This window comes from Vibrio tetraodonis (genome assembly GCF_003350295.1).
In the GTDB taxonomy this organism is placed as follows: Bacteria; Pseudomonadota; Gammaproteobacteria; order Enterobacterales; family Vibrionaceae; genus Vibrio; species Vibrio tetraodonis.
This window is the reverse complement of sequence record NZ_QLYY01000010.1, coordinates 57,672-115,342: the sequence shown is the minus strand read 5'-3', so window position 1 is coordinate 115,342 and position 57,671 is coordinate 57,672. Positions and strand designations below refer to the sequence as shown.

General features: G+C 40.9%; 47 protein-coding genes (2 of these 47 cut by a window edge). 26 read left to right on the top strand and 21 right to left on the bottom strand.

Annotated elements, in window-relative coordinates; all coding sequences use genetic code 11:
- A protein-coding gene (locus DPF90_RS07680) for a hypothetical protein (RefSeq protein WP_114785747.1) crosses the window boundary here: on the bottom strand, window positions 1–1,079 show its 5' portion. It extends 307 nt beyond the left edge of the window; the window shows 1,079 of its 1,386 coding nt (coding positions 1–1,079); it begins with the start codon at window positions 1,077–1,079; its stop codon lies beyond the left edge, outside the window.
- 91 nt (window positions 1,080–1,170) lie between these two features.
- On the opposite strand from DPF90_RS07680, the gene DPF90_RS07675 reads away from it, so the two are divergent.
- Complete coding sequence (locus DPF90_RS07675) at window positions 1,171–2,007, top strand: CvfB family protein (RefSeq protein ID WP_114785746.1); 837 nt, start codon at window positions 1,171–1,173, stop codon at window positions 2,005–2,007.
- 60 nt (window positions 2,008–2,067) lie between these two features.
- Here the strand turns inward: DPF90_RS07675 and rsmF are convergent, their stop codons facing one another.
- The 4 genes from rsmF to DPF90_RS07655 form a co-directional block, all read right to left on the bottom strand.
- On the bottom strand, window positions 2,068–3,492 hold the full coding sequence (gene rsmF / locus DPF90_RS07670; protein WP_114785745.1) for a 16S rRNA (cytosine(1407)-C(5))-methyltransferase RsmF: 1,425 nt from the start codon (window positions 3,490–3,492) through the stop codon (window positions 2,068–2,070).
- A gap of 81 nt (window positions 3,493–3,573) precedes the next feature.
- Complete coding sequence (locus DPF90_RS07665) at window positions 3,574–6,207, bottom strand: MlaD family protein (RefSeq protein ID WP_114785744.1); 2,634 nt, start codon at window positions 6,205–6,207, stop codon at window positions 3,574–3,576.
- Window positions 6,200–7,459 carry a paraquat-inducible protein A gene (locus DPF90_RS07660; RefSeq protein WP_114785842.1) on the bottom strand — a complete coding sequence of 420 codons (1,260 nt, stop codon included), beginning with the start codon at window positions 7,457–7,459 and terminating at the stop codon, window positions 6,200–6,202. The genes DPF90_RS07665 and DPF90_RS07660 overlap by 8 nt, the downstream gene beginning before the upstream one ends.
- A 48-nt stretch (window positions 7,460–7,507) precedes the next feature.
- Complete coding sequence (locus tag DPF90_RS07655; protein ID WP_114785743.1) at window positions 7,508–9,304, bottom strand: ABC transporter ATP-binding protein; 1,797 nt, start codon at window positions 9,302–9,304, stop codon at window positions 7,508–7,510.
- An 85-nt stretch (window positions 9,305–9,389) separates the two neighbouring features.
- On the opposite strand from DPF90_RS07655, the gene DPF90_RS07650 reads away from it, so the two are divergent.
- The 14 genes from DPF90_RS07650 (at window position 9,390) to rmf (ending at window position 30,202) form a co-directional block, all read left to right on the top strand.
- Entirely contained in the window at window positions 9,390–9,863 is a 474-nt protein-coding gene (locus DPF90_RS07650; protein ID WP_114785841.1) for a GAF domain-containing protein, read from the top strand.
- 99 nt (window positions 9,864–9,962) lie between these two features.
- On the top strand, window positions 9,963–10,592 hold the full coding sequence (gene proQ, locus DPF90_RS07645) for an RNA chaperone ProQ (RefSeq protein WP_114785742.1): 630 nt from the start codon (window positions 9,963–9,965) through the stop codon (window positions 10,590–10,592).
- Window positions 10,593–10,616: 24 nt separating this feature from the next.
- The gene (gene prc, locus DPF90_RS07640; RefSeq protein WP_114785741.1) at window positions 10,617–12,629 is read left to right on the top strand and encodes a carboxy terminal-processing peptidase; all 2,013 of its coding nucleotides are present in this window, start codon (window positions 10,617–10,619) and stop codon (window positions 12,627–12,629) included.
- A 128-nt stretch (window positions 12,630–12,757) separates the two neighbouring features.
- Window positions 12,758–13,420: a hypothetical protein gene (locus tag DPF90_RS07635; protein ID WP_114785740.1), complete on the top strand. Its 663-nt coding sequence runs from the start codon at window positions 12,758–12,760 to the stop codon at window positions 13,418–13,420.
- A gap of 286 nt (window positions 13,421–13,706) precedes the next feature.
- Window positions 13,707–16,313, top strand: a complete 2,607-nt coding sequence (gene pepN / locus DPF90_RS07630; protein ID WP_114785739.1) for an aminopeptidase N — start codon at window positions 13,707–13,709, stop codon at window positions 16,311–16,313.
- Between the two features lie 90 nt (window positions 16,314–16,403).
- Window positions 16,404–16,622, top strand: a complete 219-nt coding sequence (locus DPF90_RS07625) for a DUF2835 domain-containing protein (RefSeq protein ID WP_114785738.1) — start codon at window positions 16,404–16,406, stop codon at window positions 16,620–16,622.
- A 188-nt stretch (window positions 16,623–16,810) separates the two neighbouring features.
- Window positions 16,811–21,652 carry an NAD-glutamate dehydrogenase gene (locus DPF90_RS07620; protein WP_114785737.1) on the top strand — a complete coding sequence of 1,614 codons (4,842 nt, stop codon included), beginning with the start codon at window positions 16,811–16,813 and terminating at the stop codon, window positions 21,650–21,652.
- Window positions 21,653–21,735: 83 nt separating this feature from the next.
- Window positions 21,736–22,746, top strand: a complete 1,011-nt coding sequence (gene pyrD / locus DPF90_RS07615; protein WP_114785736.1) for a quinone-dependent dihydroorotate dehydrogenase — start codon at window positions 21,736–21,738, stop codon at window positions 22,744–22,746.
- Between the two features lie 177 nt (window positions 22,747–22,923).
- A complete protein-coding gene (locus DPF90_RS07610; RefSeq protein ID WP_114785840.1) occupies window positions 22,924–23,475 on the top strand; it encodes a cell division protein ZapC in 552 nt (183 codons plus the stop codon).
- 482 nt (window positions 23,476–23,957) lie between these two features.
- Window positions 23,958–26,081 carry a bifunctional 23S rRNA (guanine(2069)-N(7))-methyltransferase RlmK/23S rRNA (guanine(2445)-N(2))-methyltransferase RlmL gene (gene rlmKL, locus DPF90_RS07605; protein WP_114785735.1) on the top strand — a complete coding sequence of 708 codons (2,124 nt, stop codon included), beginning with the start codon at window positions 23,958–23,960 and terminating at the stop codon, window positions 26,079–26,081.
- Window positions 26,082–26,091: 10 nt separating this feature from the next.
- The gene (locus DPF90_RS07600; protein WP_114785734.1) at window positions 26,092–26,334 is read left to right on the top strand and encodes a glutaredoxin family protein; all 243 of its coding nucleotides are present in this window, start codon (window positions 26,092–26,094) and stop codon (window positions 26,332–26,334) included.
- A complete protein-coding gene (locus DPF90_RS07595) occupies window positions 26,312–28,231 on the top strand; it encodes an ABC transporter ATP-binding protein (protein WP_114785733.1) in 1,920 nt (639 codons plus the stop codon). The genes DPF90_RS07600 and DPF90_RS07595 overlap by 23 nt, the downstream gene beginning before the upstream one ends.
- 5 nt (window positions 28,232–28,236) lie before the next feature.
- A complete protein-coding gene (locus DPF90_RS07590; protein WP_114785732.1) occupies window positions 28,237–29,865 on the top strand; it encodes a DUF3466 family protein in 1,629 nt (542 codons plus the stop codon).
- Window positions 29,866–30,028: 163 nt separating this feature from the next.
- Window positions 30,029–30,202, top strand: a complete 174-nt coding sequence (gene rmf / locus DPF90_RS07585) for a ribosome modulation factor (protein WP_114785731.1) — start codon at window positions 30,029–30,031, stop codon at window positions 30,200–30,202.
- 72 nt (window positions 30,203–30,274) lie between these two features.
- Here the strand turns inward: rmf and fabA are convergent, their stop codons facing one another.
- Window positions 30,275–30,793: a bifunctional 3-hydroxydecanoyl-ACP dehydratase/trans-2-decenoyl-ACP isomerase gene (gene fabA / locus DPF90_RS07580; protein WP_114785839.1), complete on the bottom strand. Its 519-nt coding sequence runs from the start codon at window positions 30,791–30,793 to the stop codon at window positions 30,275–30,277.
- Window positions 30,794–30,884: 91 nt separating this feature from the next.
- Entirely contained in the window at window positions 30,885–32,528 is a 1,644-nt protein-coding gene (locus DPF90_RS07575; protein ID WP_114785730.1) for a S16 family serine protease, read from the bottom strand.
- Between the two features lie 168 nt (window positions 32,529–32,696).
- Here DPF90_RS07575 and matP point away from each other — a divergent pair, with 168 nt between their 5' ends.
- Together matP and DPF90_RS07565 are read left to right on the top strand one after the other, a co-directional pair.
- Window positions 32,697–33,143 carry a macrodomain Ter protein MatP gene (gene matP, locus DPF90_RS07570; RefSeq protein WP_114785729.1) on the top strand — a complete coding sequence of 149 codons (447 nt, stop codon included), beginning with the start codon at window positions 32,697–32,699 and terminating at the stop codon, window positions 33,141–33,143.
- Window positions 33,144–33,153: 10 nt separating this feature from the next.
- Entirely contained in the window at window positions 33,154–33,465 is a 312-nt protein-coding gene (locus tag DPF90_RS07565; RefSeq protein WP_114785728.1) for a DUF3634 family protein, read from the top strand.
- A 106-nt stretch (window positions 33,466–33,571) separates the two neighbouring features.
- Here the strand turns inward: DPF90_RS07565 and DPF90_RS07560 are convergent, their stop codons facing one another.
- The gene (locus DPF90_RS07560) at window positions 33,572–33,754 is read right to left on the bottom strand and encodes a hypothetical protein (RefSeq protein WP_114785727.1); all 183 of its coding nucleotides are present in this window, start codon (window positions 33,752–33,754) and stop codon (window positions 33,572–33,574) included.
- Between the two features lie 609 nt (window positions 33,755–34,363).
- On the opposite strand from DPF90_RS07560, the gene DPF90_RS07555 reads away from it, so the two are divergent.
- Together DPF90_RS07555 and DPF90_RS07550 are read left to right on the top strand one after the other, a co-directional pair.
- Window positions 34,364–35,137 (top strand): substrate-binding periplasmic protein, encoded by a 774-nt coding sequence (locus DPF90_RS07555; protein WP_114785726.1) that lies wholly within the window; start codon window positions 34,364–34,366, stop codon window positions 35,135–35,137.
- Window positions 35,138–35,222: 85 nt separating this feature from the next.
- Window positions 35,223–35,534 (top strand): hypothetical protein, encoded by a 312-nt coding sequence (locus tag DPF90_RS07550; protein WP_114785725.1) that lies wholly within the window; start codon window positions 35,223–35,225, stop codon window positions 35,532–35,534.
- A 12-nt stretch (window positions 35,535–35,546) separates the two neighbouring features.
- On the opposite strand, the gene DPF90_RS07545 is transcribed toward DPF90_RS07550, so the two are convergent.
- A complete protein-coding gene (locus tag DPF90_RS07545; RefSeq protein ID WP_114785724.1) occupies window positions 35,547–35,879 on the bottom strand; it encodes a hypothetical protein in 333 nt (110 codons plus the stop codon).
- Between the two features lie 239 nt (window positions 35,880–36,118).
- On the opposite strand from DPF90_RS07545, the gene DPF90_RS20450 reads away from it, so the two are divergent.
- The gene (locus DPF90_RS20450) at window positions 36,119–36,541 is read left to right on the top strand and encodes a substrate-binding domain-containing protein (RefSeq protein ID WP_240314487.1); all 423 of its coding nucleotides are present in this window, start codon (window positions 36,119–36,121) and stop codon (window positions 36,539–36,541) included.
- A 31-nt stretch (window positions 36,542–36,572) separates the two neighbouring features.
- Entirely contained in the window at window positions 36,573–36,995 is a 423-nt protein-coding gene (locus tag DPF90_RS20445) for a substrate-binding domain-containing protein (protein ID WP_240314486.1), read from the top strand.
- A 13-nt stretch (window positions 36,996–37,008) separates the two neighbouring features.
- Here the strand turns inward: DPF90_RS20445 and DPF90_RS07535 are convergent, their stop codons facing one another.
- Window positions 37,009–37,548: a DUF2726 domain-containing protein gene (locus tag DPF90_RS07535; RefSeq protein WP_114785723.1), complete on the bottom strand. Its 540-nt coding sequence runs from the start codon at window positions 37,546–37,548 to the stop codon at window positions 37,009–37,011.
- Window positions 37,549–37,805: 257 nt separating this feature from the next.
- Between DPF90_RS07535 and DPF90_RS07530 the strand changes: the two genes are divergently transcribed.
- Both DPF90_RS07530 and DPF90_RS07525 read left to right on the top strand, forming a co-directional pair.
- Window positions 37,806–38,333: a Dabb family protein gene (locus DPF90_RS07530; protein ID WP_114785722.1), complete on the top strand. Its 528-nt coding sequence runs from the start codon at window positions 37,806–37,808 to the stop codon at window positions 38,331–38,333.
- A gap of 246 nt (window positions 38,334–38,579) precedes the next feature.
- Complete coding sequence (locus DPF90_RS07525) at window positions 38,580–38,723, top strand: DUF3693 domain-containing protein (RefSeq protein ID WP_114785721.1); 144 nt, start codon at window positions 38,580–38,582, stop codon at window positions 38,721–38,723.
- Between the two features lie 161 nt (window positions 38,724–38,884).
- Here DPF90_RS07525 and alr read toward each other — a convergent pair whose 3' ends face one another.
- A complete protein-coding gene (alr, locus tag DPF90_RS07520) occupies window positions 38,885–40,102 on the bottom strand; it encodes an alanine racemase (RefSeq protein WP_114785720.1) in 1,218 nt (405 codons plus the stop codon).
- A gap of 23 nt (window positions 40,103–40,125) precedes the next feature.
- Window positions 40,126–41,757 (bottom strand): methyl-accepting chemotaxis protein, encoded by a 1,632-nt coding sequence (locus tag DPF90_RS07515; RefSeq protein WP_114785719.1) that lies wholly within the window; start codon window positions 41,755–41,757, stop codon window positions 40,126–40,128.
- 364 nt (window positions 41,758–42,121) lie between these two features.
- On the opposite strand from DPF90_RS07515, the gene DPF90_RS07510 reads away from it, so the two are divergent.
- The 3 genes from DPF90_RS07510 to DPF90_RS07500 all read left to right on the top strand — a co-directional run bounded on the left by DPF90_RS07510 (window position 42,122) and on the right by DPF90_RS07500 (window position 46,776).
- On the top strand, window positions 42,122–43,963 hold the full coding sequence (locus tag DPF90_RS07510; protein WP_114785718.1) for a carotenoid oxygenase family protein: 1,842 nt from the start codon (window positions 42,122–42,124) through the stop codon (window positions 43,961–43,963).
- 68 nt (window positions 43,964–44,031) lie between these two features.
- Window positions 44,032–45,645 carry a D-arabinono-1,4-lactone oxidase gene (locus tag DPF90_RS07505; protein WP_114785717.1) on the top strand — a complete coding sequence of 538 codons (1,614 nt, stop codon included), beginning with the start codon at window positions 44,032–44,034 and terminating at the stop codon, window positions 45,643–45,645.
- A 78-nt stretch (window positions 45,646–45,723) separates the two neighbouring features.
- Window positions 45,724–46,776 carry a hypothetical protein gene (locus DPF90_RS07500; RefSeq protein ID WP_114785716.1) on the top strand — a complete coding sequence of 351 codons (1,053 nt, stop codon included), beginning with the start codon at window positions 45,724–45,726 and terminating at the stop codon, window positions 46,774–46,776.
- 52 nt (window positions 46,777–46,828) lie between these two features.
- On the opposite strand, the gene DPF90_RS07495 is transcribed toward DPF90_RS07500, so the two are convergent.
- The 9 genes from DPF90_RS07495 to DPF90_RS07455 form a co-directional block, all read right to left on the bottom strand.
- On the bottom strand, window positions 46,829–48,076 hold the full coding sequence (locus DPF90_RS07495; RefSeq protein WP_114785715.1) for a hypothetical protein: 1,248 nt from the start codon (window positions 48,074–48,076) through the stop codon (window positions 46,829–46,831).
- A 272-nt stretch (window positions 48,077–48,348) separates the two neighbouring features.
- Window positions 48,349–49,176 carry a hypothetical protein gene (locus tag DPF90_RS07490; protein WP_114785714.1) on the bottom strand — a complete coding sequence of 276 codons (828 nt, stop codon included), beginning with the start codon at window positions 49,174–49,176 and terminating at the stop codon, window positions 48,349–48,351.
- Window positions 49,169–49,615 (bottom strand): hypothetical protein, encoded by a 447-nt coding sequence (locus DPF90_RS07485; protein ID WP_114785713.1) that lies wholly within the window; start codon window positions 49,613–49,615, stop codon window positions 49,169–49,171. Before DPF90_RS07485 ends, DPF90_RS07490 begins: the two co-directional genes overlap by 8 nt.
- The gene (locus tag DPF90_RS07480; RefSeq protein ID WP_114785712.1) at window positions 49,605–50,000 is read right to left on the bottom strand and encodes a hypothetical protein; all 396 of its coding nucleotides are present in this window, start codon (window positions 49,998–50,000) and stop codon (window positions 49,605–49,607) included. The genes DPF90_RS07485 and DPF90_RS07480 overlap by 11 nt, the downstream gene beginning before the upstream one ends.
- A 6-nt stretch (window positions 50,001–50,006) precedes the next feature.
- Window positions 50,007–51,326: an EscN/YscN/HrcN family type III secretion system ATPase gene (locus tag DPF90_RS07475; RefSeq protein WP_114785711.1), complete on the bottom strand. Its 1,320-nt coding sequence runs from the start codon at window positions 51,324–51,326 to the stop codon at window positions 50,007–50,009.
- Window positions 51,310–53,355 carry an EscV/YscV/HrcV family type III secretion system export apparatus protein gene (locus DPF90_RS07470; protein ID WP_114785710.1) on the bottom strand — a complete coding sequence of 682 codons (2,046 nt, stop codon included), beginning with the start codon at window positions 53,353–53,355 and terminating at the stop codon, window positions 51,310–51,312. The genes DPF90_RS07475 and DPF90_RS07470 overlap by 17 nt, the downstream gene beginning before the upstream one ends.
- Window positions 53,352–53,714: a hypothetical protein gene (locus DPF90_RS07465; protein WP_114785709.1), complete on the bottom strand. Its 363-nt coding sequence runs from the start codon at window positions 53,712–53,714 to the stop codon at window positions 53,352–53,354. Before DPF90_RS07465 ends, DPF90_RS07470 begins: the two co-directional genes overlap by 4 nt.
- Before the next feature lie 103 nt (window positions 53,715–53,817).
- A complete protein-coding gene (locus DPF90_RS07460; RefSeq protein ID WP_114785708.1) occupies window positions 53,818–56,655 on the bottom strand; it encodes a hypothetical protein in 2,838 nt (945 codons plus the stop codon).
- A 24-nt stretch (window positions 56,656–56,679) separates the two neighbouring features.
- Window positions 56,680–57,671: the 3' portion of an HrpJ domain-containing protein gene (locus tag DPF90_RS07455; protein ID WP_114785707.1), read on the bottom strand. 22 nt of this gene lie beyond the right edge of the window; 992 of the gene's 1,014 nt are visible here — the last part of the coding sequence; its start codon lies off the right edge, out of view; it ends in the stop codon at window positions 56,680–56,682.

The following is a 57,671-nucleotide window of genomic DNA, read 5'->3' as shown; positions in this document are numbered from 1 at the left end:
TCAGTTTCGCTTCTATAATGAAGCACCTGTTCTTCTCTTTGCACCACTCGTTTTTTACGTATGGTCTGTATCCGGTCAGGAAGCTTTTGCAAACTTCTATAGTCTAACCATTCTAATTTCTGACCAACGGCTTTGTTTGTTGTGGGATCGAGATAGTACTTTCTCCATTTTGGGCGCCCTTTTCTGATCCACCGCCATAACACGTCTCGAAGGTCATCTTTAAATATTTCACGAAGCGCATACACAAAAGACATCCAAATAATGAAAGAGACGGTAATTTCCCCCCAGTAGTCTCTGGCTAAGATTGCTGTAATAGTCACGAACACCATGACAAAACCAGTTGCAGAGCCCTTAACAACACGTTTCATGTTTTTACCTAGTGACTGGGTTTTTGCTTTTAAAACGACTGGGTGTTCAATCAAACGGCGAAGCAGACGCATTTTATTACTTAGCCTTGTTACGTCGTCACGTACATTTTTCGAATTATAGTTATTTAGTTTTCGATGTGCTGCTTCCTTTTCTACAATGGCGAGTAATCTTTCTTTGATTGTTTTATAGTCCGCTTCTCGTGGCATATGTGCAATCAAAGACATAAAGCGTTGGCCTGTGTACCATGATAAATAGTTATCTATATTCGCATAGTAACGCTTTTGACTTTCTTCATACGGAATACTCCGCCTAAGTTTTTTTAAAATGTCTAGAGCAAGTTCTATCACTTCATCCACTTCTTCTGTGGTAACGGCCTCACTATTGTGCTTGTTGAGCTCATTAACGGCATTATCCAGAGCTATAACATATTGGTAAGCGAACAAACTAATACTGACACGATATTGAGTTGAAGAAAGTCTGCCTCGTTTTGCAAGTCGGCTATGCACTAAAGGTAAGAGTGTTTTGTCACTGAAATAAGCACGTTTCTGTATAATGGATTCATAATAAATTTCATTTTCCTTAAGCACATTAGGTGTTAAACCTAGTTCTCCTGGAACGAAAAAATAGAGGTCAAGGTCTGACTTTTTTGATGAAGCCATTGAATGGGAAATTTTGAGAGTGATGCCGTCCTGCTTATCAACGGTGATCAAAGAATATACTCCTGAAAAAATTCTCTTTATCTCGCGAAAGCATAACAGAGTTTCGCTATAATGACCTCAAATTTAGTAAGAGACCATTGAAATGATTAAAGTTGGACAGATAAATCACTTGGAAATCGTCAAAAAAACAGATTTCGGACTATTTCTCGATGCAGGTGATTACGGTACGAGCTTACTGCCAAACAAATTTGCTCCATCAGGTGCTGAAATTGGTCAATTCATAGATGTTTTCTTGTACTTTGACTCTGACAATCAACTTGTTGCTACCACTGAATCGCCGATAGCCCAAGTAGGAGAGTTTGGGCTGATGAAAATAGAAGGTGTCAGTAGTATCGGAGCATTTGCTGATTGGGGGATTAAAGACAAAGATCTACTCATTCCATTTAGTGAGCAGCGAACTCGATTTTCAGCAGGGCAAAGCATTCTAGTGTATGTCTATACCGATAAGGCTTCAGGTCGTATTGTTGGAACCACTAAATTTAATAAGTGGTTAGATAAAACACCAGCCAACTATCAACGCAATCAACAAGTTGATTTGATTATCGCTGAGCGAAGTGATCTGGGTTTTAAAGCTATTGTTGAAGGTCAACATTGGGGTATGATTTTCAAATCTGATGTTTTTGGTAAGTTGTTCATTGGGAGACGATTAAAAGGATACGTCAAAGGTGTTCGAGAGGATGGGAAAATTGACCTTACTTTACAGAAAGTAGGGGTTGCCAAAATGGATGACTTGAGTGAAAAGATCCTTGATGTACTCGAGAAAAAAGGGGGCTTTTTGCCTTTAAACGACAAGTCGTCGCCCGAAATTATCTTCTCGACGTTTCGAACAAGTAAAGGGACGTTTAAGAAAACCATCGGTGGGTTGTATAAACAAGGAAAAATTGCGATTGAAGAGCAAGGGATACGCCTGATTTCTTAACCTGACGTTTTATAGAGAGACCCACTAGGTTATGGATACTGCCTAGTGGGTAAGAATAATTTAAAATAAGTTTTTATCGCGTACAAGCTCTCTGGGCAACCCATTTTTCAATCGATTTCCGACCCACTTTCCGAGGCCTATTACGTCATCGCCAAGTTTGATAATGGCCTCTCCTTTGCCTGATTGATTTTCCGGTCTAACATCTCTTCCCATGAACCAGTCTCTGGCCTCAGAAATCGTCAATTCAATACAGTTAGGTTCTGCCCCTGATGCTAGTGCAGTCGCTACTTGATGATGCCATCGATAGCCGTTTTTGTGAGACTCAGCTATCTTAATTCCCATTCTTGAAAACCTAAATTCGCCAATAAATTCTTCCAAAGCACTCGGGAATAACCAGACATCTTTATCTCTGAGCCATATATCTGATTGGGAAGGAAGTTCAATACTCAAACTTTGATATAGTTTATGGGCAACCTCTTGTTTTATCTTGTTGGATGCTTTTTCAAATGGAAATTTTCCTAGGCGTTTTTTTACACTAGGGGGTGTTGTTCTTCCAAGCTTTTTGATTTTGGCTACAAAGAACCCCTCGCAATCATAGGTTTGGGGGAATACATGTAAGAATCCATGCCCGGTAATCGCTTTATCCGCACCTGAAAATAACGAGGATAGGGATTCAAAAGAGACTAAATCGGGGAATGTATTCTTCAAGTGAAGACAAACATGTTGGTTTTCTTCGACACTGAGTGTACAAGTCGAGTAAACCATTACTCCACCTGTTTTTAATGCATGAAAGGCGCTTTCGACTAAATCTTTCTGGGTCTGAGATATGGTTAATACAGCCTCTTTGCTCCAGTTTTTCATCGCATCAGGGTCTTTACGTACCGTCCCTTCGCCAGAGCATGGAGCATCAATAAGAACGGCGTCGAAGCTTTCTGGCAGCCACCCCCCAAACACACGACCATCGTAATTGCTAAGAGCAGAATTACGTACACCACATCGCTCAATATTGGCATGCAGAACTTTAACACGGCTGGATGAAAACTCGTTTGCGACAAGCACGCCTTCATTGTTCATCTTTGCAGCAATCTGTGTGGTTTTAGAGCCAGGCGCTGCAGCCATATCTAGAATGGTACGAAATTCATCTTCTAGATTGTTGAACAGAGCTGATACAGGCATCATCGAGCTGGCTTCTTGAATATAAAATAGACCGCACATATGTTCAGCAGTATTACCCAGCGGTGTAATAGATTCATCAGCGTCAATCCAAAAGCCCTCATCACACCATGGAATGGGTGATAACTGCCAGCCTTTATCAGATGCACGTTGATAGAACGCATCGACAGAAATTTTTAGCGTATTAACACGTATGCTTTTACGAAGTGGACGCCTGCAAGCGGCTGCGAAATCGGACATATCATGCCCGCTAGGCATAATAGCCTGCATTTCGCGTAAGAATTCTTCAGGTAAATAAGTGTTTTGATGCAAAGTGGTATCTCGTGCACAAAATAGTAAAAATGATAACGAATTAAACCAAAAAACGCAGCTTTTAACACTGCGTTTTTGATTCTATGGCTTTGGTATGGGCATTCGCCACATTTTCCATGACTCTTCGGGAGTTGAGTTTAAAAAGAAAGATTGGCCACTCTCTGCTATCGGCTGAAGAGGGACATTGTCCGGTGTAGAGAAGGTTATGCCACCTTTAATAATACTGTCAATTGTTCCTGCTTTTATATTGGCTCCTCCTAAGCCAATAGACACATCAACACCAGAAGTATTCCAAAAAACACTATTTTTTCTGATCAGATAAGCATATTGAGGAGATATTGAAATCGTAGATACTACCCGATCAGCGAATTCACCGAGACCTACCTGAATTACCCTTCCCACTTCCATTTCACGAAAAAGAATAGGGGTCGCAATAGTAATTGCGCCTAGTGTTTCGCTCTGAAGCGTAAATGCTATTCCGTCACTATCTGAAGGTTGCTTGTGTAGATTAAACTTGAATGTGGCTTTTCCGCTTCCTGGCTTCACATTGATTGCTGGCGCCCAGAAATTTTGTAAGTTCTTAACGCCGCTTAACCCTAAAGTCGGCTGTGCAATCCAAAAATAGCTGTCCTCTTTAGCAAGAATATCAGCGTATTCTGGCAGTAAACGGAGCTTAATTGTCATCGTTTCGTGCTTAAAATCTGGTGTGACAGATACGGCTTCACCCACTTTTATACCATTGTATTTAACACTGGTTCCCTTAGATATGTGATTTTCGCCCTTAGCGACTAGGGTGATAGTTCGGCCATATGTTCTGGCAGTTTTAAAACTTTCGTAGAGTAACCATTTGTCCCCACTTTTATTCTCTACCCCCGTAATTGAATCAAATGCGATGCTGCCTTGTATAAGCGATTTTAGCGGAGCAGCCTTGACGTTGATACCATGGAGACCTGCATCGACTTCAACGCCGGAATAGTTCCAAAACACAGCATTTTCAGTTAATAAATGTTTGTATTGTTTTTCTATACTTACTTTTACTTCAACACCATTTTTCACAAGATTGAATTCAGAGATACGACCGACTTTGAGATTTTTATAGAGTAGGGGGCTCCCTTTGTTTACCGGCGGTAATTGCTCCGCAAATAATGTGACAGTCTCAGAGCCAGAAACATTATATTGAGCCAGCTCGGCAAGTGACTGGCTAGGGTAAAGCTTGTACTGTTTCTTCGAAGAACGAGCGCCTTCACTGGTAAAACTGATCGAGCCAGTTAGCAGTTGTTTTGCCGGAGGGACTGAGACGTTCAGCCCGGACTCAGTAAGTTCCGCAGTAGCACTACCAGTTACATAGAATCGATTCTCTGACTTTATAAGTGACGCGTAGTCGCTGTCGATATGAAGAGCGATGTGAACTTTGTTTTTGACTAAAGAGACTTTCGTGACCTCACCGACCGATATACCTTTGAAAAGAACATTGACCCCCACTTCCAGCCCAAAAGAATTTTCAGCTATCAGTGTAATAAAGGTTGAATTGGATTGTTTCTGATGAAATTCGTCTTTTTTAAGAGCGGTAAAGTAACGAGATTTCTCGCCTTTTCCTGCAATTAATGTTAAATAGTTGCCCTTTAATAAGTTGGTCACATTCTCTATACCAGAAAGCGACACTTTCGCTTCTTCCAAAATAAAGTGACTACCAGTAGTTAACATATCGGAAAACACAGGCTCAATGGCGGCAAGCGCAACAATATCCTTTCTTCCGTTACTGAACTGTAAGTCGGTGATTTGTCCAATGGCGATACCGCGATACATAATAGGTGCACCAGCAGGGCTTATCCTGTTATCATCTGGTAGTGTTATTTTTATTGGTATTCCTCGACCAGCAGTTTTTAGATCGGGATAAAGTCTAAATCGGCTGTTGTCTGAAACGGGCTCTCCTCCATCAGGAGAGTCAACAGCTATTGAGCCTCCAATCAAGGAACTCAAGCTATCTAATTTGAGGTCAACCCCATGAACCCCGAGGGTCGCACCTAAACCACTGACATTCCAAAAGCGGCTTTCATCGGTAATAATACTTCTGTACTCGTCTTGAATTGACGCATGGATGAGAACATTTTTTTCATTACCATCTAATTGATAGCTGTATACTTCTCCGATAGGAATCTTTCTGTAAACAATTTGCGATCCAATAGATATTCCCCCTAGGTCATCAGCCCGCAGGGTAATATTGAGGCCACTGGGTGCACGAATATCGGCAGGGGGACGTTCTAAAGCGTTGAACTTTGTTTGCGGCTCAGATGATTCATCGCCCGGTTGAATAGCAATATAATTACCAGAGACCAGCGCATCTAGGCCAGAGATACCAGATAAGCTTGCGGTGGGTTTGACCATCCAAAACAAGGTATCCTGTGAGAGAAGCTTCGTTGCCTCGGGATAGATATCAGCCTCTACGTAAATGTTGCTCAGGTCGTCTGATAGTTTGATGTCACGAACTATACCTACTTCGAGTCCGTGATAACGTATTGTAGTTCGACCTGCAATCAAGCCTTGTGCATCCGAGAAATGTATCTGAATACGTTCCCCTGCATCGTTTATTGCCTTTAATACTAACCAACCGGACAAGATCAACGCTAGGACTGGGAGTAACCACAAAGGTGACATACCTTTGTTGCCTTTAACATCAGGTGAGTACAAAGGCGAATTTTGAGTTGAATTAGCCATTTGATATTTCTTCTCTTCGGTCGGTTTCGGACTTCATCGAACTTTCATCCCAAATTAGTCGAGGATCGAGGCTTTCTGCGGCAAACATAGTTAGTAAAACTACGAAGCCAAATGCAACCGCGCCAAAGCCTGGGCTAAAGTCGAGAATTTGGCCGCGATCAATGACTGCCATCATAATACAAATCACAAATAGATCCATCATTGACCACCTTCCTATCCATTTGATAATGAAATAAACAACCATTCTTTGGCGCCGGAGCAAATGTCGTTTGAACTGAATTGAAATAAGTAGATAGCTGAGCCCCAAAATTTTTATTACTGGAACTGCTATGCTAGCAACGAAAATGATCAAAGCGATTCCCCACATACCACTTTTTACTAGTGATGCAACCCCTGAAAAGATAGTATCTTCGACGCGTCGTCCATTGGTTATTAGAATGGATATAGGTATCAAATTTGCGGGGAAAATTGCAAGACTTGCCGCAACTATGTATGCCCAAGTTGTTTTGATGGAATGCGGTTTACGACGAAAAATAGGCTTTTTGCAGCGTGCGCAAACGTCGCTATAAGGTTGTGAAAGGTGGCAATGGAGACAGTGAAGCTCTCGCTTTTTAAAAAGATAGCCCCGTTCCGGTTTATATTTCTCCCAGTAACTATGGATACTGACTCGTGTGACGAGTAACAGTGTCATACATTGTAACATGATAAAGCCATATAAGCCGGTGCCAAGATAGATATCCGAATGATCTTGGAGTTTAAAGCAAGAGATCGCGATACTTACAAGAAACACGTCGATCATCACCCAAGTCTTGAGATGTCTAATAGTGTATAAAGAGTACTTTAAAAGCTTAAACTGTTTGCTTTTCAATCCTATATGAGCGGTAACAACAGAAACACATAGAAAAAATGGAGCAATAGAACTGCAGAAAAATATGAGTAGAGAAAGGAAAATAAACCCTTCATTAAACAAAGTATAAATACCTGATGGTAAGGTGGCTGGTATCATAACACCGAACAACCGGATGCTTATGAAAGGAAAAAAATGTGATGGAAAATAAAGCAAAAGGCACGCGATGGCCAAGGCTAGATTACCGGAGAGAGAAGGGGAGCCTCCTCGGTATAAATGTGTGCCACATCGAGGGCAGTATGCACTTTTGCCTTTATCCAAAAGGATAAGATTGATAGGAAGCTCGCAACCATGGCACAAACGGATGTGTGATGTACTCTCAGTCGATTCATTGTTATCATCTATAAGTTGAGAGCACACTGTCTTATCCCTTCATAAGTATAGAGGTTTGATTTAGGCGTGTGATTGAACATTTCCATATAAAGTTTGATACAGACCTTCTTGCTTAACCAACTCAACATGTGTTCCTGCTTGTGTAACTTGCCCATCTTCTAAAACATAGATCAAATCAGCTTGCTTCACCGCAGATAGACGATGTGCAACAATTAAGGTTGTACGGCCATCCAAAAATGCAGTTAGCGCTTGATGAAGGGCCGATTCTGTAGAAGTATCAAGCGCAGATGTTGCTTCATCCAAGATAACAAATTTCGGATTAGACAACAGCATACGTGCAATCGCTAACCTTTGTTTCTGACCACCAGATAAACGAATACCATTGCGCCCAACTGGTGTATCCAACCCCTCTTTTAATTCACTCGTTACTTCATCGAGTTGCGCGATTTCTAATGCATTCCATAACGCCGCATCTTCAAAATCTGAGCCTAGGGTAAGATTATTCCTTAAAGTGTCATTAAACAATATAGGCTGTTGTAATACAACGGCAATGTTTTTTCGAATGGTATCAAACCCTATCTCTTCGGTGGTTTTACCATTGAATTTGATAATGCCTGAATCTTGATGATAAACCCCAAGAAGTAGTTGAATTAGAGTCGACTTCCCACCTCCACTGGTCCCAACGAGCGCTACTTTCTTTCCTGCTGGAATTTGAAGATTAAGATGGTTCAGGACTCTGGACTCCTCGTTATACGAGAAGTTAACATTTTCTATACTGACTTCTACTTGAGAATTAGGTTTAAATGGGTTGATTGTACTGGTTGGGCGCCGTTCTTCATCTAATGACAGTAGAGAGTTAATTCTTTGTATCGCTGCTTTTGCACTATACCATGAGAACTGAATACCAAGCAGCTCTTGAACAGGACCTAGCATAAACCAAAGATAGCCAAATACCGCAAAAATCTGGCCAATAGTTAAATCGCTAAACAAAACCATTAGCATGGCGATAGCGCGAAATAGCTCAAAACCAAGAAGGAATAGGAGAAAGGAGAGACGCCCAGCGGCCTCCGATTGCCATGTGTATTTATCCGCATCCAACCGAATCTGGTTTGCATCTTTTTTTAATTCAGTAAGAAAATCTCGTTCTTTATTGGCGGCACGTAACTGATAGATACCATCTAAAGTCTCCACCAGTTTATTTTGAAAGTGCTCAAAGGATTGATTTTCTTTTTTCTTTAGGTGCTTAACTTTGTTACCTAACTTGCGGGAGAAGTAGATAACAATAGGGTTAACCAAAAGAATGAAGAGCCCAAGACGCCACTCTAACCAAAGAAGCACCCCGGCTGTACCCATTACAGTGAGCACGCCTATTAGAAATTTACTTAGGGTCGCGCCAATGAATTTATCAATGGTTTCTACATCGGTGACTAAATGAGCATTTATTCCTCCACTACCTCTTGTTTCGTATTGTTTCATACTTATACGACCAAGTTTGTCGAGCATTTTGCTGCGCATCTTGTATGTAATGCTCTTTGATACAAGCGTAAATTGTCGGCTTTGTAGAATATTTAGTGCTTGACTCATGGTTCGCATGATAATCACAAGTCCAAGAGTCAAAAATATGTATCCGGAAGGCGTCTGAAGTGAACTAGGCAATACAAGGTTCATTACCTTTATGCCCTTAGCTGGTTGATTTAACAACACTTCATCGACCATGAGTGGCATGAGTAGGGGAATTGGCACACTCAACAAAGTGGCACCTATAGCAATAAAATTTGCTACAACCAGCCGCGACTTGTGCTTTTTTACTTGAGTTATTAGCCAAGAGCGGCTAATTGTGTTTGCTCTTTCATCCATGATAGCGATATTGCTTCTCGTTGATGATGTTAGATTAATTGTACTTTGGTTCTTAAGCCAAGTCTTTTTAAAATTGGAGACTACTATGAAAATAGAACAATATGAAAGGGTGACCAAGCAAGCTATTGCGCTTATTGAATCTGAAAAGGACTTGATTGCTAATCTATCAAACCTGAGCGCATTGTTAAACATGGAGCTAGAGGACATAAATTGGGTAGGATTTTATCTGGTGAGAAATGAGGACTTAGTGTTAGGCCCATTTCAAGGTAAACCTGCGTGTGTGAGAATTCCAATTGGAAAGGGCGTCTGTGGAGTCGCAGTAGAGAAGAATTCAATACAAAGGGTAAGTGATGTTCATCAGTTTGAGGGTCATATAGCTTGTGATGCAGCAAGTAACTCAGAAATTGTTATACCGTTTTATATAGATGGATGTATAGCGGGCGTCCTAGACATAGACAGCCCTGTTCTAGGCCGTTTTGGTAAAATTGATGAACAAGGTTTAACATTTTTGATGAGTGAAGTAGAAAAGCTGTTTAATTCACACGCTATCAGTGCATAAATTCATTATTGACGGTGGTTTTTCGTTTTTAGGTCACTATAATACCTGAAATATTTATCTGAATGCTCGCGGAAGACACCGCATTAACCAGGAACCCTCATGGAAAACACTGAAAAGTTAAAAAATAGCAAAGAAGTGATTGCGTATATTGCTGAATGTTTCCCTAAGTGCTTTACTTTAGAAGGTGAAGCAAAACCGCTCAAAATTGGTATTTTTCAAGATCTTGCGGAACGTCTTACCGACGATCCCAAAGTGAGTAAAACACAGATTCGTGCAGCATTGAGACAGTATACATCTTCATGGCGTTATCTTCATGGTGTTAAGCCCGGTGCTGTTCGTGTTGACCTAGATGGGAATCCTGCTGGGGAGTTAGATGAAGAACATGTTGAACATGCCAAAACAGCGTTAGCTGAGAGCAAAGCCAAGGTTCAGGCTCGTCGTAAAGAGCAGGCTCAGAAAGCGAGAGAAGAAGGTAAAGCCAAAGCAAAACCGGCTAATAAGAAAACACAGAACCGTCGTGCACCAAAAAATAATGTAAATAAGGCCAGCAAACCTCAAGAAACAAGGGCTCTGACAGTAGAAGAGATTACTATAGGTAATCAAGTTAACGTCAATATGGGCAAAGGTAATATGGCTGCGACTATAGTTGAAATCAACAAGGAAGATGTGCGTGTTCAACTGCCTAACGGCCTGCAAATGGTTGTAAAAGCAGAGCACCTACGCGCATAAAGGAGAAAGGAGATACTCCTACGCATGAAATGCCGTTCAAAATTGTCGCTGACTGCTGCTAGTCTATGGTTGGCAGCTTCCTCAGCATACGCTCTTGAAGCCAAAAACGACCTTCCAGTGTTAGCGCCAGAAGTGCAGCACTCTACTGAAAGTAAACGAGTTGCCTCTCGGCTTACTCGCTCCCATTACAAACATTTCGTTTTGAATGATGAATTTTCTGAAGCCATATTCCAAAGGTATTTAGAGTCCTTAGATTTCAATCGCAATATTTTCACTCAAGCCGATATTCAGTCGTTTACCAAGTTAGCTACTAACTTGGATGAGCAACTCAAATCTGGAGATAATCAGGTCGCGTTTGATGTATATAATATGTCTTTGCAACGTCGCTATGAGCGTTTTTCTTATGCGCTGTCTTTGCTTGACAAAGAGATGAAGTTTGATGTTGATGAAAGTATTGAACTGGATCGAAGCAAAGCAGCCTGGCCGAAAGACACCAAAGAGTTAGATGAACTTTGGAGAAAACGTGTTAAGTATGATGCTCTAAACCTAAAGCTTACTGGCAAAGATTGGAATGAAATAAAAGATGTTCTAGGCAAGCGTTATAACAATGCTTTAAGGCGTCTCAGCCAGACCCGCAATGAGGATGTATTTCAATTATATATGAATGCATTTGCTAGAGAAGTCGATCCTCATACAAGTTATCTTTCCCCGAGAAACGCAGAACAGTTCAAGACTGAAATGAATTTATCTTTGGAAGGCATTGGTGCTGTGTTGCAAATGACGGATGATTATACGGTTATCCGTTCTTTAGTCGCAGGCGGACCCGCATCGAAAAGTAAGCAGCTTGATGAAGGTGATCGTATAATTGGCGTTGGGCAGGATGGTAAGGACATTGTTGATGTAATCGGCTGGCGTTTAGATGATGTGGTACAACTTATCAAAGGACCAAAGGGTACTAAAGTTAATCTGCAAATCTTGCCTGAAGGAAAAGATGCCAAAGCTCAAGTTGTAACCATAGTTCGCGATAAAATCAGGCTCGAAGATAGAGCAGTTAAGTCGGAAATTATCGAAAAAAATGGCAAAAAAATTGGTGTATTGGAAGTACCCAGCTTCTACGTTGGCCTAGCTAAAGATACTGATAAGCTGATCACTGAGATGAAAAGAAAAGGTATTGATGGTGTCATTGTAGATTTGCGTTATAATGGCGGTGGAGCGCTCACTGAAGCGACATCTTTATCAGGTCTGTTTATTACCAGTGGTCCTGTTGTTCAAGTTCGGGACAGTTATGGCAGAGTCAATGTCAATAGTGATACTGACGGCAAGATTAGCTATGATGGCCCAATGACAGTTCTCATTAATCGCTACAGTGCATCGGCCTCTGAAATTTTTGCAGCTGCAATGCAAGATTATGGAAGAGCGATCGTTCTTGGTGAGAACTCATTCGGTAAGGGGACAGTGCAACAGCATCGCTCTCTCAGTCATATCTATGATTTGTTTGATAAAGATCAAGAGGTGGGTTACGTTCAATATACAATCCAGAAATTCTACCGCATTAATGGTGGGAGCACTCAGAATAAAGGCGTTGTTCCTGACATTGCTTATCCTACACCAATCGAGCATAGCGAAACTGGCGAGAGTGTTGAGGATAATGCATTGCCTTGGGACAGCATAGACAAAGCTAACTACAAAGAGCTACAGCGCAACAAAAAACTCATCAAGAAGCTTAGTGCACTGCATCAAACGCGCGTTGCCAATGAACCTGAGTTTAAATTTATAGCTGAAGATATCGCACGATATAAAGCTGAAAAGGATGATAATACAATGTCCCTAAGCGAAAAAGTGCGTAAGCAGGAAAGCGACAAGGCTGATGATGATCGTTTAGTGCGAATTAATCAAAGACAAAAAACATTGGGAGAGAAGGCGTTTAAGTCTCTTGACGATGTTCCTAAAGATTATGAAGCTCCAGACGTTTATCTTGATGAGTCAGTCGCTATAATGGTCGACCTTCTTAGAGAGTCCTCTAAAAAATCGATTTAACCTTTTGGTTTTTTAACGAAAACGAGCTTTTATAAGCTCGTTTTTTTCATCGTTAGCGTGAGCTAGATCTTGATTTTCGCATATTTGTGCTTCTCAGCCTAAGCTTAAAGAAAAGAGCGAGGTGCACTATGAGATGGATTGGCGTTTTACTTACATGTATAAGTCTATCTTGTCTTGCTAATGAAGTACGCGATAACAGTGACTTAACACAGTTTGACCAACCTTTTTTACTTGGCGATTGGTATCTGGTTAATCCTAATCCTGAGCAGTCAGAAGAAAACTTTTTAGCCATTAAATTGAGTCTAGATTCTAACTACAGCTTTAAAATTGACATCCAAAAACGTGATTATTCAGTTGATCATTGGGAAGGGTTGTACACGGCGAATGAAGATACACTTATTCTGGGGTTAAATACTTCAGAGCCCCAAATTTACAACTATTCCAGCAACCATAATATGCTCAACCTGAACGGGGTTGTATTTACAAAAGCATTATCCAATGCTTTGGCGGGTATGTGGTCCAGTGCAAAATTAGGCGGGCATGAGTTTGTCGCCAGTGAAGTTCAGCAAATGGACTTGATTTTGCAACCGGATTTTGTGTTTATGTTCAGAGTGAGTAACAGCGAAGGTGATGAAGCGATACATAAAGGTGTTTATTATACAGAAGGCGAGCACCTAGTTTTACTTTATGAAAATGGTGAGCATGAAACCCGATATAGTTTAAACAGCGACATACTTACTTTGGAGATGGAGGAAGGTGCGCTTTACGCCGTACTTAATCGGGTGCGATAAGCTACTCTCATATTGTTGTATCGTAAACGAGGTATTAACGTATAATACCTCGTTTTTTTATCGGTATAGGGTTAAGCTAACAGTCCATGAAAGAGTATAAATCTATAGTGCTCAACACAGATATACTTAGATAGCCGATTTTAAGTTCACTTACGCTCTTTCGCTAACATAATTGGTCCAAGCGAAGACGTTCCGGAGTTTGTTTTTCATTAAAGAGCGCCAAACTTGCTTATCGCTTGCCGGCAGGCTATTCACACTATTGCGTTTTAGTTAGAAGGATTTCGACATGGCTCATACACCTCAAGCCAAATACCGTAAAGATTACACTTCGCCATCACACACAATCACTAGCATCGATTTAGTTTTTGACCTTTATGATCATAATACTGTAGTGACGGCAACGTCTAAGGTAAAGCAATTAAAACAAGACAACGTTCTTTACCTCGATGGTGAACAACTCAAATTAGTCAGCCTTGATGTAAACAATGAGAAGTGGACCATATTCGAACGACTAGAAGGTGGGATCGCTCTTTCAGGGCTTCCTGAAGAATTTGAACTAAAGATAGTTACTGAAATTAATCCTGAAAACAATTCAGCTTTAGAAGGTTTGTACAAGTCTGGCGGGGCTTTTTGTACTCAATGTGAGGCAGAAGGCTTTCGGCGAATTACCTATTATTTGGACCGTCCTGATGTTCTTGCAACATACTCAACGAAAGTCATTGCTGACAAAGCAACTTATCCCTATTTACTTAGCAACGGTAATCGAATTGCCGAAGGTGAATTAGATAATGGGCGTCATTGGGTTCAGTGGCAAGACCCACATCCCAAACCAGCTTACTTGTTTGCACTAGTAGCAGGTGATTTTGATGTCCTTCGCGATACATTCATTACTAAATCAGGTCGCAAGGTTGATCTTGAAATCTTTGTAGACAAGGGAAATCTTGATAGAGCACCTCATGCAATGACATCCCTGATTAATTCGATGAAATGGGATGAGGAAAGGTTTGGGTTGGAATATGACCTTGATATTTATATGATTGTTGCTGTGGACTTTTTTAATATGGGGGCCATGGAAAACAAAGGATTGAATGTGTTTAATTCAAAGTTTGTTCTCGCAAATGAGCAAACAGCGACTGATACAGATTACCTTGGCATTGAGGCTGTTATTGGCCATGAATATTTTCATAACTGGACGGGAAATCGCGTTACATGTAGAGATTGGTTTCAGTTAAGCCTGAAAGAAGGACTTACCGTATTCAGAGATCAAGAGTTTTCATCAGACTTAGGCTCTCGGGCTGTTAATCGAGTCAATAATGTTCGTATTATTCGAGGCCCTCAATTTGCAGAAGATGCAAGCCCAATGTCGCATCCCATTCGTCCAGAGAAAGTTATTGAAATGAATAACTTCTACACCCTTACCGTTTATGAGAAAGGCAGTGAGGTGATAAGAATGATGCATACTTTACTTGGTGAAAAGGCTTTCCAAAAAGGAATGAAACTGTATTTTGAACGTCATGATGGGACAGCCGCAACATGCGAAGATTTTGTAGCAGCTATGGAAGATGCATCAGGTGTAGATCTAGGGCAGTTTCGCTTATGGTATAGTCAATCCGGCACACCAATAGTATCAATTAAGAGTGACTATGACTCAACAGAGCAGACATACTCCTTAACAGTATCGCAGCATACTTCTGCTACCCATGATCAGGAAAATAAGCAACCTTTGCACATTCCATTGGATATAGAACTTTACGCTTCTAATGGTCAATCCATTGAGTTACGGCGTAACGAGAAGAGTGTTAGTAATATCCTTAATGTTACTAAAGACAAAGAGACTTTCGTTTTTGAGGGTGTATCAGAGAAGCCTGTACCATCATTACTACGCGAATTTTCAGCTCCTGTTATCTTGGAATATGACTACAGCGATGAAGAGCTGACTTTTTTAATGGTGCATGCCAGCAATGACTTTTCACGATGGGATGCAGGCCAAATGTTACTCGCGAAATATATTCGCAGTAATGTAAACGCTGTTCAAACAGGAACAGAGGTTGAATTACCCATGTCTTTGATCGATGCTTTCCGAGGTGTGTTGCTTTCTGATACCTTGGAATCAGCCCTAATCGCCGAAATTATGGCTCTTCCAAGCCACAATGAAGTATCAGGTTGGTATGGCCAAATTGACGTTGACGCAATTGCTAAAGTATTAAAAGCGATTAAGGTGAAGCTAGCTAATACGCTTGAAGATGAATTAAGTGCAATTTATCACAGCCTAAAAGATGTTGACTATACGATTTCACATGATGCAATAGGCAAGCGATCGTTACGTAACATAGCACTTTCTTATCTAGCTCATACTGAGCACGGAAACAGTCTAGTGGAGAAGCAATACTTATCTGCGAACAATATGACAGATACCATTGCAGCAATGAGCGCAGCGAATAATGCTCAATTACATGGTCGTGAAAAGCTGATGACTGACTACAGTGAGAAGTGGCAGCATGATGGGTTGGTTATGGATAAATGGTTCGCTTTGCAAGGATCCAACCCTGCTGAGAATGCATTGGAAGTCATTAAATCGACGATGGACCACACCGCATTTAGTCTTAAAAACCCTAATCGTACGAGAAGTCTGATCGGTTCGTTTTTAAATATGAATCCTGTTCAGTTTCATTCAATAACTGGCGAAGGGTACCAATTTGCTGGAGAGATAATTAAAGAGTTGAACACGAGTAACCCTCAAGTCGCTTCTCGATTAATTGATCCCCTGCTTAAGTTTAGAAAATATGATGATACGAGACAAGCACTCATGAGGCGGGAGCTTGAACGACTAAAATCTCTTGATAATCTCGCCAGGGATTTGTTCGAGAAAGTCAATAAGGCACTGGACTCTTAGTCTGTAAAATAAGGTGGTAGCAGTAATCACGCTGCTACTACCAAAGCCCATTACCAAAAATCTGAATGCTCACTCAGTTTGTAAAGAAGAATGAATCAGTACTATTTCTCGCTAAACATTTCGTATCAATCCTTCTTGGCACACTACAATGGGATCGCAAGCAATGTTCTTGTAACTACAGACAATGGGATACGATTGCAACTGCCCGCCACTAAATTTCGTCCATTTCTTAGTCAATTAGGTCTTAATGGGCGCTTTCGCCTGACAACTGACCAAAACAATAAGTTTATAAAGTTGGAAATGCTGTGAACAATTGATTCTATAAGACTTTAAATAGAACCTTAGTCACATTATCAAACATTTCACCTCCTACCACTCTTAAAAGAATTAACCATTTATCAATAAAGCTTTTACAATAAAGCGGCATTACCCGTGTTAAGCACTATGCTTACAACAGCCCTCAAAAATATATAAAATTCTAATTGTGGAGTGTGATTATGACCGCGCGTGAAACTTTGATGCCGGTTCTGCTTGAAAAGGTCTACAAACTGATTCAAGACAAACTCGAGCTTGCTCATCAACCCCTTGTCACTCAACTTGCTCAGCATTTATTTAGCAATATTTCGCATGACGACCTCGTCGAAAGGAATGAATCTGATCTGTATGGTGCAATTATTAGCCTTTGGCACCATATCAATGAAAAGAAAGCCGACGAAGTCTCTGTACGAGTGTTTAACCCAACTGTAAGTCGTCAAGGATGGCAATCCACCCACACTATTGTTGAAATTGTTGTGCCAGACACACCTTTCTTAGTAGATTCCGTGAAAATGGCATTGAGCCGACTGGATTTGGCTTCTCATTTAATGCTTCATGGCCCAACGCAGATTGAGCGAAGTAAAGCAGGTGATATTACTGCGATTAACCAAGGGAAAGGAACGCTTCAGTCCTTGTTCCATATGGAAGTCGATAGATTAAGCTCAAAAGAAACCATGACCTCGCTACGCGAAGAATTGGAAAAAATCATTACAGATACTTCACTAGTTGTCCATGACTGGTTACTCATGGTTGAAAAGCTTGAAGAGGTGACCAATCAGGTTGAGGCTAATAAAGATTTCGTGAAGATAGAGCGTGACCGATATGAAGAAACAGTGAAGTTTCTTCGCTGGTTAGGTGATCACAATTTTACATTTATGGGCTACAAAGAATACGATTTAGTCAATGTAGATGGTGATACAGAGTTAAGGCCGACAGCAGACAAAGGATTAGGGCTATTCGCCAACACTGAACGTGTTCGTAGCGTTAAGCTATCAGATTTCCCCGACTCTGCGCGTCTGGAAGCCAAAAAGCCATTCTTGCTGATAATGACAAAAGGCAACACTCCATCACGTATCCACCGTCCAGCCTATACCGATTATATTGGTATCAAGAAATTCGATAAGAATGGAAAAGTTATTGGTGAACATAGGTTCACAGGGCTGTATACATCAGCCGTGTATAATCAAAGTGTTGAAAGCATACCTCTTATCAGAGAGAAAGTAGAACGCATTCTTGCTTCAAGTGGGTATCGCGAAGGCTCTTACGCATTTAAAGCACTACACAATATCCTAGAAAATTATCCACGCGATGAATTGTTGCAGGCTCATGAAGATGACTTGTTAGAAGTTGGTATGGGCGTCGTGCAGATGCAAGACCGTGACATGCTACGACTCTTCATACGCAAGGACCCATTTGGTCGCTTCTTTAGTTGTATGGTTTATGTCACTAAAGATCGTTACAACACTGAACTTAGACGTCAAACACAGCAGATCCTCCAGAAATATTTTGGCTGTGATAATGAAGTTGAATTCACTACCTATTTCTCCGAGAGCCCATTGGCTCGCACGCATTACATTGTCCGTGTTGATAACAACAACATGGATGTCGACGTGAAAATGATTGAGCAAAACCTAATGGAAGCATCTTCAACTTGGGACGATCGTCTCTCTGACGCTATTGTGGCAAACTTTGGTGAGAGTAAAGGTCTTCCTTTAGCTAAAGAGTACTTGCACGCATTCCCGCGCTCATATAAAGAAGATGTCTTACCGGGATCGGCAGTCGCAGACATCGAACGTATTGAAGCTTTGAGTGATGAAAATCGGCTAGGGATGCTGTTCTATCGTCCACAAGAGTTGGCTTCAGATTCAAAATCAGTTAGGTTGAAGCTTTACCACCGTGATGAGCCAATCCACCTATCTGACGTAATGCCGATGCTGGAAAACCTTGGCTTACGAGTCATAGGTGAATCGCCATATGAGGCCCGCAAGGCTGATGGTCATGTGTACTGGATTCTTGATTTTTCTATGCTTCATAAGAGCGAGAAAAATGTCGATCTGCGTGAAGCCAGAGATCGTTTCCAGCAAGCGTTTGCAGCAATTTGGGCCGGAGATCTGGAAAGCGATGGCTTCAATAGACTTGTTTTGGGTGCATCGCTAACGGGAAGAGAAATTTCTATTCTCCGAGCCTATGCTAGGTATATGCGCCAGGTTGGCTTCCCATTTAGTCAACACTACATTGAGGAAACGTTGAGTCATTACCCTGAATTGGCACGAGCCTTGGTAGCTCTATTTACCAAGCGGTTTGATCCCAAATATAAGGGTAGTCAGAAAGGTCAAACAGAGCTGATAAACTCAATGACAGAACAGCTGGATCATGTAGAAAGCCTGGATGACGATCGTATCATTCGTCGTTATATGGAGATGATCACGGCTACGTTAAGAACCAACTACTATCAACTTGACGGTAACAAACAACCTAAGCCATGGCTTTCATTGAAAATGAAGCCGAGTGAAATTCCAGAGATCCCTCAACCCGTTCCTGCGTTTGAAATATTTGTTTACGCACCTGATATTGAGGGTGTTCACTTAAGAGGTGGCAAGGTCGCTCGCGGTGGCTTGAGGTGGTCGGATCGTCAAGAAGATTTCCGCACGGAAATTTTAGGGCTAGTTAAGGCGCAGCAGGTTAAAAACACGGTCATTGTTCCTGTTGGGGCAAAGGGTGGATTTGTCTGTAAACGACAACATAATTTGAGTGGTAGAGATGAAATATTCGCTGAAGGCCAACGTTGTTACAAGCGGTTCATTCGAGCGCTCTTAGATGTATCAGATAACATTATCGAAGGTGACGTTATTCCACCGAAGAACGTTGTTCGTCATGATGAAGATGACCCTTATCTCGTTGTTGCGGCGGACAAGGGCACAGCTACTTTCTCTGATTTAGCAAACTCAGTTTCTGAAGAATACGACTTTTGGCTCGGTGATGCCTTCGCGTCGGGTGGTTCCAATGGTTATGACCACAAAGCTATGGGTATCACAGCTAAAGGTGGCTGGGAGTCGGTAAAACGCCATTTCAGAGAAATGGGTATTGACTGCCAATCAACAGATTTCACAGCTATCGGTGTTGGTGATATGGCTGGTGATGTTTTTGGTAACGGTATGTTGTTGTCAAAACACATTCGTTTACAAGCTGCGTTTAACCACCTACACATATTTATCGATCCAAATCCTGATTCAGCCAAAACCTGGAAAGAAAGAGATCGTTTGTTTAAGTTACCGCGCTCTAGCTGGGAAGACTACAACACCAAGCTTATTTCAAAAGGTGGGGGTATTTTCTCTCGTCGGGCTAAGTCCATTAGTCTTACACCAGAAATTCAGAAAATGATTGGTACTAAGAAAACGTCTTTAGCGCCAAATGATCTAATTAAGAAGCTTCTGAAAATGGAAGTGGACCTACTATGGAATGGTGGTATCGGTACTTATGTTAAGTCCGTGAATGAGACTCATACAGATGTCGGCGATCGGGCTAATGACGTTTTACGTATTGATGGTCGAGATCTGAGGGCTAAAGTAGTCGGTGAAGGCGGTAACTTGGGTATGACACAACTGGGACGAGTTGAGTATGCGCTTACTGGCGGCCGTGTAAACACCGATTTCGTCGATAATGTTGGCGGAGTGGATTGCTCAGATAATGAAGTCAACATTAAAATCTTCCTTAATGGACTTGTAGCAAATGGCGACCTGACTGTTAAACAACGAAACAAGATCCTAGAATCGATGGAAGACGAAGTAGGTGAGATTGTATTAGATGATGCCTATTGCCAATCTGAATCGATATCAGTGACAGAACAGCGTGGTACAGGCCTTGTCAAAGAACAAATCCGCTTTATTCATGATATGGAAAAAGCAGGCCATTTGGATCGTGCTCTAGAATATATTCCTGATGACGAGACTCTTCTCGAAAGAGAGAAGTTAGGCCAAGCACTTACTCGCCCCGAGCTCGCAGTTCTTGTTGCTTACGGAAAGATGGTTCTTAAAGAAGATTTAGTGCACGATGATATCGCTAATGATGACTATCATGCTCAGCAGCTGGTCAATTATTTCCCTACAGAGTTACGCCGTAACTATATCAAGCAAATGGATAATCATCCATTAAGAGCAGAGATCATCGCGACAGCCCTTGCTAACCAGATGGTTAACGAAATGGGTTGTAACTATGTAACTCGTATGCAAGAGGAAACAGGAGCGCATATTGTCGATATTGCTAATGCATACGCTGCTTGTCGTGAAATCTTTGGTTTAGACAAGGTGTTAACTTCACTGCGTGCACTCGACAATAAGGCTTCAACAGATGCTCAGTACGATATGATGTTCTATGTGCGCAGAACAATGAGACGATTGTCACGTTGGGTATTGCGCAATAGAACGGGGCGCCAATGCGTTAAAGCACTCGTTGAGTTATACCAAGGTGATGTAGACATTATCAATGCTAAGTTGGATGATATTCTTGTTCCTGCGGAAGTTGAAGAACATAAACAGATGGCTCAATCATGGATTGATCAAGGCATTAGACCTGATATCGCTATCTACGTATCTCGCTTATCTAGTTTATATTCGGTCTTTGATATCTCTACTGTCGTTCGAGAGACTGGTATTTCGGTTGAACAAGTTGCTCAGCTTTACTTCCATTTGGGTGACAGGCTGTCATTGCACTGGTTCCTAAACCAAATAAACGCTCAAGCCGTTGATAATAATTGGCAGGCACTTGCGCGGGCAGCCTTTAGAGAAGATTTAGATTGGCAGCAAAGACAGCTTACGGGTCAGGTTCTAAATTGTCACTGTGCTCCAAAAGATCTTGATGTGATGAAAGCTCTCGATGACTGGATTTCGACTAACGAAGTATCCTTGCATCGATGGGAAAATATTCTCAATGAGTTTAAAGTAGGCTCAGTGCATGAATTTGCGAAGTTCTCAGTTGCTTTGCGAGAGCTTATGCTTCTCAACTTAAATTGCGCGGCCAACGAGTAACAAACATATTTCGTTGAATTATGCGGTAAAACAGTAAATAATATAGCCCCGTTTGTACGGGGCTTTTTTCTATCGGAGGCACAATGCTTTACCGTCTAGCCAGAGCTGGCTTTTTTCAACTTGATGCCGAAAAGGCACATGATCTCGCAATCGAAAACTTCAAACGTTTTACCGGTACTCCTCTCGATCTTTTTTATCGTCAACTACTACCCAATCGACCAGTCGAATGTATGGGTATTTCATTTCGCAATCCAGTAGGCCTTGCTGCAGGCTTAGATAAAAATGGTGAATGCATAGAAGCTTTTGATGCGATGGGATTTGGATTCGTTGAAGTTGGGACTGTCACACCTAGGCCTCAGTCAGGTAATGAAAAGCCGCGTCTTTTTCGTCTAGTTGAAGCCGAAGGAATTATTAACCGAATGGGATTCAACAATCGAGGAGTCGATAACCTGGTTGAGAACGTCAAGAAAGCAAACTTTAATTGTGTTCTAGGGATTAATATAGGAAAAAATAAAGATACTCCAATAGAGAAGGGAGCAGAAGACTACCTTATTTGTATGGAAAAGGTGTATCAATATGCGGGATATATAACGGTCAATATTTCTTCTCCAAACACACCAGGGCTACGTTCACTTCAATATGGTGAAGCTCTAGATGAGCTTTTATCTGAACTAAAACTAAAACAGTCAGAACTTGCGGAAAAACACCACAAATACGTTCCATTAGCACTTAAGATTGCTCCTGATTTGAGTGACGAGGAAATAACGCAGATATGTGATTCTCTAATCAAAAATAATATGGATGGGGTAATTGCAACCAATACAACTCTTGATCGCAGTATTGTTGAGGGAATGAAACATGCTAGTGAGGTAGGGGGGTTAAGTGGACGTCCTGTTCAACAGAGAAGTACAGAGGTTGTTCGTCTTTTACATCTGAAGCTTAAAGATCAAATTCCAGTAATTGGAGTAGGTGGTGTCGATTCTTATGTTGCAGCGAAAGAAAAAATGATGGCTGGTGCAGAACTAGTCCAAGTGTATTCTGGATTTATCTACCATGGCCCTGGTCTTGTTCGTGATATAGTGAAAAATTTATAAAAACACGATGTGACGCCGTCACATAAAAATCAAGAAGTTTAAACTCGTTTTTTACAGAGGAAATGACATGTCATTTCCTCTTTTTTTTCAATAGATAGTACATAAAATTTGATCAGCAGTACTTAGAGTAGGCGACAGCACACTTAAGAAGATTGAAATTTGGACGAGATGGTTATGATGCTTAAACCGAGCGATAAATGGACTTGGTACTATGATGATGCGGAGCAGCATTTAATGCTCGACTTAGGTGACGACATCGTATTCAGAACCAACCTGTCAAAAAAATTGATCGTGGATTGTGCAATTGGTATCAATGAATTCTCAGTTGATGACGCATCTGCATTCCAAACTTACAGAGAACAAATATCTCTTCTCAACCTTTCGGAACCCAGACAAGCAGAGCTCGCTCTATATTGTGCAGCAGCCAAACGTTTTCATAAGCCAGTCCAACCAAAGAGCTGGTTTTTCAATCTAGCTAGCGATGGTGGCTACACGCCTGAAGAGGGCGATTTTGTACAATTATCGAACGATTATGGTGAGAGTTACTTTATCGTGTTAGAAGTAGGGGATAGTGCAAGCCTGTGCTCGCTCGTCTGTCAAAATAGTTTTATCTTGGATGGAATAAAATCACTCAAATTTGGCCAAGCGATTAAAGTAATGCATGACCGAATGTCCACTGCCAACCATACTCTGTCAAATGGTGTACACGCCATCGCCCTCGTAAGTTAATGTACTTGTTCCCTTCGTTTATTCCGGTCGGCTTATTGCCGATATTTTTTTAATCTAAGATCACAAATTGGTTATTTTCCTCCTAAATAATCATTAATTTTGTTAGCAAAAATCGTTTTTTTGTCATTCCTTTTAAGTGACAAATCATCATTTATTCCTCTATTAGCGTTATTTTGTTATTAAATTTCATAACTATAGTTGGCTGGTATATACCAGATTGGCAATGAATAAATATACATTTATGTGGTGTGCTATTGATGTTATGTTAGTTGAGTATGATGACAACGTTTCGTTTGTATTTCATAGATACTATCTTTGGTAAAGCATTTAACCTTCAGTAAACGCGTAGCGGATGTACAGAAATTTATGAGCAAGTTTCATGCGATCAGGGATTTCATTACAATATTTGGCCGGAATTGGCTAACTATATAGCCGCTATACAGGTATAATCTTTGATTGATTTCCATTTATCTAAGAACACTATGCATCAATATCTTGCGGTTACGTCCAATGGGCTAGAAAATCTGTTAGTTGAAGAGTTAAGTAGGCTAGGGATAGACAACGCCAAGCCAGTTCAAGCTGGAGTTAAGTTTAAAGCTTCTAACGAACAAATTTATCGCTGTTGCTTATGGAGCCGTTTAGCTTCTCGGTTTGTTCGCGTACTCTCAGAGTTTACTTGTAATGACGATATGGATTTATATCTCGCAAGTTCAGCGGTCAATTGGGTTAAACACTTTAACAGTTCCAACAAGTTTATCGTTGATTTTAAAGGAACTAACCAAGAGATTCGTAATAGCCAATATGGTGCGATGAAAATTAAAGATGCTATAGTTGATACGTTTAGCAAAAAAGACTTACCAAGACCGTCGATCAGTAAAGATCGGCCAGATCTAAGGGTTCATCTACGCCTCCATAAAGATAAAGCATTACTTGGAATAGATATGGTTGGTGGGGGATTACACCAACGAGGTTACCGAACAGAATCAGGAAAGGCACCATTAAGAGAAACGCTTGCAGCAGCGATTCTTTCGCGTTCTGGTTGGGATATGAAAACACCACTCTTGGACCCTATGTGTGGCTCAGGCACAATTGTTATTGAAGCAGCGATGATGGCAGCCAATATCGCACCGGGAATAAAACGTGAGAAGTTCAGCTTTGAAGTGTTAGAAGATTTTGAGTCAGACGTATGGCTACAAGTAAAAGCAGAAGCCTCTGTTCAAGCGAGAAAAGGTGTCAATAAAATTGACGCTAAAATTTATGGTTATGATAATGACCCGCGTGTAATTCAAACTGCTAAAGATAATGCGCGCAGGGCGGGCGTTGAGTCTCTTATTTGTTTCGAAGTGGGAGATGCAGCTGAGCTGAAGCGACCAATGGATTTCAGTTCTGGTACGATTGTGTCTAACCCTCCTTACGGTGAAAGACTCGGTACTCATCCTGGTTTGATTGCGCTTTATACCGCCTTTGGGAATCAACTGAAATCAGAATTTAAAGGCTGCAGCGCTTCAATTTTTTCTAGTTCTGACGAGTTGCTCAGCTGCTTGCGTATGAGGGCAGACAAACAATACAAACTTAATAATGGTTCATTACCTTGTCAGCAAAAGAATTACCATATTTCTGACAAAGAGCGCTCAATCGATGGTGACGCTGTAACTGATATGGTTGTTGCTCCTGATTTTGCCAATCGTTTGAAGAAAAATATCGGTAAGATTGCAAAGTGGGCCAAAAAAGAGCAACTCGATTGCTACCGAATTTATGATGCAGATCTTCCTGAATACAACGTAGCGATTGATGTATACCTAGACCATCTAGTGATACAGGAGTACGCTGCACCAAAAAATGTTCCCGAGGAAAAAGCGAAGCGTCGATTGACCGATATTATACGTGCTTCAATTCAAGTAACTGGGACTCAGGCTAATAAAGTCATTTTAAAAGTGAGAGAAAAGCAGAAAGGGCGCTCCCAGTACCAAAAGCTATCTCAACAATCACGGACCATGAACGTTTTTGAATTCGGAGTTAATTTGATTGTCAATTTGCACGACTATCTTGATACTGGTCTGTTCCTTGATCACAAGTTAACTCGCAGAAAAATTGGCCAATGGGCGGCGGGCAAAGATTTTCTAAATTTGTTTGCGTATACCGGTTCTGCCACTGTTCATGCAGCTTGCGGTGGCGCTAAGTCGACAACAACGGTAGACATGTCGAATACTTACTTAGAATGGGCTCAAGAAAATATGCGATTGAATGGTCAAATAGGTCGCCAGCACAAATATGAGCAAGCAGATTGCCTACAGTGGCTTGAAAATGCAAACTCTCAGTTCGACTTGATTTTTATTGATCCGCCTACATTTTCAAACTCCAAACGAATGCAGCAAACGTTTGATGTTCAGCGTGATCATATTCAGCTAATGACAAATCTCAAACGACTCTTGCGTCCAGAAGGAATGATTGTTTTTTCTAACAACAAGCGACAATTTAAAATGGATATCGATGGAATAAGAGAGCTAAAGCTTGAGGCAAAGAATATTTCTTCACAAACTTTGCCTCTCGACTTTGCTCGTAATAAGCATATACACAACTGCTGGGTAATTTCGCACAGTGGCTAACAGGACTTCAATGATTTCCTTATATAGCACAGAAGGTTGCCACCTTTGTGAAATGGCATTTACGCTCTGCCAACAACTAGGAGTAGATCATTTGATTCGTATCATCGATATTGCGAACAACGATGAACTATTTTTACGTTACGGCGTCACAATACCAGTGCTAAGTATTGATGATAGAGAGCTTGAATGGCCATTCGACGTACAACAACTACAACTATGGTTAGAGAATAATGGCATTACTTACCATAAATAATGGGCTATTAGCTTACGGCGATCACCCCCTGCTTGATAAGGCTGACTTTTCACTTCAAGAAAATGAACGCGTATGTTTAGTGGGCAGAAACGGGGCAGGTAAGTCGACGTTAATGAAGGTTTTGGCGGGAGAAGTTACTCTTGACGATGGTAAACTGACGATTACACAAGATGTCACTGTTTCACGCTTAGAACAAGATCCACCACGTAATCAAGAAAGTACGGTTTTTGACTATGTAGCCGGTGGGTTATCAGAAGCTGGAGAACAACTTAAGATCTATCAAGATCTCCTCGATCTAGTGGCCAACGAGCCTACAGATCAAAACATTAATAAACTTTCTCGGGTACAAGAGCAATTGGAGCACTCGGGAGCTTGGCGTTTTGAAGACCGGATTAAAAATGTATTAGGCGCTCTTCAGCTAGACGGTCATATTAACCTGACAGATTTATCAGGTGGTTGGCAACGTAAAGCCGCACTAGCAAGAGCTTTGGTCTGTGATCCAGATGTGTTACTTCTAGATGAGCCGACTAACCACCTTGATGTAACGACAATTGAGTGGCTTGAAACATTTCTTAAAGATTTTCGTGGTTCTATTGTTTTTATTTCACACGATCGAGCTTTTATTAAGTCTATGGCAACACGAATCGTCGATCTGGACCGTGGGCAACTTGCGTCATTTCTTGGTGATTATGACAATTATCTTGTTGAAAAAGAAGAAATGCTACGTGTAGAAGAGATGCAAAATGCTGAATTCGATAAAAAACTAGCACAAGAAGAAGTTTGGATTCGACAAGGTATCAAAGCACGTAGGACCCGAAATGAAGGTAGGGTGAGGGCGCTCAAAAAGCTTCGCGAAGAGCGTAAAGATCGTCGAGATGTTCAGGGTAAAGCGCAAATCCAAATAGATGATGCCTCTCGTTCCGGCAAGATTGTTTTCGAGGCCGAAAACCTTTGCTTTGGTATTGATGGGAAATCTATTGTTAACAATTTTTCCTTCAATATCATGCGTGGTGATCGTATTGCACTTATTGGTCCAAACGGTTGCGGTAAAAGTACCTTGCTCAAACTTTTGTTAGGGAATTTAAAACCTGACTCAGGTCGGTTGCATTGTGGTACAAAATTAGAAGCGGCCTACTTTGATCAATATAGAGAAGTTTTAGATCCTGAAAAATCTGTCATCGACAACTTGGCCGACGGTAAGCAAGAAGTCATGGTTGGTGGACGTCAGCGACATGCATTAAGTTATCTTCAAGATTTTCTTTTTGCACCTAAGAGAGCCAGAACACCCGTTAAAGCTTTGTCAGGGGGGGAAAAAAATCGCCTACTGCTTGCTCGTATCTTATTGAAATCCAATAATTTACTAATATTGGATGAGCCGACCAACGATCTCGATATTGAAACATTGGAACTTTTAGAGGATTTACTTGCCAATTATCAGGGTACATTGCTTTTGGTTAGCCATGATCGTCAATTTGTGGATAACACGGTAATGACCAGCTGGATTTTTGAAGGTGAGGGAAAGATAGAAGAATTTGTAGGTGGTTACCACGACGCGCAGCAGCAAAGAGAGCAGAGCCGTAAAGTGCGTAGCAGTGCGCAAATATCGGTTCCTACCAAAACAGACCGAGATCCATCTGCTAAAACAAAACCAGTATCAAGTAAGCCTAAGAAGTTATCTTATAAACTTCAGCGCGAGCTTGAAGAACTACCAGCAAAATTGGAACAGCTAGAAGCTGACATAGAGTTAACCCAAGAGAAGGTCAATTCTCCAGAGTTTTTCTCAAAGCCAATTGATGAAACACAACCTATTTTAGATTCGCTTGCTGCTTTAGAGCAGGAGCTTGAAATTGCTTTTGAACGTTGGGAAGCGTTAGAAGCAATGCAACAGGAAAGTTAATACCAATGAGCAAGACTATTTTTAAGCTGTCATCTGTTACTCTGGCCCTAGTAGGCTCTTTTTCCGTCAATGCCGCCATTTATAACATATACGGCTATCAGCCAGTGATAAATGGTAATGCAAAAACATATGGCGTAGCTATTGAGCCAGGTGCAGCAAATTGTTGGAGTGGCACAACCTGTTCTCAGACTAATTATAAGATTTCGTTTGAAGAAAAGTTGTACAATGAAGGCTTTGCCTACCGAGATGAGGTGCCATTTCGTTATAACCTAGGATACGACCTGATAGATAATGATGGTTCGTCTATTTATGATGGTTTTAAAAGCTATTGTAATAGTTTTCTAGGTTACAATGACGCAGGGTGTTCGAGATGGGCAGATGAACAGTACAATCAGGGATATGCTCAAGAGCTCAATGGTAATGTTGATGACTCATCCACTTATATAGAAAACTCTTCAGATCAAGTAGAATCAGGACAAAACAATGTTATCGTAAATAATTTTACTAGTGCTGCTGCTGACGCAATTGGTACTTACTATGGTGGTAGTTTGTTACAAAGGACCATTGCTTTTTCAGGTGGAACTGCGCTAGACCGTGACACTTATAATCAGAGTAAAGCTTGGGCAAAAACGTCAAACGGTACAAACGATATCATCGTTGGTAGTGTAAGCAAACAATCAACTCAAAATACAAATGATTATATATCTTCTGCTGCTATCTGGAGTACTGGCGGCGGTGCACCTGTTGTTATTCCTTGGGAAGGTGCTGCGGAAGAAAGTCGAAGAACGCCTCAAGGTAGCGCTAGAGACGTAGCAATTGTAAACTCACAAACATATGCAGTAGGTTATAACTCAGACGCCGATGAGAGGCCTGTTGCAAGTGTATTTACTGTCGACCGATCAGGCCCTAGCGTATCAAGTAGGCAGGTTGTTAGTCGGTTTTCATCAAACAGCTACTTAAACTCGCTATTTACTGCTATCAACGAGAATGGTTATGCTATTGGCGAAGCTAAATATGCAACACCTATTAATAGTGCTTACGCTAATAGCTTGTTCTATATCACTGATCCGGCAAACCCTAACGGTAGTTTTAATGAATTTTCAGGCCCAATATTTTTCTCCGGTGCTAATGGAAAGGCAGGAGCGATCAATAACAATGATGAAGCCGTTGGTGCAATTGACTATCAAACACATGCCGAAGTAAATGGGGATCAGGGTAAGCAGAGAGGCCAGAGAGCCTTTATTGCTCCTTTAAATTCCTCAAATACGAAAGCACCTTTGAATGGGAGAGCTTGGTATCTGGATGACCTAGTTAACGATGGAAACCCTAATTCCACTAACAACCAGTTTAGAGTCATTGACGCGACTGACATTAATGATGCCGGTGTAATTTCTGGTACAGCATACTATTGTGAGGGTGGCTACGACACGCTTTACTTAGATTCTAAGTGTAATGATGGTTCTACACAAGGAGCTGAGAAAATTGTTGCAGTTAAGTTAGTTCCGATTGAAAACTCAACGGCTTCAAATATTCAACAGAGAGGTTTAGAGCCTGTCTCAATAGACCGTCAAGGTGGTTCATTAGGTTGGTTTGCTTTAGTAGTCATTGGGTTACTCGGGTTCCGTAGAAAGTAAACAAAATTTCCTTCTTAGGCACAGGTCCAAGTTTTTGGATCTGTGCTTTTTTACACCTTGAGAAAGGCGGAAATTTGAGCGATCCTTAGCTGTGGGGTAATAAAAACTCCACAAAAAGTTAATAGTAGTACGTTAGAAAAACGATATGTATGAGGACGACACTATGAAGAGACAAAAGCGTGACCGCATGGAGAGGGCTCAATCACAAGGGTATAAAGCAGGTCTAAATGGCCGCTCTACGGACTCATGTCCATACCAACAGATGGATGCTCGCTCTCATTGGCTTGGTGGTTGGCGCGATGCCAGGGAAGATAGACACTCTGGTCTCTACAAATAAAATTACACAATCCACATACGAAATAAAGCCCCAATTATTGGGGCTTTTATTGTTCTCAACTTAAACGATCTTTTAAAAAGAAGAGGTGTCTTGGAAGAGCCCAACTTTTAGGTCTTTAGCAACATATATCTCTTTACCGTCAACCAGAACACGCCCATCAGCAAGGCCCATAACTAATTTACGATTGACGACTCTTTTCATATGGATTTCGTAGGTGACTTTCTTTGCTGTTGGCAGAATCTGCCCAGTAAATTTAACTTCGCCGACACCTAAAGCTCTACCTTTGCCTTTACCACCAACCCATCCAAGGAAAAAGCCAACCAATTGCCACATTGCATCTAAACCCAAACAGCCAGGCATTACAGGGTCACCTGGAAAGTGGCAATCAAAAAACCAAAGGTCTGGAGTAATATCAAGCTCTGCCAGAATTAAGCCTTTACCGAAGTCACCTTCAGTTTCAGACATTTTAGTTACGCGGTCCATCATCAGCATATTAGGTGCTGGTAACTGTGGGTAGCCTGGGCCAAAAAGTTCACCTTGGCTAGAGGCTAGTAGATCATCACGGTTATAAGAATCACGTTTGTTTTGCATCATCAATCACTCCAAATTTTGATAGCTGCATCTTAGTGAACAGGTGTACGCTAAACAACTCCGATCAGTATGAATACGAACAATGTTTGCTCTAAACGAACCAGTTTTTGATGCGTTCCACAATTCCTAGTGGATGTTCATGTTTTTCATAGGTTTCTATTCGTTGGGCTATATTATGAATGACGCTCGATTCATCATCACCACGAAAAGGTTTGCCCATAATAATTGGTATCGTCTCATCTACAGTCTCAACTGACCAGATATGAAACTCATTACTTTTAATGCTAGCAACAACTTCTTTATTTAATGCGAGGTGTTTCAAGTTAGTTTTGGGAATAATAACACCTTGTTTACCCGTAAAGCCTTGGTGCTTACAAACTCGATAAAAGCCTTCAATTTTTTCATTGAGACCACCTACCGCTTGAACTCGCCCAAACTGATCAACAGCACCGGTCACCGCAATCTGCTGATTAATGGGGTACTCAGATAGAGCACTAACAAAGGAACATAACTCTGCCAATGTTGCACTATCACCATCCACTTCACAGTATGATTGCTCAAAGACGACAGAAGCAGAATAGGGAAGTGGCTCTTCGAGCTTTAAAGCACTTGATACAAAAGCCTGCATTATCATCATGCCTTTAGCATGAAGGTTTCCTCCAAGTTCCGCTTTACGCTCAACGTCAGAGATGTCTCCATCCCCAAAATGTATTACACAGGATATTCGAGCGGGTTCTCCATATGATAAAGGGTGGCCTGACACATCAATTACCGTAAGTCCATTAACCTGACCAATGCATTCTCCCTGTGTTTCAATGATCACTTGCCCATCTAAAATATCAGAGAGTGCTCTCTCTGGTAGATATGACTCTCTTTGATACTTAGCTTCAAGGGCTTTATCGATCGCCATCTCATCGAGAATGTCACCATTTGTATTTAAACGTGCTTCTTGAAAAATAGATAAGTACCACAATGGTTCTATCGGCATATAACGTTGATCTTCGCTATATCGTGCTCCTGCAACCATTAACCTATGTATTGCTTCAAAAGACAGCGAGGGTAGATCAAACTCTTGAACCAAGGATGATAAATAGCCCAAGTATTGCTGTATGGATTTCTCGGTCACTGCTATATCGTGTTCTATTTCTGTATAATTAGCGATGCCACGATAAAGATCTTCATCTAAGAAATCCAAATCAGCAATTTGGTCGCGATTGCCGACGACGATGAGTTTTAGTGACCAAGAATGTACAGGGATTTGGCTAGCGATATGTTTAGGGGTGACAGAAACAGGGCTGAATGTCTGACTCAAGAAAATAGATTTAAAAATCGGCCAACTACTTGGATTCGCTAGCAAGGTATTTGCAGATATTATGAGAAAACCATCATTCGCTTTTTCAATCAACCCTTGAGTTTTACCTGTAATTTCACCAGCTTCGTTGCAGGAATACGTACCTAGTAGATCCCCCATATTGATACTTTCTGTGCTAAGGACAGGTTTATCAACCAATCTTGATAAACACCTTTGAATGCTGGTGCGATAAAAAGCATTGTCGGGAGAATTAACAATCAGAATTCGGTTAAAACCTTGTGTAACCGCAACTGTCGAAAGGGCTTGTTTAAGACGTGGCTGTATATCTAAGAAATTGACTTCGGGTAAACTTTCAAAATTGGAAATTACGTCATCAAACTCTGTATATTGCGGTGTAACTGCTTTCCAGCTTTCTTGATTCATCTGCGCTATTCATCTTCATGGTAAGGCTCCGAATTATATAAAAAACCACTCGGGATTACACTGCAAATTTATCTAATGATCTAAGTCGATTAATTCTATAATTGATATTGTAACTCACAAAGAGCTGGGTTACGCTGTAACTATAGTTGAAGTGGAACTAATCTAACCATGAAATACCAACAACTTGAAAATTTAGAATGTGGCTGGAAGTGGAACTATCTGATCAGCAAATGGAAAAATGGAGAGTCCATTACCCGCCATATCGATTCTAGCCAAGCTATTGCGGCTGTAAACGACCTACAAAAGATCGAGTCAGACCCAACAAAAGTACTTCAATGGATTGAACAACACTTATCCGAAGAATTGGATAACAAGCTCAAGCAAGCGATACGCGCGAAACGCAAGCGTCACTTTAACGCTGAGCAAGTGCATACTAAGAAAAAGTCGATAGATCTTGATTATCGTGTGTGGGAAAAATTATCTAACCGCGCCAACGAGCTTGGTTGTACCTTGTCTGATGCCATTGAATACTTATTGTCTGAAGCATCAAGAAGTGAGAAGGCAAGTAAAGCGGTAAATAGTTTAAAAGAGGATTTGAGCAAACTGTTAGACTAAGGGAGACGACATGTTATATGTGATTTTGGCTGCTGCGATACTGATTTTTTGGCTCGTCGCAGTGGACAGGCCTGTATTACTTATTCACTTTAAATCGGGACAGATATCTAAACAGAAAGGGCATTTCCCCGCAACGTTCAGACATAATGTCATGGATATCGCCAAACGTACCCCATTTGATGGTGAATTAAAGGTTTATCAACAAAGAAGCGGGACAAAACTTGTGTTTTCAAAACATATACCGAAAGCCACACAGCAAAGAATTAGAAACGTATTTCCACATCAAAGCTTTCTCTCGAAAGGAAAGCGGCACTCACGCTGATTTATCTATCTCTATTGACCACAGCCAAATCTTATGAGAACAAAAATAATAGTGGTCTGTTAGCGGCCATTTATTTAGCGGTCGCTAACGGCTTGGTCATTTAATGCTATGACTCAATAACGATGTCTGAATCCTCAGTTGTAAATAAATGGGCTTTGTTTTGTTTGATTAGCTGAGCAGCATACGAAGGTGTTACTGCATGTAAGTCGCCTTTAGCTCTCAAAGTGTATGCTTCCCATGCTTGATCTCGATATTTTCCAGTCTGAGTATATTGAATAAGTACTTTCATCTCGACCTCTCTTGTCAACCAGTAGTGAACCTATTGTTAACAATACTGCTATAAGTCTTTCGATACACCTGCTAAAACTGCAACCTAAGATTAACTATCGTTACAGACTTAGTGGCACGAGAATCGCACCCACATTACACATTTTGAGGTTTTGACAAGTTTATCTCTGTCGACATACAGAGTTGTATTTTTTCACAGTTACAATTTTTAAATGACTGATTTTAAGGGCTAACCGACACTCTAAAACACCATGAAAATAAACACTAAGGTAAAAAAAGCACAACAAAACATACAAATAGAAAACACTTAAATACTCAATTATCCATAACTAGCACTAATAACTGGCAAATCATCACATACATGGTAAATCTATGTTTCATAATATGAAAATTTTGTTAGCTTGTTCACGCTTTGGGTGTTGTCCCAAGCCTTACGTTTGCTGTTTCGGGTAACAGGCCGGCTCTTCTTGAGCCGGTTCTTTTTGTTTTACCTTTATAAAAAAGTGGTATGTTGCAATAGGGATAATAGAAATTCACCGAATGGTACTAACAGGTATGGCTAAACTTTTCTATGCTTTGGTAGGGTATTATACAAACGAAAATAGTGAGTATGACGCGTTTAACTTCGAACCTATGTATGTTTGTGTTTCTGATCCTTCCTGCCGAGGTATGGTCTGTATCTCTGAAATTGGCCTATTCCGATATTGAATCTTACCCATTCCAATTGGGTAATGGGACAGATATAGCCAAACCTCCTGGACTTGCTCTTGATGTACTTAACCATGTGGGCAAAATCTTAAACCTTGATATTGAGTATGTTCGTCTACCCGGCAAGCGGGTATTAGAGGAGGTTTCTGCTGGAAACGTAGATGGTGGGTTTATCTTTTCCTATAACACTCAACGTGCTCAATACGCTCGTTACCCAATGAAAGAGGATAAGCCGGATGGCACAAAGCGTATCGCCACGATTGGATATTATTTCTATACATTGGAAGGACAAGCCGTGGATTGGGATGGAGAGCACTTTGCTCAATCTGATTATAAAATTGGTGCGCATCTTGGATATTCAATAGTGAAAGATTTGCAGAACAAACAGCTCAAAGTTCATGAAGTAAAAACAACTGAGCAGTTGTTCAGTATGCTAAAACTTGGGCGACTGCCTGTTATCGCTATACAAGATACTATGGCTCAACAATTTCTTTCAGTTCAGGGGATCACGAATATAGAGCAAGTTAATCCAGCAATAAAGACGAAAGACTATTTTCTAGTATTAAGCGAACAGTTCCTAGAAGCTAATCCTCAAACAGCGAAAGACATTTGGGATCAGATAGAAGTAGTACGAGACAGTATTACCAGGCAAGCAGGGCTAAAATATTTCAACTGACTTAAAAGTTTCGTAATTATTGTGACTATTATGTTTACGCAGTAATATTCATTACCTGTGAAGTGGAAATGCAAGAGGAAAATAAATGAAGGTCAACGTCATTGCAAGTACAGCTCTGTCGCTTATCGCCGCTTCGGCTTTAGCCGCAAACAATCCAAATATAGAATTTATCAGTAAAATATCCTGTAAAATGGGAGGTTGTACTTTGGTTTGTGTGACTTCCGATGGAAAAAAAGATGTGAAAGCACGAGAAATAAACAATGCGGAAATCATTACTTATAAAAGCGGTACAGTCCAGCACAACTTGGTAATTGGCTTTCAAAAAATGATCGTCACTTCTCCATCTGGCACAGAGTCTTGCTCACTAAACAATATCGACAAGATAACAACGCAATAAAGAAGCTGTTGGTTATATATGAGTCTTGAGCATAGATGATCCCGATTGAGTATCAATCATCCCTTGTATTTCTTCGACAAAATATTTGTGCTCTTGATAAAAAACCTCCCCACTGGTCACTGTTTGATTGACCGCGTCACAAACAAGATCTGGGTTAGAACTAGGTAACAAAAAGCCTGCATTTTCTTGTCTAACTTCAACGAGCAAATCACCCAGTGCCATCAGGTTATTCAAGATTGTATCTTCATCTAGCCCATGATTACGCATGAAGTTTTCCCAAATCCAAATAATTAAGTGGTCTTCGCAAGCGATTGTCTTACGACTTGGAGGTGTTTTTAAGTTCATTCACATTTACCTTAAGCAGGTGCTAGTCATTAGCACATCAGCCATGTAGCGCTGAGAGTTGATAGGTACTAGGACTTTATCAAAATAATTGAATATCAAAAAGAGATCATTACCCATATCCACATTCATGACACTACCCTGACATGCAGATTGATCTTAATTCCAAACCTCACTGTTTTGGACTAAGGTTTATGAAGTTAATACAAACTTTATCTAACTAGATGACAAGGTTTAACACCATGCTTGGGATGAAATTTGCTGCAGTTTTATGTCTATCGTTGTTTATGGTCAAAACGGTAGGAGCCAAACAGTACAAGTTTGCTGTTGTACCCAAAGAAGAAAATAACCCATTTTTTCAAGCTAGTAGAGAAGGGTGTGAAGCAGCAGCGAAAGAGTTGGGGAATGTAGAGTGCATTTTCCGCGGCCCCAAAGGTGTTGATGTTCGAAAACAAGACAAGATCATTGCCGAACTTATTGCAGAAGGAGTAGATGGTATTGCGATTGCTGTTGCTCAGTCAGCATTCATTCTAGATAACAGTATGAAAAAGGCACTCTCTGCTGGCATTCCAATCGTAACATATGACTCAGATTTTGAAACAGAGGCCGTTACCCGAAATCCAAACCTAAGAGCTGCTTACATTGGTACTCGCCTTATCTGGTAAAGAGTACGAAACTTCACCGGGTAAGCGTTTGATGGGAGACAAAGGTTGGACGGAGCCAACTACACCACTTTACAATTTTGGTTCTTTTGAGCAGGCGCTAGAGGATCTAAAAAATATACTCAACTCATACAAACGACGAGATATTAATGCCATTGTTGCTGTTGGTGGATGGAGTCAATTTTTGCCTGACTATAAAGAGGTTGTAGAGCCATACAAGCAAGCTATAAGCGACAAAGAGATTATTATCATCACTGCAGATACAGCCGACGAGCAATTAGTGTATTTAAAAGATGGACTTGCTCACGCAAACGTTGGTCAAAACCCTTTTGAGATGGGTAGACAAGCGATACTCACTCTTTATAAGCTTGCCACTAAAAAATCAGTGGAAGCAATACAATATATTCCAATGACCTACTGTACTCAAGAAAACTACCAGACCTGTACTAAAAATTAACGAATCATTACTTTTAGCGCGTCGCATATATCTTGTTAAGTATTGTGTGTTCTCCATAGAGTACTTTCTCTATTTCATCATAATCATATGATTTTTCGATACAGAAACGCTTTGTTGTTAAACCAGCAGTCTTTGCCGCTTTTTCGACATAGTTTTTTGTTTCATTCCCCGTTTTTTTCTTATCATTGTCTAACTGTATGAGGGTCCGTATCTCTAATGTAATAGGATCACAAAGCACGAAGTCAACGTGTTTTCGATATAATTTATTATAAGCTCTCTGCCTATCACCACCGCTATATAGGCCTTTTCTTGGTAACATTAAATCGGCAGCGCTGACTTTAGTAAAAATCACATCTCTACCTTTTACAACTACGGATAACGCGCGGTAAAACTCGAGCTCCTCCGGGCTTGCAATTGATATACGCGGGTCATATTGGTAGGTCATAGGCATACTTGATTGAGAATCACCTAGTGGGGTTTGTTTAGTTCGGGTAAACAACGAAATGACAAGAATCACAGCAGCAACAAAGACAATAAGAATAAGTAAAAGCACGACTTCTATTCCCTAACTTAGTTTAAAATCTAATAAATGCAGTCATTTAAGCACCTTTAGTTATGGTCACCAATGCATTTATAACCTAAGTTGCGGTTATTAAATATCGCTCAAAATAAGTCGTACTTTTAATAAGGTTTTTATAGCTAATTCTGGAGCAGTTTAACGAAATAAGAGTCTTTTTTATCTGCAGTGAAATTATTGATACGAACATCAGGTCACTAACGTGTCGATGTAATAAGTTGAGGAAAACTCGAATGAAAAACACTTTGGCTATAACTATTTTTAGTACATTTTCTTTTTTCAGTCTCGCTCACACGATCTCTAATCAAGATGAATATGCAAGCAGCCCTAAAACCATTCCGGTAGAAAGTTATGCGAATGAAACTAAATCAAACTATATCGAGGGCACGACAAGGCACATAGTGCTTTTTGATCTAAAAGATGATGTGACATCAGAGCGAAAACAGGAAATTATCAAGCGCTTTTTAGCTTTGAAGGCTTCAAAGCGTGATGGCAAACCCTACATAAAAGACATTGAGGTAGGTTCAGGGAACATAAGTAAAGAAGGGCAGGGAAAGGGTTATGACTTGTCATTTACCGTCAGCTTTGCGTCAAAAGGGGATCTCAACTACTACGTAGGCACACCTGCAATCTCTGACCCAAAATATTTTGATGCTAACCACCAAAAGTTCAAGGACTTTGTCGGTCCGTTTTTAAAAATCGAAAAAAATCCCGATGGAAGTAAATATGTCGGAGTTTTGGTATTTGATTATCAACTATAGCGTTAATGAATATAACATCATCAAGCTGAGATCGCATCTTGATGATAAATTGCATTATCCCGCCCTTAAACATTCGAATAGCCGTTATCATTTGAATTCGTCGTAGTTTTTAAGAAACTCGTATAAGTCGAAGTCTTGAACCAAAGGATTGGCATCTACAAACTCAACGAGCTTTGACACCAAGTCAAAATTCGTTAGTAAAAGAAACGTTGGCAGAAATACGAATTTGCTTACATATTCCGCGTAATGGTGATTTATGTGAGGATCCATCCGAACAAGTTTAACGGGCGCGGTTTACAAGGAATATCAATGATTTGTGGAGGTCTAATTTTGTGGATTGGCAGCCCTACAGAAGCCATATCTCAGTGCGCATTATGTATATTATGTTAAATGAAGGATCCAATATTAAAGAGTGCATCTGCACTCCTCGTCTATATGCTTACAACATGTCTCTTGCATTCAACATAATCTATTTACCATAAAATAGCTAATATCTAACTTATTCATCTGTGATGCTTAAGTTAGATATTAGCCTTTAAGATATAACTTCATTATGGAATGTAGACTCTCGGGTTCGTAGCTCCCCAAACTGTATAGAGCTCAGGAAAGATCAAGTCTGCATTTTCTTCTAACTCACCAATGGTAATTTGTTCTTTTGCTTGTTTCCCAAATAGTGTTACTTCTTGGCCTGTAGAAACCCCTTTAATATCGGTTACATCTACCATGGATGTATTCATTGATGTTTTTCCAACAACAGGCGCTCGCTGACCGTTAACAATGACGTAAGCCGCATTACCCATTTTCCTTGGATATCCGTCTGAATATCCAACTGGTAAGTTGGCCAAAACACTGTCTCGTTTTGTAGTAAAGCTACTATCGTATCCCACCGTGGAATTGACTGGTACGTGGTGCAATGACGCAATACGAGTTTTAAAGCTCACGATGGATGGGTATTCTGGATTTGTTGGTAAATCACCATACAGAACGCCTCCGGGTCGAACCATATCCAACTGAGCCTCTGGCACATTAAGCGCTGTAAATGAGTTCGATACATGTAATAAGATGTTGTTTCGGTCCAACTTTGAGTTCTCGATTAGCCAAGAAGAACTTTGTTTAAATTCAGCCAGTTTGCTTCTGACTTCTTCCGCATCATAATTGGGAAAATGCGTCATGATACCAACAACTTCAACAGATTCACTGTTAGCAAGTTCCACCGCTTCTAGCTTGCCCGCTTCTGTTGTCATATCAATACCATTGCGTGACATGCCACCATCATTTAATGCCAAATGAACCTTAACTGGTTTTTCTAGGTTAAGTGCTTTAATTTGGCTTGCTTGGTGCACGCTACCTACCAGCTCTTCAACATCTAAATCTAGGACTTGCTTAATTTCATCTATGTCAGCCGATCGAACCCGCACAAGCTGGCCTCTAAATCCTCCGTCTCGAACTGCTCGAGCTTCAGCATTACTCGCAATTGCAATACACGGCACATTAAGCTCTAGGATCGTTGGCAATAGACCTCTGATTCCATTGCCATAGGCGTCTGCTTTCATCACAACACACAGCTTTGTGTTTGAGTGTAAATGAGAGCGAAACTGCGCCATATTTTGTCTAAACTGTCCGAGACTGATTTCTAACCAAGAATTAGACTGATTAACTTGAGTCATACTCGGAGGCGTTTCAGGTAATATAACTCTCGCAGCATTACCTGAAAGCGGAAAAAGCACAGAAGCTACTGCAAGTGAAACTAACGTGGCTCTAAACACCATACAAGGTTCTCCTTATATACACCTCAGTCGAGTTTGAACTTACCCATCGCCTGTTGTAACGATGAAGATAATCTACTTAGTTCTTCACACCCTTTTGCCGTACTGACGGAGCCTTCAGCCACTGATTGAGCTGACAAATGTATACTTTCTATATTTGAACTTAGTTCTTCTGCGACACTGTCTTGCTGGTTACATGCGCTCGCGATTTGGGTTCCCATGTCAGCAATACCTGATATAAATTCATTAATAGCGGTCATGAGTTCTTTTGACTGGTTACCTTGTTCAACACAAGTTTCTATCTGTTGGCGAGAGCGGTCGGTTGTTTCCTTCGCTTGACTGGCTATAGCTTGTAGCTTTTCTATAATGCTGGTAATTTCGCTTGTTGAATCTTGAGTTCTTCCTGCAAGTGTTCTGACTTCATCAGCAACTACTGCAAAACCTCGCCCAGATTCCCCTGCCCGCGCGGCTTCAATTGCTGCATTTAAAGCAAGTAGGTTTGTTTGATCGGCAATGTCTCGAATAACATCGACTATGGTATTAACTTGGTTAGATTGCTGTTCAAGCTCAGCAACATTGTCACCAGCCTCACCAATAATTTTTGCCACGTTCTCAATCGATTGAACCATTGTTTGGGTGTTACGAGCCCCTTCTTTCACTTTGCCATTGGCTTCATTTGCTTGCTCGGCTGAAACTTCAGTGGTGTGTGCAACATCTGCCACTGACGATTTCATTTGGCTCATTGCACTTGCCACATGTGTGACCTGAGACTGCTGGTCTTGCATTTTTTGAGCGGACTTGTTGGAGACTTGGGTCATTTCATCAACTGCGCGCCCCAGTTCTTGAACAACGGTGACGCTTTGATTGATCAGCTCCCTCAAGTTTTGCTGCATTCTGGAAGATGCGTCTGCAAGATCTCCTAGCTCATCACTCCCGAGCCGAGAGCGATCAAGTGTTCTGGATAGGTCACCCTCTGCAATCGCATTGGCTTGTTTAACAACAGCGGCAAGAGGGTTACATATGATTCTGGTAAGGAACATAGTGATAATAACCATGACAATCACAATCAGAGCATTGATCACCATGGCCACATTGCTCAGGCTATCTAGTGACGATAGAATATGCTCTCGATTACTATTCATCGCACCTTTTAGAATACCCACTAAGATATTGATGTCTGCTTCTACTGATTCGAAATCGCTAAGCGAGTTTGCAAGAATTGGATAGGCAGTTTCCTTGTCCATGTTCTTCATTGCCTGATCAAATGAATCCATGGTTTTCAGGTAGCCCTGCCACTTCTTTTGTAGTCGATTAAATGTTTGTTCTTCCTCACCGGGCCAAACCGTCTTTCCATAAGCGGCGAGTTCGGTGTTGATTTGCTCTTTTATTTTTTCATTTGATGCGATTGTAGTTTGGACTTTGTTTTGGTCGCTCATCGCAAATACAGCAAACTGAGCACGTCGCCATAGAGACATTTTATCTCGAACAAAATCTACCTGCTCTACCGCAGGTAATGTGTCGTCAGTGAAGTTGAGAAGCTCTGCTTTGTTGTTTCGAAGTTCGCTCAGAATCATGATGCCAAAGCCCAGATTCATTGCTGCAATAATTCCGAAAGAAAAAGCGATTTTTTTACCAATCGAAAGGTTTTTGATATACATAAGTCACTTACCTTGTTCAAGTGCTTTATCCTTCACACAAACACCTGAAGCGTACTCTTATACCCTAATGGCGAATGGGAACATTCACCCACTCATTAATTACCAAATACTCAATAAAGATAGACAAGGATAATGGGGATAGCGAATCTTATGCATATTTGCAGAGAAAAATTAGTGACAGTGTAACTAATAGTTGAAGCAAGGATACTCAAAAATATACATTTTTATTGACTTAAATCTGTGTAATTACTAAAGAAATTTCAATACTTATCCATCACAATTCATAGTTCGCTACTTTTTCCAATGAGAGCTGTAAATTTCTCCTAGTGTCAATTGTATTCCTAGAAAATATAGAAGCGATAACATGCAAAGACGCACATTTCTAAAAGGGTTAGCTGGAGCAGCCTGTATGCCTAGCCAATTGTTTGCTTCCACAGGTTCGGACAGCTCATTATTTCCTGAATCCATCATGCGCGCCAACTTCACGCCTTCTAGTGGTGAACTACAGTTACTTTACGGTCAGATGCCAATTGATATTACTGGCCATGTTTTTTTTGCTGAAGGTATTCCCCTCGAGAATGATCATCTAAGTCCTAGCGGTCGCGGTGCCTTGAGTAGAATCGATTTTTCTTCAGACAAGTCGACATTTACCCGTAAAATGATCGACACCCCCTCAGCTATTATGCAGCAACATATTGATTATTGGCCTGATAAGTTTAACTTACTCGGAGGCATGGCATATCATAGCCCTACAATGGGGTTCGTAAATTATTGTAATACTGCTCCAAATTACCTTGGTGATAATCGATTTGCTTTGAGTTACGAAGGTGGTGTGCCGTACGAATTTGATGCAGTGACATTAGATTTGGTGACTCCCATTGGGCACTATGACGAATGGCAAAGCAGCCTTCCTCCATGGATGGATGCTTTCACCCCAGACAAATGGTTATTCCCCCAAGTGCGGACCACGGGACATCCCTACTTTGATCTTGATTCAGATGAATGCTTTACCATTAACTACGGCGGTAATATATCAAATACTGGAACAAAAAATGGTTTCATCCGTCTTCTTAAGTGGGATAAGCAAAGTGAACTTAAAGGATGGAATATACTAGGTCGAGATGGACGACCAGCATATATTGCCGCAACAGCCCACTCTCTGGGTGTAACTCGGAACCATATACTTATCTTCGAGACAGCGGCTCAAGTAGAACCTCTCAGAATGATAGGTATTCGGTCTGTCTATGCCCAACAGCATCGAACACCTGTCTGGGTGATTCGTAAAAAAGATCTCTTGGAAGAGCGTGACATTGTCACTGCTGACTATATTGAGCTGAATTTCGATACCTCAGATGTCATGTGTAACTACGATGACCATGATGATGAAATTACGATTTATGGACAATACTTAGGTGCCATGGACAAGTCTGAGCCTCAGTACAATAGAGATAAACTTGTCTTTGGTGGAAGAGTAAGTAGCAGTCTATCTGGTTACCCTGCTGCTCCAGTCGATGTTGGTGGCCTTGTGCGTGCTCGTCTACAAGTCAAAAGTAACTCGGTCAATGAGATTAGCGGTGATTTTAGGTTGATTAGAGATGATCAGCTATTCTGGGATATGAATGATCCTGCTTATCGCGGCCACTTCCAATTCCCCGAACAATTTGAGCATATATATTGGGCCGCTGTAGGATATCGGAAAGGACATGTCATCGAGAGGGTTGCGGATGCTTACAAGGACTACCCTAACCGACTATTTAGCAACGATTCCTTACCTCAACATGACCAACCTTCTGCATTGATACACATGGATTGCCGCCAAATGTCAGTGACAGATGCTTATCAGTTTCCTGCGGACTGTGTCATGAGAACACCACAGTTTATGAGTAAACCAAACAGCTATGGACAAGATGAAGGCTATGTATTTACGGCAGTTGTCCGTAAACATCCAACCAATCCTTCTGGTATCGGTAAAGAGATATGGTTATTTGATGCTCAAAATCTGGCCCAAGGTCCATTAGCTATATTAGGACATCCAGAGTTGAACTTTGCCACCACAAACCATGCACTTTGGGTACCGAGTATAGGTCCTAGACCCATGAATGCTTATAAAGCGCAAGTGGCAGAATTTTTTACACATCGAGCTCCCAAGCATCGTCGTGCTGTTCGTCAAGTGATTGAGCAGCAGATCCTCCCCAGATTTGGCTGATGTTTTCATAACGTTAAGTTTGAAGTTGAAATGCCTAATGGAACTAAGCTTTAAAAAAGGAATATTTAATGAAGATTAAAACCTTAGCGTTAAGTACTACGTTAATACTGACCGCATTAGGGACAGCCTATGCTCTTCAAAATGAAGAAGTAGAAAATGAAATTTCTAATTACCAAGGAACTCAGACCTGTTACCCAGAAGCTATTTACGACCCGAATTCGATTGAAGGAGTCCAAGAAGTTGTGAGAGACGCGCTCTTGCGTGGCAAGAAGGTGATGACTGGAAATCGTAAATTTGCTAGCCAAATTGATGCAGCATGTACAGGCGATGGAGAGATACAACTTACCCTAAAAAACATGGATAAAATCGTCCACTTTGATGCAAATAATCAGCTCGTAACTGTTGAAGCTGGAATGAGGTTTAATGATTTAAATGACTTCCTTCGCGACCAAGGTTACGCAATAAATATGGTTACAGAATTAGCCATATTTACTGTTGGAGGCATGCTGGGAAGTGGTACGCATGGCTCGACCCTAGAAAAGCCCAGTAATATGCTTGCCGATTATGTAACGCAACTTAAAGTTGTCGATGGTGAAGGTAATGTTCGTACTTTAAGTGGTGATTTATTAGATGCAGCAAGGGTCAATTTGGGCGTCTTGGGTGTTGTTGTGGAAGTCACACTTGCTTTTGAAGAAGCATTCAAAGTCAAAGCAGAAGTGACAGGGTATCGTGATGATACAGGGTTGGAAGACAAAGTATTAGATATCGCTCGGAACAATTATTCTGCGAATATTGCTTGGTTTCCAGGGCTTGGCCGCTATACCACCACACTCTACAATCCAGTACCATTGGATACCGAGGGGCAGGCATATAACGCTCAAGCTGATGTGTCTGATGCGGAAGAGTTTTTTTTCGGGTTACTATTCAATGCTGCTCATGAATTTCCTGGTACCGGACTGCAATGCCTAGCAGCAAAAGCGCGTTACAATGCAAGAGCACAGTCTTACTTCAAAGATAGTATTTCAGGTAAAAAGGTCGACAACCCAGTAGGTTACTCTGACCAAATGCAATACTTCAAATGCAAAGATCCTAATAAATGTATTTGGGACCGGCTCCCCATCGCACTTCAAGAAGTGGCGATTGATATAGAGCGGCTACCCGATTGGATAAGTGATGTAAGAGAAATTGTCGCAGCACATCCTAGAACTTGTTTCCCTCTAAATGGTATCTATTTCAGATTCGGAAAAGCTTCCGATAGTTACCTCGGGATGAGTGCTGGACGCGAAAGTGCATTCGTTGGCATTGAATATACTCTGCGACAAGAAGGTAAAAAGGAACCTAAAAATTACTTTGTCAATCTAGAGATTGAACAGATGTCATTGCGTAAATATAACGCTCGTCCTCATTGGGGGAAAAACTCTGTGGCTATATTTGAAGATATACCTTCTCGATTCCCTATGTGGCCAGAGTTTTTACAAGCGAAAGCAGAACTGGACCCACACAATGTATTCACTAATCCTTTCTGGGAAAGAGTGAGTGGCAGTATCCCTATGGAAGATTACTTAACACCAGGGTGTAATGTTCGAGGCGAATGTTATTGCCAAACGGATGAACACTGTCAATCTGGTACGCAGTGTAAGGAGGGGCTTTATTTCTCCCAAGCTCGAATCTGCCGCAAATAACCATGATGTTCGGCCGTATCTGAGTACGGCCGAACATCAGCCTATAAAACCTACTTGAACTACACGGAACGTTTGACTATGAACCTCAAAATGATACCGTCGATCATTGCCATTCTATGTACTTTATTTTGCTCTGCACTTAATGCAACAACATTAGATGATCTTAAACCTCATGTACCGAGCTCTGATAAAACTTGGGCAGAACAATGGTTCTATAATGTGGCAGTGCCAGATGTGGGCTATTTTAAGATAAGCTTACAAACTTATATCGCCCCTAATTTTACTATTCCAACACCTAAAGCATACGTTCATCTGGCTTTCACACCACTTAATGGAAAAACCGTCAAATACGATATTTTTCGAGATGAACTCATCTTGAAAGGGTTTGATGATGTTAACCAGTTTCACTATGAGATACCCGGTATAGTGACGGCAAACCAAGATCAGTTAGAAGTCCATTATAATGACTTCAACTTTACCATGAGGTGGGATGGTGAACATTCTCATTATTGGCGAGGCTCTAATCCAGGACAAACACCATTTGGCATCATACCTGAAATTCCCGGTGTGGGTGGTAAATGGTTTCTGTATACCGTAGGGACACCGATACAATATACTTTCTCAGACAACTCACGTTCCCTGTTTGGCTCCGGTTACGCCCAAGTAGACAAAGGATGGTACGATAAGGAATCAAGTGCAGGAATGATATATAGTATGGGCTTGTCTGATGAGCTCTATTATATGTTTACAGGAGCTAAGATTGGCACATCAAACATCGAACTATGGGCTGGTCGGTACATTTCTGATAAGTATGACCTTATTTTCTACCCTGCTATTGGTAACTTATCAGTAAAGCGCGAATACGATTCTTGCGCCGGTTATTTCAAGTTGGAAATGAACAAGATAAAACACAAGATGGTTATGGAAGTCAAATCGCCATTTGAGGACTTTTATCCATTAGAGTTTCCCTCAGTGATTATCTTTGGTGGAGAGCAAAAATATATGAAGTCTATGACCGCAAAGGTTCAATTTTCATTATATGAATTCGGTCAGCTCGAAGAATCTATTTCTATGGACCAAGCATTACTGGAATTCAGTGGTCCATTTTATTGTGACGCTCTACCTAAATAGGTCAAAGTAAAAAGCGGAAAGTGTTCTTTCCGCTTTTTCTCACTTGGGTTGACTAACGTAGCAAAATGCCTGTTGTAGTGACCATAGATTGATAATTCAATGAATGATACATCCCTGCGATGGTTTCAACACGACTATATACCCCCTTGTTATTTAGGTCATAACCAGCATGGATAGCTTGCTCAAAAAAATCTTTCTTAGCTTTGTCGCCAGCACGATGAAAATCTGAGCGAACATCCCCACTCGAAGCTGTATATTGAAAGTCTGGTTTCGATTGACGGTCACAGTGCTCATTCTGGTATTTTTTCAAATCTTCTAACATATAGATTATATTAGTGATTTCCTTGTATCTCTTTTCTCCTTCTTGATCTCTGAGCATATCCCACTCATCATCATTTCTCGGAGGCGCTACCAGGTTAGGAAGCAATCGTTCCACTTGAGTAGCTTTTGATGAGTCAACGTTAAATACAACATTTTTAATCAGTGGACTAGGTTTTAATGTCGGCGCACTTAATGCCTGTTGATCAGCTAAGTATTGATTCATTTTGATACTCAACTCATTCATGGACCGAGCACCGTGAGATAGCCACTCTAAGTGAGTTCCAGCAATATCATCTAGTGTTAGTTCCCCTACCTTTAGGATCTTAGACTGTTGATCTGCATAGTAGTCAAAGCATTTAAGCTGAGTCTCAACCCATTTCTGGGCTAGGGAGTTGTCATCAGCCATCAGTTTCCTACACTCTGCCGTAAGAAGGTCTTTAGATAATCTCTCTTGATTGCAGTCTGTAATTCCTTCAAATAGTTCCGTTTTATTATCGAATGATACCTGTTTTAACGCACCATCGACTCCATGTTTTTTTACATTTTCTTCCAAAAGATAGCCTGAACTATTTGTTAACTGTTTCCTGGATATGTTTTCAGCTTCTTCAGATAATTCCCCGTAGTTTATACGTGTCTTTTCTAAAACACCCTCTATTTCAAATTCAAAAGCAAATCTTGAATCATCTATACTGGTAATTTGGCCATGAAAAATGGCACTTCGACCTTCAGCTAATATACTGAGCTTAGCGAATGCTTCCATTTTTTTAGCGGCATTGCTTGATGTGGATTGTTCTATGTCATGCGTAATATCGTATAGGTATGACAGTGCCTCTTTTTTATGGCTTCCACAAAACCAATCCTTAATTTTGTCCCATATCCCCATCTGTATTGCATCTTCTTTGCAATGGGCATTTTTTACATTTTCAATACGAGCATCACTAATGGTTCTTTCTATATAACCACCGATATTTAACGACATAAGAACCTCTCTTTATTCGTGGCAGTATTCAACCTGATAATCCCAACTAACAAATATCGATTAAATACGCAGTTAATTGTACAAAGTGAAATAAGGGTTATTTGATAATTAGTATTGAATAAATTTTAAAGTTACACTTACGAAATAAAATTCACTTTTATAACAACTGGTCTAACCAAAAATGGAAAATAACGTGATAAATTATCTATTCAAATTAGATAGTCTATTGTCTCTTTTATGATATCTAAAAAATTTCAATATCTAAGATGAAACTATACCGGAGCTTTAAAGCAATCATTAGCGTAGAAAACCAATCCATCAGGACTGACAATCAATTCCCCTTTAGTGACACATTGGTTGTCTGTGATAAGTTTACTCTGTGCCTCACAAGCCAAATCTGCTTCAAATATATTTCCATTTTCAAGATTTAGTAAATCTTGCAAGCTTACGTCAAGACTTGCAATCTTAACGTAGCTAGTCTTATCAGATAGCCTATAGGGAGGATATACGTTATTAACTAGCCAAGTCTTTTCTTCATGATATTGGACACTTGCTACTGGTTTTCCCCACCATAAAATAGCGCTACCTTTATTTGGGTTATGGCCATCTTTTAGCCACACACCTTGACCATTAAATATCGGTTTTGTATCGGTAAGATAACCTGCTATCAAAGGGACACTAACGGTGACTTGTGGTGCTAGATAACTCTCCCAACCTATGGTTAGACGTTTTATCCAAGCGGCCGAAAACCCAACAAGAACAAATTGATATCCATTACACTGTACAACAGGATAAATATCATTCGGTAATTGACGATCTTTCCCTTGAGTATTGATATCCCTTACAAATGGGATACCTACTACAGAAAAAAGCGCTGCAACCATAGTTGGTAACAAATCATCAGGTATGGTGGTCAGAGATGAAGTTACTTCAATGCCTGCTGACCATTCGTGTCTACTGCACCATATACCACTGGTATTGTCTGCCCGATACGACCAGAATGTCCCCTCTTCCTGGCTAACTCGCTGAAGTGAAAGATAACACTGCTGATTACTCAAGCCAGTACCAATGACTTGTGCTAAGTCTATCAAATTATTCATACTTCATTATCTCCAACTGAAATGGTATTTTTGATTGAGATAAATGTTTACTAATCTTTGGAGCAATGCGATTGATTGTCTCATGCTGTTTCTGATCTCTTGGCTTTAGCTGTAGTGTGACTACCTGAGCCTGCCATGAAGCAACAATAGTTAACCCTGTCATGGGTCCATTCAATAAGCGAAATGTCAGACGGCTTTCTTGCCTAACTATTTCTGCATTTTGCCATTTAGCGACATGATTCACCTCTGACAACTGGTGCACGATTGAAGAAATTCTCTCTGTCGAAGGCATATTCTGATCAGTATTTTGTTGTAAATCATGTCGACTCGAAAATAGAGCAGAAAACCTCTGCCTTAACTCAGGATCTGTATCACGTTTCGATTTTACACCTTCAACCCGCCAATGATGTGAGGGAATCTGTTCAATTTTATTGCTCATCCAGGACCCCTTTTAATTTTTCTTGCCCCTTAACCAGTGATATTTTTTGACGAATTAATTCTGCTTTCTCACACTCGATCTGCTCTATGCGTTTGTCCAGGTATATTATTGATTCAGCTTTCGCTCGCTCTTGCGCATATTGGCTACGTTTATCACTGACGAGTTGATTTAGTTCGTTACGAGTAAGTAGATTGTCATTCACCTCTGAATCAACCAGTGTTGCTCTAGATTCAGACCATAATTGATAAACTTGTATTCGTTCCGCTTTAACCTTGTTTTGTTCTTCATCTAACCTGCGCCACTGAGCTAAAAGTTTTTCTTCTTTTCTCTTACGAATAGAGATGAGCTGCCTAATAAAGCTAGTTTCTTTAGCGGTGAGAACCATTAGTCGCTATCTCGCACATAAGTCGTTTAAAACACTTAATGTGCCATTAAACGGCGCTAGCTCGCTGGTGTCTTGACATAGAAAACGCTCTATCTCAGCAAATTTATCAACGGCCTCATCTGTGAAAGGATCTTGCCCTCGCTGATACTCACCAACACGAATTAACAACTGCACTTCTTGATATAAAGCAAGCAGGTTGCGCAAATGCTTAGCGTCAGCTTTATGTTGAGCAGTAACAATCTGATCCATTACTCGGCTTACACTCGCATTAACGTCAATAGCAGGATAATGCCCAGCTCCAGCTAATTTGCGTGATAACACAATATGACCATCTAAAATTGAGCGAACTTCATCTGCAACAGGCTCATTCATGTTATCGCCCTCAACCAAGACTGTGTATATACCAGTGATACTACCAATCGGCGCTGGACCTGCACGCTCTAGTAGCGAAGCTAAATACACAAATACACTGGGAGGAAAACCATTAGCTACAGGTGGTTCACCTGCTGCTAGGCCTATCTCCCTAGCTGCTCGAGCAAAACGAGTCACTGAGTCCACCATAAGTAGAACGTTTTTATCTTGGTCTCTAAAAAACTCGGCAATAGTTGTCGCGGTTAATGCGGCCTTCATTCGCTCAAGTGGTGGTTTGTCAGAAGTAGCAACCACGAGCACGGTTTTTTTTCTTACTTCAGGGGGTAAACAGTATTCAATAAACTCTCGAACTTCTCTGCCTCGTTCACCGACTAATGCAAGAACGATCACATCAGCATCACAGTTTCCAGCAAGCATCCCTAGTAAAGTACTTTTGCCGCCACCAGCAGCGGCAAAGATCCCAACACGCTGGCCTATCCCCAGCGTTAATGTAGAGTCTATAGCCCTAACCCCAGTATGCATGACTTTACTAATAAGTTTTCGCTTGAGCGGGTTTGGTGCACTACCTTGGTTGTTGCGCCATTGGCCAAACCAGTTTCCTTGATCCATTGGACGACCTAAGCCATCAACCACTCGTCCCAAAAGCTCTGGGCCCACTTTGACTCTATGCCCATGCCCCAGCGGCTCAACATGCATATCAACCCCAATACCATTTGTACTTTTAAATGGAGAAAGCCAGGCTTGCTGCCCTTTAATTGCAACAACTTCTGCATGTAGGCTATCACCTATCAAACAAAGCTCTCCAAGCTTTGCATCTGGAAGCGTTGAGCGAATTAATGTAGACGTAACTTCAAGAATTTTTCCAAATCTACGAAAAGGTTTAATGTCTGGCAGATCTGGGAAAAGCTCTTTCTCGAGTTTTTCTGTCAATTGAATACTATCCGGCAATTGCATTAGGAGCCTCCCCAAATGTATCAACCCTCGCTATAACCTTGATACTTGCATCTTCACCAATTTCTTGGAATGAAAGTACCGGAGTCATGGGCATTGTTGATTCAATAATTTTACGTAAATAGCGCCTTACATCTAAGGATGTAGAGACCACGCATGGAATATGTTCAGGTACCTTTTCTTTAATCAAAGCGATTATGTGTTGTTCATCTTCCGGCTCAAGTGCACTATAAGCGCCAACCGCAGACTGGCGTATCGACTCTCTAATCTGATTCTCTATTCCATCACCAATTAAAACCATAGGAATCCAGCCTTCAGCCACTGTGAACTTGCGCCTTATATGCCTTCTCAAAGCAACACGTACATATTCTGTGAGCATAATGGTGTCTTTCTCTTTTGATGCCCACTCAACCAAGGTCTCAAATATTGTTCGAAGATCCCGAATAGAAATATTTTCTTCCACAAGGCGCTGTAGTATCTCAGTGATTTTGCTTACGGGTAAAAGCCTCTGCAGTTCTTTAACTAGCTCTGCATAACGCATTTCCATTGAGTCCATTAGATAACGTGTTTCCTGTACTCCAAGAAATTCCTTGGCGAAATGTAATGCTGCAGTTTCAACAAGATAATTAATAATTTCGTTACCTTGATAATAGGTTGCACCAGTGATACCTATCTCATCGGCATGTTCTGATGAATACCAGTAAAGCTTTTGCTGATTGAACACAAGTTGGCTTTGTTCTCCCTCTATTCCGTCCATCTTGGTTAATACTAAAATCATCTGCTTAGGAACATGTAACTTTACAATTGGTTCTTGATAAAGGAAAAGTTCAAATTCTTCGCCTCTGTCATTTCTTAGTGTCTGAAGTTGAATTTCTGGTATTGGCAACCCAAGCTTTTCGAATAACTTCCACCTTAAGCTCTGTAACGACTTAGCTAGGTTTTCTTGTGAAATTTCATTTCCCACCGCTAACATGAGCGGCACAGCGCCCGGCGTCATTTCTTGATCTCCGGATTCTTCTTGTCCTGTTTGGGAAACGAAGCCTTGGTTTTGTTCTTTTACAGAGTTCTTTCTCGTAATCCAAAAAGACGCGCCCAAAACCGCAAGCCCGAGCGGTGCAAAGACAAACAATGGAAATCCCGGAATAATCGCAAATACAAACATCACCGCGGCTGCCATTTGCAGAGAAGATGGTTGACGTGAAACCTGTTCGACCAGCTCGTTAGCTAAGTTACTTTTAGTCTCCCCTGGGACACGTGTGACTATCAAACCTGCAGTAATAGAAATAAGGAGCGAAGGGATCTGAGCAATCAAGCCATCACCAACCGATAATATTGCATAGGTATTAACTGCCTCTGATGCAGACATGTTATGTTGCAAAACACCGACGGCAATCCCACCAAAAATGTTAGTTAGAATCACAATAACACTCGCGATGGCATCGCCTTTAACGAATTTCATTGCGCCATCCATTGCACCATAAAGCTGACTCTCTTTCTGAACAATGGAACGTTGGCGTTTGGCTTCTTTTGCATCAATGATGCCTGCACGCATGTCACCATCAATACTCATTTGCTTGCCAGGCATACCATCGAGAGAAAATCTTGCGCTTACTTCTGCTACGCGCTCTGATCCTTTCGTGATGACGATAAACTGAACTATCGTGATAATGGCAAAGATAATAATACCTACGGCAAGATTACCTCCAACAACAAAATCGCCAAATGTATAGACTATCTCACCAGCATCATGCTGAAGTAAGATCAATCGACTGGTACTAATAGTTAACGCTAATCGGTATAGCGTTGTTATTAGTAACATCGATGGAAATGCCGAAAACTCGAGGGGGTCTCGAATATAAATTGCAATCATCAGCAAGATGATAGACATACCAAGATTCAGAGCGATCAATACATCGACCAATGTGGTTGGCAATGGCAAAATCATCATAAAGACGGCAATAACCAACATCGCACTTAAAATAATATCTTGCCTGCCAGCGACTTTAGCCAGCCAACGAGTTGCGATTGTCATAACTTATTCTCCCCTACTAATTGCATGAGAAACTCACGTTGTTTTTTGCATACCTCAAACCATTGGCGTGCATCAAACTGATGTGGGCAGAATGTACTTATATAAAGCTGACGTTTGATGGTGAATAGGCGTTGAGGTAGACCTTTGAACCGTTCAGGTTGGTTTCTCTTTAAGGCCCGTTCCAAATCAAGGTTATCGATATCAATTAACCATGAAGTTAACATTAAACGATCATCAATGACTTCCAGCCTAAGACCATAAGGGGATTGATGTATCTCGAGGATGTCGGCTACCCCTGTTTGAGGAAGCCGAAGCAAAGAAACCAACTGCTCTACGTTTCTTAACACTTGCAGGTCCATAATCACTCCTATCTAGTCTATACAGACATGATGGCGCGATTTGAGTACCAATAATATCAGGTCTACACCTGAAACTTCCTCCTGACGCTACTAGGGGGAGGCTTTAACTTGCTGCGTACTTTACTATGAACTTTTGAACATCATCATAACATTCATACCATTGGCTTTTTTCGATGGTGTTACCTGTTAGACTTTGGGCCAATGTAATGTCTTTTTCTTGTATTTGCTTATACCTGCTGTCTAACTTTTCAGACAAAATCCTAGCTGCACTAACGAGTTCTCCTTGCAATGCCTGCGATTGCTGCTCAATGGGCATATTGACCAAATTAAGAAGTTTTCCTTTGTCTTTTATAGAGTCTCCAAGCAATTGCACTAAACAACTGTTATTTGTTTTCTCTCCCAAACGATGAAGAAGGTTATCAATTCGCTTTTGAGTTAGCTTCATTCTAGCCCTTGAATAGACATTATTCATACACCAAAAGTTACGAGTTGCAATAAAGTTCGCTGTTGTTTTAGCGAAAAAACCGCCTATCAACATTGCACATAGCCCTGCAATAGCAAGGGTTACACTAGTAATGCTTTCTGTACCAATTATGGTTGTAACAATAAAAGCAACAAAGGCAGAAGTAGTAATAGATAATGTTGGTACAGTGGCCAGTATTAAGGCTCTTTGCTTGTTATTCATTTCACACCAGGTATTTTTCAAATCCCTCCAAGATAGTCTTATCATATTGGTGTGGTTTGATTCGAAACAATCTGCTATGTGTACTTCTACATCTTGTAACGCTTTACGCTCATTAGCATAACTTACTATGGTCTGAGCTCGCTCTTTAAAGCTCCCTTGGTTGCCAATTGCTTTCATCAAAGCATCAACCATAACTGAGGTCATTTGATACTGCATACCTATATTTTCTCCTGTATCATCACACCATGCTTGTACTATCTCCTCGAGCAAACTTGCCATTGATTTATCAAAAGAAGCGTTTGGTATTAAGGCAGATACTAGCAATCCTGCACCATTGATCGTCCGGCTACTACCACAAAGTTCTCTCATTGCAGCAGCCATAAAAGGCGCAGCATACGCAAGGTGCATTAGCGCAATCATCTCAGGTGATAAAGATTGGTGATCCAATTTAAGTGTTTCCACTCGGCGATTTTGAACAATATCTTTAACCTGACTTTGCACTTCCCCTGAATACCATATAGTCGAGACCAGTGATGTTACATCCGGGCCAAAGATGTCACTATTAGTGCTCATAATCTCAAAAATATTGTTTAAATTACCGGCAAAAGCTTGCGACTCGATCGGATGATAAAGCGCCCAATGATGCAAATTTAACAAGGCATTTTTTACAACTTCCTGACGGACGACTACTTCACCTGATGATAATGGCGCGAAAAGGGACTGATATGAGATTGCATAATCTCTAATACCAGCATGGGCCATCTGGCGTTCGAGAAATAACATATTAATGTCCGGTCGATAATCACCTGATAACTCTCCAGCAACATTTTGTTTAACCCAAGTAGACCATGTTTCAAGGGTATCACCGTTATTACATGGATAGCCGTGACTTTTCTTTGCTTGATAGTCAAATTGTTTCAACTCCAGCACTCGTTTCTCATATTCATCATCCAATTGCTGGATATCAGCATTGAGCGATCCAATTTTCGACTTTAAAAAAACAACTTCTTGTTTATCATAAGTGCTTTGCAGCTCATTTCTTTCATTCACCAACTTCCTAACTTTTTCATTATTCGTTCTCAACTCAGGTAAGAACGCAAGAAAGCCATGCAAATTTAGTCGTTTCTTAATCGATACTATCGAGTGATCCAACATAGTATCGATACGAGTTAATTTATTTCTTAGTAGTACCTTGGTATCAAAAACTTTCTGTACTGAATGACAATGCGCCTTGATCTCATTGAAATAATTTAGTTGTTTCTTTGATTCGTTAACTATCGATTCCACTTGATGCATGATATTCATACCGAATAATTTAGCGTTCGGTAGAAACGCTTCCAAAGCTTCAACATAGTCGACCAATGCCGATGATTTTTCTTCTATGTAATCAGAATAACGAGGCAAGTTCTGGGTTAGATTATCGACTAGTCGGCCACATTCAATATCTGTGTAAAGGTCAACGCCACTATGATTATTGAATTCTAATGTAATAGGATTTCTTTGGTCCAACCAAGACACTCGCTGTTTAGATCGAATAACATCTTGTACTTGACGACGAACCTCAGCACTCAAGTGATTATTGGGCTCCTGTCTTTTCAACGAGAACTTTAGATTAGGATCTTCATTGTCAGTGAGCTCATTGAGCTGCAGATTTTCACGGCTTTCAGATAACCTTTCATCCTTGCTGATGGCTGATAAAGTCGATACAAGTTGGTCTTCTTGATTAGTACCCGATACCATTGAACGCTGAAAATAATTCTCAAAAACAGCTAAACTATGGTGCAGTCTACCCATCCTATTCGATAGATTGAGACGTTCATCAATACCATCCCTTTCTTCGTGTAACTGTTTTTGGCTTTTACGCAGTGCTCTTTTTATGAGCTGAATCGCTCCAAGCAGCGATTTCTGATGCTCTTTTGGGAACGGAACAGTAACATCACTAGCCAATGCAGGCATTTTCTCTGCAACAATTTCAGAAAGTATCCGCAAATTGACTGCAGACATATCTGAGGCATAACGAGCAAGTTTACTTGATAGGTATTCGACTAGTTCGTTTTCATCTAGAAAAGGCTGCATTTCAATTAACTCAAAACACAACTGTTTTAGATCAGTTGTCATTTTTGACTGTGACACCAATGAATATGATGAACAAGGAAAGTCCCTCTTCCAAAACAATTTGGACTGATTAGATCGTTCAAATTCACGTGACAGGATTGGTTGTTCAACGAGTGGACTTGGTTCAAATTTAGAATTCATATGCGTTTTCTCCCAACCTACTGATCATTCATTCCAACGATCTAGAAGTTCTAACATCGCTTCCTGAATATGCTCTTTTTGTTCCGGGTCGCGGTAACATGCTGGCGACATCACTGCCATCAGATCTTTCCATCGGCGCAAGAAAACAACTTTACGTTCATATAGTAGCCCTAGTCGTTCTATGATGAGCGATAACGCATCAGGATAAACCCACGATTGTTCCAGTAGTTCAATTGTGATGGACATAACAGATGAATGCTCTAACTCCATAGCGCGTGCTAAAGCGCCGCAATGATCTTCAAAAGTCAAAAAAAGCAGTAATCGTTTCAGATCCTTTATTGCTGCAGCGACCATCGCCATATCATCACGCTTTTGACCTTCATCAAGTGGTTCAGACATAGAACGAATAAGAATACGGATATATTGACGCCTATCTTTGTGTTTTTTTAGTAAGTCAAACCAATGGGCTAAGCCTTGCTCTCCTCGTTTTGCATTCTGATACAGCAGCCGAAGCGCTCTAAGACCTTCTTTGTCAATATTCATACCTTCAGAAGCCGCAATAACTTCAAGCTCAATACCTTCTTCATCCAGTATTTCGCTCAAACGCTTTTTGAGTTCTTTTTTCATTGCAGAGGATAGACCTTTAAAGCTAAGTAAAGAGGTCAAAATCAATGCAATTTTTCCTCTATCCAAGCCCGACTGGTCCAATGCTGTAAGAATTTGGCTCGCTGTTTTAAGCTGAGACAATTGTTCAGTCATACGGTTTATTGATTCAAGTGCCATCTTGTCCATTTGCTGGAGAACCTGCTCCATACTATTCAGCTTCAGATCTTTAGACTTATCCTCCAAGCTGAGTTTTTTCATCACGCTGCTCAGGCCAAGGCTCAAACCTTCCATTGTTTCTTCTAGGGCTTCTTGCCTTACTTCTGCAAGCGCAGCACTAGCAAGAGATGCTGTCGATTCAGTCGTAATTGCTGAGTTCGTTTGGGTCTGTGAAAAGGCATGAAGTTCCGCAT

Excerpts from the sequence above, each read along its gene's own strand:
- DPF90_RS07675 (WP_114785746.1), top strand. The coding sequence starts at position 1,171 with ATGATTAAAGTTGGACAGATAAATCACTTGGAAATCGTCAAAAAAACA.
- DPF90_RS07665 (WP_114785744.1), bottom strand. The coding sequence starts at position 6,207 with ATGGCTAATTCAACTCAAAATTCGCCTTTGTACTCACCTGATGTTAAA.
- DPF90_RS07655 (WP_114785743.1), bottom strand. The coding sequence starts at position 9,304 with ATGGATGAAAGAGCAAACACAATTAGCCGCTCTTGGCTAATAACTCAA.
- DPF90_RS07650 (WP_114785841.1), top strand. The coding sequence starts at position 9,390 with ATGAAAATAGAACAATATGAAAGGGTGACCAAGCAAGCTATTGCGCTT.
- proQ (WP_114785742.1), top strand. The coding sequence starts at position 9,963 with ATGGAAAACACTGAAAAGTTAAAAAATAGCAAAGAAGTGATTGCGTAT.
- prc (WP_114785741.1), top strand. The coding sequence starts at position 10,617 with ATGAAATGCCGTTCAAAATTGTCGCTGACTGCTGCTAGTCTATGGTTG.
- DPF90_RS07635 (WP_114785740.1), top strand. The coding sequence starts at position 12,758 with ATGAGATGGATTGGCGTTTTACTTACATGTATAAGTCTATCTTGTCTT.
- pepN (WP_114785739.1), top strand. The coding sequence starts at position 13,707 with ATGGCTCATACACCTCAAGCCAAATACCGTAAAGATTACACTTCGCCA.
- DPF90_RS07625 (WP_114785738.1), top strand. The coding sequence starts at position 16,404 with ATGAATCAGTACTATTTCTCGCTAAACATTTCGTATCAATCCTTCTTG.
- DPF90_RS07620 (WP_114785737.1), top strand. The coding sequence starts at position 16,811 with ATGACCGCGCGTGAAACTTTGATGCCGGTTCTGCTTGAAAAGGTCTAC.
- pyrD (WP_114785736.1), top strand. The coding sequence starts at position 21,736 with ATGCTTTACCGTCTAGCCAGAGCTGGCTTTTTTCAACTTGATGCCGAA.
- DPF90_RS07610 (WP_114785840.1), top strand. The coding sequence starts at position 22,924 with ATGCTTAAACCGAGCGATAAATGGACTTGGTACTATGATGATGCGGAG.
- rlmKL (WP_114785735.1), top strand. The coding sequence starts at position 23,958 with ATGCATCAATATCTTGCGGTTACGTCCAATGGGCTAGAAAATCTGTTA.
- DPF90_RS07600 (WP_114785734.1), top strand. The coding sequence starts at position 26,092 with ATGATTTCCTTATATAGCACAGAAGGTTGCCACCTTTGTGAAATGGCA.
- DPF90_RS07595 (WP_114785733.1), top strand. The coding sequence starts at position 26,312 with ATGGCATTACTTACCATAAATAATGGGCTATTAGCTTACGGCGATCAC.
- DPF90_RS07590 (WP_114785732.1), top strand. The coding sequence starts at position 28,237 with ATGAGCAAGACTATTTTTAAGCTGTCATCTGTTACTCTGGCCCTAGTA.
- rmf (WP_114785731.1), top strand. The coding sequence starts at position 30,029 with ATGAAGAGACAAAAGCGTGACCGCATGGAGAGGGCTCAATCACAAGGG.
- fabA (WP_114785839.1), bottom strand. The coding sequence starts at position 30,793 with ATGCAAAACAAACGTGATTCTTATAACCGTGATGATCTACTAGCCTCT.
- DPF90_RS07575 (WP_114785730.1), bottom strand. The coding sequence starts at position 32,528 with ATGAATCAAGAAAGCTGGAAAGCAGTTACACCGCAATATACAGAGTTT.
- matP (WP_114785729.1), top strand. The coding sequence starts at position 32,697 with ATGAAATACCAACAACTTGAAAATTTAGAATGTGGCTGGAAGTGGAAC.
- DPF90_RS07565 (WP_114785728.1), top strand. The coding sequence starts at position 33,154 with ATGTTATATGTGATTTTGGCTGCTGCGATACTGATTTTTTGGCTCGTC.
- DPF90_RS07560 (WP_114785727.1), bottom strand. The coding sequence starts at position 33,754 with ATGAAAGTACTTATTCAATATACTCAGACTGGAAAATATCGAGATCAA.
- DPF90_RS07555 (WP_114785726.1), top strand. The coding sequence starts at position 34,364 with ATGACGCGTTTAACTTCGAACCTATGTATGTTTGTGTTTCTGATCCTT.
- DPF90_RS07550 (WP_114785725.1), top strand. The coding sequence starts at position 35,223 with ATGAAGGTCAACGTCATTGCAAGTACAGCTCTGTCGCTTATCGCCGCT.
- DPF90_RS07545 (WP_114785724.1), bottom strand. The coding sequence starts at position 35,879 with ATGAACTTAAAAACACCTCCAAGTCGTAAGACAATCGCTTGCGAAGAC.
- DPF90_RS20450 (WP_240314487.1), top strand. The coding sequence starts at position 36,119 with ATGCTTGGGATGAAATTTGCTGCAGTTTTATGTCTATCGTTGTTTATG.
- DPF90_RS20445 (WP_240314486.1), top strand. The coding sequence starts at position 36,573 with ATGGGAGACAAAGGTTGGACGGAGCCAACTACACCACTTTACAATTTT.
- DPF90_RS07530 (WP_114785722.1), top strand. The coding sequence starts at position 37,806 with ATGAAAAACACTTTGGCTATAACTATTTTTAGTACATTTTCTTTTTTC.
- DPF90_RS07525 (WP_114785721.1), top strand. The coding sequence starts at position 38,580 with ATGGTGATTTATGTGAGGATCCATCCGAACAAGTTTAACGGGCGCGGT.
- alr (WP_114785720.1), bottom strand. The coding sequence starts at position 40,102 with ATGGTGTTTAGAGCCACGTTAGTTTCACTTGCAGTAGCTTCTGTGCTT.
- DPF90_RS07515 (WP_114785719.1), bottom strand. The coding sequence starts at position 41,757 with ATGTATATCAAAAACCTTTCGATTGGTAAAAAAATCGCTTTTTCTTTC.
- DPF90_RS07510 (WP_114785718.1), top strand. The coding sequence starts at position 42,122 with ATGCAAAGACGCACATTTCTAAAAGGGTTAGCTGGAGCAGCCTGTATG.
- DPF90_RS07505 (WP_114785717.1), top strand. The coding sequence starts at position 44,032 with ATGAAGATTAAAACCTTAGCGTTAAGTACTACGTTAATACTGACCGCA.
- DPF90_RS07500 (WP_114785716.1), top strand. The coding sequence starts at position 45,724 with ATGAACCTCAAAATGATACCGTCGATCATTGCCATTCTATGTACTTTA.
- DPF90_RS07495 (WP_114785715.1), bottom strand. The coding sequence starts at position 48,076 with ATGTCGTTAAATATCGGTGGTTATATAGAAAGAACCATTAGTGATGCT.
- DPF90_RS07490 (WP_114785714.1), bottom strand. The coding sequence starts at position 49,176 with ATGAATAATTTGATAGACTTAGCACAAGTCATTGGTACTGGCTTGAGT.
- DPF90_RS07485 (WP_114785713.1), bottom strand. The coding sequence starts at position 49,615 with ATGAGCAATAAAATTGAACAGATTCCCTCACATCATTGGCGGGTTGAA.
- DPF90_RS07480 (WP_114785712.1), bottom strand. The coding sequence starts at position 50,000 with ATGGTTCTCACCGCTAAAGAAACTAGCTTTATTAGGCAGCTCATCTCT.
- DPF90_RS07475 (WP_114785711.1), bottom strand. The coding sequence starts at position 51,326 with ATGCAATTGCCGGATAGTATTCAATTGACAGAAAAACTCGAGAAAGAG.
- DPF90_RS07470 (WP_114785710.1), bottom strand. The coding sequence starts at position 53,355 with ATGACAATCGCAACTCGTTGGCTGGCTAAAGTCGCTGGCAGGCAAGAT.
- DPF90_RS07465 (WP_114785709.1), bottom strand. The coding sequence starts at position 53,714 with ATGGACCTGCAAGTGTTAAGAAACGTAGAGCAGTTGGTTTCTTTGCTT.
- DPF90_RS07460 (WP_114785708.1), bottom strand. The coding sequence starts at position 56,655 with ATGAATTCTAAATTTGAACCAAGTCCACTCGTTGAACAACCAATCCTG.